The sequence below is a fragment of the Xanthobacter sp. NM-59 genome, from assembly GCF_021401125.1.
GTDB lineage: Bacteria > Pseudomonadota > Alphaproteobacteria > Rhizobiales > Xanthobacteraceae > Xanthobacter.
This window is the reverse complement of record NZ_JACBFQ010000001.1, coordinates 57,102-114,772: the sequence shown is the minus strand read 5'-3', so window position 1 is coordinate 114,772 and position 57,671 is coordinate 57,102. Positions and strand designations below refer to the sequence as shown.

The 57,671-nt window shown below is 66.5% G+C and carries 51 protein-coding genes and 1 tRNA gene (2 of these 52 cut by a window edge); 12 read left to right on the top strand and 40 right to left on the bottom strand.

The annotated features are described in order from the left end of the window. The 3 genes from L0966_RS00535 to L0966_RS00525 all read right to left on the bottom strand — a co-directional run. On the bottom strand, positions 1-937 hold the 5' portion of the coding sequence (locus L0966_RS00535; RefSeq protein ID WP_234049897.1) for an O-acetylhomoserine aminocarboxypropyltransferase. 371 nt of this gene lie to the left of the window's left edge; only the first 937 of its 1,308 coding nucleotides appear in the window; the start codon lies at positions 935-937; the stop codon falls past the left edge of the window. A gap of 108 nt (positions 938-1,045) precedes the next feature. Next, positions 1,046-1,576, bottom strand: coding sequence for a CoA-binding protein (locus L0966_RS00530; RefSeq protein ID WP_234049896.1), 531 nt, complete (start codon positions 1,574-1,576; stop codon positions 1,046-1,048). Between the two features lie 38 nt (positions 1,577-1,614). After that, complete coding sequence (locus tag L0966_RS00525; RefSeq protein WP_234049895.1) at positions 1,615-2,391, bottom strand: TatD family hydrolase; 777 nt, start codon at positions 2,389-2,391, stop codon at positions 1,615-1,617. 132 nt (positions 2,392-2,523) lie between these two features. Between L0966_RS00525 and L0966_RS00520 the strand changes: the two genes are divergently transcribed. Continuing rightward, entirely contained in the window at positions 2,524-3,090 is a 567-nt protein-coding gene (locus tag L0966_RS00520; protein WP_234049894.1) for a biotin transporter BioY, read from the top strand. 16 nt (positions 3,091-3,106) lie between these two features. Here L0966_RS00520 and L0966_RS00515 read toward each other — a convergent pair whose 3' ends face one another. Continuing rightward, positions 3,107-3,607 (bottom strand): hypothetical protein, encoded by a 501-nt coding sequence (locus L0966_RS00515; protein WP_234049893.1) that lies wholly within the window; start codon positions 3,605-3,607, stop codon positions 3,107-3,109. Between the two features lie 346 nt (positions 3,608-3,953). On the opposite strand from L0966_RS00515, the gene L0966_RS00510 reads away from it, so the two are divergent. Then, the gene (locus tag L0966_RS00510) at positions 3,954-5,162 is read left to right on the top strand and encodes a methyl-accepting chemotaxis protein (RefSeq protein WP_234049892.1); all 1,209 of its coding nucleotides are present in this window, start codon (positions 3,954-3,956) and stop codon (positions 5,160-5,162) included. Positions 5,163-5,270: 108 nt separating this feature from the next. Here the strand turns inward: L0966_RS00510 and metG are convergent, their stop codons facing one another. The 5 genes from metG to L0966_RS00485 form a co-directional block, all read right to left on the bottom strand. After that, the gene (gene metG, locus L0966_RS00505) at positions 5,271-6,830 is read right to left on the bottom strand and encodes a methionine--tRNA ligase (protein ID WP_234049891.1); all 1,560 of its coding nucleotides are present in this window, start codon (positions 6,828-6,830) and stop codon (positions 5,271-5,273) included. A 69-nt stretch (positions 6,831-6,899) separates the two neighbouring features. Then, a complete protein-coding gene (locus tag L0966_RS00500; protein ID WP_234049890.1) occupies positions 6,900-7,934 on the bottom strand; it encodes a DNA polymerase III subunit delta' in 1,035 nt (344 codons plus the stop codon). Beyond that, entirely contained in the window at positions 7,931-8,584 is a 654-nt protein-coding gene (gene tmk, locus L0966_RS00495) for a dTMP kinase (RefSeq protein ID WP_234049889.1), read from the bottom strand. The genes L0966_RS00500 and tmk overlap by 4 nt, the downstream gene beginning before the upstream one ends. Positions 8,585-8,654: 70 nt before the next feature. Then, the gene (locus L0966_RS00490) at positions 8,655-9,860 is read right to left on the bottom strand and encodes a D-alanyl-D-alanine carboxypeptidase family protein (protein ID WP_234049888.1); all 1,206 of its coding nucleotides are present in this window, start codon (positions 9,858-9,860) and stop codon (positions 8,655-8,657) included. A gap of 594 nt (positions 9,861-10,454) precedes the next feature. Next, entirely contained in the window at positions 10,455-11,153 is a 699-nt protein-coding gene (locus L0966_RS00485; RefSeq protein WP_234049887.1) for a hypothetical protein, read from the bottom strand. A gap of 387 nt (positions 11,154-11,540) precedes the next feature. On the opposite strand from L0966_RS00485, the gene L0966_RS00480 reads away from it, so the two are divergent. From L0966_RS00480 to L0966_RS00465, 4 genes are all read left to right on the top strand, one after another. Next, entirely contained in the window at positions 11,541-12,458 is a 918-nt protein-coding gene (locus L0966_RS00480) for an alpha/beta hydrolase (protein WP_234049885.1), read from the top strand. A 200-nt stretch (positions 12,459-12,658) separates the two neighbouring features. Then, entirely contained in the window at positions 12,659-14,215 is a 1,557-nt protein-coding gene (locus L0966_RS00475; RefSeq protein WP_234049884.1) for an ATP-binding protein, read from the top strand. A 175-nt stretch (positions 14,216-14,390) separates the two neighbouring features. Then, positions 14,391-15,386, top strand: coding sequence for a tRNA dihydrouridine(20/20a) synthase DusA (dusA, locus tag L0966_RS00470; RefSeq protein ID WP_255684172.1), 996 nt, complete (start codon positions 14,391-14,393; stop codon positions 15,384-15,386). Between the two features lie 221 nt (positions 15,387-15,607). Further along, positions 15,608-16,444 carry a sulfite exporter TauE/SafE family protein gene (locus L0966_RS00465; RefSeq protein ID WP_234049882.1) on the top strand — a complete coding sequence of 279 codons (837 nt, stop codon included), beginning with the start codon at positions 15,608-15,610 and terminating at the stop codon, positions 16,442-16,444. A gap of 564 nt (positions 16,445-17,008) precedes the next feature. On the opposite strand, the gene L0966_RS00460 is transcribed toward L0966_RS00465, so the two are convergent. Together L0966_RS00460 and L0966_RS00455 are read right to left on the bottom strand one after the other, a co-directional pair. Further along, positions 17,009-17,788 (bottom strand): SDR family oxidoreductase, encoded by a 780-nt coding sequence (locus L0966_RS00460; RefSeq protein WP_234049881.1) that lies wholly within the window; start codon positions 17,786-17,788, stop codon positions 17,009-17,011. A 267-nt stretch (positions 17,789-18,055) separates the two neighbouring features. Beyond that, positions 18,056-18,703, bottom strand: a complete 648-nt coding sequence (locus tag L0966_RS00455) for a hypothetical protein (protein WP_234049880.1) — start codon at positions 18,701-18,703, stop codon at positions 18,056-18,058. Between the two features lie 373 nt (positions 18,704-19,076). On the opposite strand from L0966_RS00455, the gene L0966_RS00450 reads away from it, so the two are divergent. Next, on the top strand, positions 19,077-19,973 hold the full coding sequence (locus L0966_RS00450; protein ID WP_234049879.1) for an ATP-binding protein: 897 nt from the start codon (positions 19,077-19,079) through the stop codon (positions 19,971-19,973). 117 nt (positions 19,974-20,090) lie between these two features. Here L0966_RS00450 and L0966_RS22410 read toward each other — a convergent pair whose 3' ends face one another. The 3 genes from L0966_RS22410 to L0966_RS00435 form a co-directional block, all read right to left on the bottom strand. Next, positions 20,091-21,944 carry an SPOR domain-containing protein gene (locus tag L0966_RS22410; protein ID WP_234049878.1) on the bottom strand — a complete coding sequence of 618 codons (1,854 nt, stop codon included), beginning with the start codon at positions 21,942-21,944 and terminating at the stop codon, positions 20,091-20,093. A 500-nt stretch (positions 21,945-22,444) separates the two neighbouring features. Beyond that, a complete protein-coding gene (gene argS / locus L0966_RS00440; protein WP_234049877.1) occupies positions 22,445-24,217 on the bottom strand; it encodes an arginine--tRNA ligase in 1,773 nt (590 codons plus the stop codon). A gap of 33 nt (positions 24,218-24,250) precedes the next feature. Beyond that, positions 24,251-25,456, bottom strand: a complete 1,206-nt coding sequence (locus L0966_RS00435; protein ID WP_234049876.1) for a deoxyguanosinetriphosphate triphosphohydrolase — start codon at positions 25,454-25,456, stop codon at positions 24,251-24,253. A gap of 108 nt (positions 25,457-25,564) precedes the next feature. Here L0966_RS00435 and erpA point away from each other — a divergent pair, with 108 nt between their 5' ends. Further along, a complete protein-coding gene (gene erpA, locus L0966_RS00430; protein ID WP_234049875.1) occupies positions 25,565-25,933 on the top strand; it encodes an iron-sulfur cluster insertion protein ErpA in 369 nt (122 codons plus the stop codon). A gap of 106 nt (positions 25,934-26,039) precedes the next feature. Here erpA and L0966_RS00425 read toward each other — a convergent pair whose 3' ends face one another. Beyond that, a complete protein-coding gene (locus L0966_RS00425) occupies positions 26,040-27,209 on the bottom strand; it encodes a hypothetical protein (RefSeq protein ID WP_234049874.1) in 1,170 nt (389 codons plus the stop codon). A 13-nt stretch (positions 27,210-27,222) separates the two neighbouring features. Further along, the gene (locus tag L0966_RS00420; protein WP_234049873.1) at positions 27,223-28,629 is read right to left on the bottom strand and encodes an MBOAT family protein; all 1,407 of its coding nucleotides are present in this window, start codon (positions 28,627-28,629) and stop codon (positions 27,223-27,225) included. Positions 28,630-28,856: 227 nt separating this feature from the next. Between L0966_RS00420 and xth the strand changes: the two genes are divergently transcribed. Next, positions 28,857-29,645 carry an exodeoxyribonuclease III gene (gene xth, locus L0966_RS00415; protein ID WP_234049872.1) on the top strand — a complete coding sequence of 263 codons (789 nt, stop codon included), beginning with the start codon at positions 28,857-28,859 and terminating at the stop codon, positions 29,643-29,645. 16 nt (positions 29,646-29,661) lie between these two features. Continuing rightward, the gene (locus L0966_RS00410) at positions 29,662-30,084 is read left to right on the top strand and encodes a GFA family protein (protein WP_234049871.1); all 423 of its coding nucleotides are present in this window, start codon (positions 29,662-29,664) and stop codon (positions 30,082-30,084) included. A 191-nt stretch (positions 30,085-30,275) separates the two neighbouring features. Here the strand turns inward: L0966_RS00410 and L0966_RS00405 are convergent, their stop codons facing one another. From L0966_RS00405 to L0966_RS00380, 5 genes are all read right to left on the bottom strand, one after another. Then, positions 30,276-31,136, bottom strand: coding sequence for a tetratricopeptide repeat protein (locus tag L0966_RS00405; protein ID WP_370640627.1), 861 nt, complete (start codon positions 31,134-31,136; stop codon positions 30,276-30,278). A 613-nt stretch (positions 31,137-31,749) separates the two neighbouring features. Next, on the bottom strand, positions 31,750-34,536 hold the full coding sequence (locus L0966_RS00400) for a valine--tRNA ligase (RefSeq protein ID WP_234050781.1): 2,787 nt from the start codon (positions 34,534-34,536) through the stop codon (positions 31,750-31,752). 190 nt (positions 34,537-34,726) lie between these two features. Further along, on the bottom strand, positions 34,727-35,752 hold the full coding sequence (locus L0966_RS22360) for a PopZ family protein (RefSeq protein ID WP_304945443.1): 1,026 nt from the start codon (positions 35,750-35,752) through the stop codon (positions 34,727-34,729). Positions 35,753-35,879: 127 nt separating this feature from the next. Beyond that, a complete protein-coding gene (locus L0966_RS00385) occupies positions 35,880-37,268 on the bottom strand; it encodes a TolC family outer membrane protein (RefSeq protein WP_234049870.1) in 1,389 nt (462 codons plus the stop codon). A gap of 164 nt (positions 37,269-37,432) precedes the next feature. Next, the gene (locus tag L0966_RS00380) at positions 37,433-38,104 is read right to left on the bottom strand and encodes a protein-L-isoaspartate O-methyltransferase (RefSeq protein WP_234049869.1); all 672 of its coding nucleotides are present in this window, start codon (positions 38,102-38,104) and stop codon (positions 37,433-37,435) included. Positions 38,105-38,351: 247 nt separating this feature from the next. Here L0966_RS00380 and L0966_RS00375 point away from each other — a divergent pair, with 247 nt between their 5' ends. Next, entirely contained in the window at positions 38,352-38,789 is a 438-nt protein-coding gene (locus L0966_RS00375) for a group III truncated hemoglobin (protein ID WP_234049868.1), read from the top strand. 40 nt (positions 38,790-38,829) lie between these two features. Here L0966_RS00375 and L0966_RS00370 read toward each other — a convergent pair whose 3' ends face one another. Continuing rightward, positions 38,830-41,427 carry a PAS domain S-box protein gene (locus tag L0966_RS00370; RefSeq protein WP_234049867.1) on the bottom strand — a complete coding sequence of 866 codons (2,598 nt, stop codon included), beginning with the start codon at positions 41,425-41,427 and terminating at the stop codon, positions 38,830-38,832. A gap of 274 nt (positions 41,428-41,701) precedes the next feature. Here L0966_RS00370 and L0966_RS00365 point away from each other — a divergent pair. After that, positions 41,702-41,775 (top strand) — tRNA-Cys (locus L0966_RS00365). 75 nt (positions 41,776-41,850) lie between these two features. Here the strand turns inward: L0966_RS00365 and L0966_RS22405 are convergent. From L0966_RS22405 to L0966_RS00275, 18 genes are all read right to left on the bottom strand, one after another. After that, complete coding sequence (locus tag L0966_RS22405; RefSeq protein ID WP_234049866.1) at positions 41,851-42,894, bottom strand: site-specific integrase; 1,044 nt, start codon at positions 42,892-42,894, stop codon at positions 41,851-41,853. Then, entirely contained in the window at positions 42,881-43,258 is a 378-nt protein-coding gene (locus tag L0966_RS00355; RefSeq protein ID WP_234049865.1) for a helix-turn-helix domain-containing protein, read from the bottom strand. Before L0966_RS00355 ends, L0966_RS22405 begins: the two co-directional genes overlap by 14 nt. Positions 43,259-43,331: 73 nt before the next feature. After that, positions 43,332-43,598: a hypothetical protein gene (locus tag L0966_RS00350; protein ID WP_234049864.1), complete on the bottom strand. Its 267-nt coding sequence runs from the start codon at positions 43,596-43,598 to the stop codon at positions 43,332-43,334. A 135-nt stretch (positions 43,599-43,733) separates the two neighbouring features. Next, the gene (locus L0966_RS00345) at positions 43,734-44,024 is read right to left on the bottom strand and encodes a hypothetical protein (protein ID WP_234049863.1); all 291 of its coding nucleotides are present in this window, start codon (positions 44,022-44,024) and stop codon (positions 43,734-43,736) included. A 75-nt stretch (positions 44,025-44,099) separates the two neighbouring features. Next, positions 44,100-44,309 carry a hypothetical protein gene (locus L0966_RS00340; RefSeq protein ID WP_234049862.1) on the bottom strand — a complete coding sequence of 70 codons (210 nt, stop codon included), beginning with the start codon at positions 44,307-44,309 and terminating at the stop codon, positions 44,100-44,102. 2 nt (positions 44,310-44,311) lie between these two features. Then, positions 44,312-44,539 (bottom strand): hypothetical protein, encoded by a 228-nt coding sequence (locus L0966_RS00335; protein WP_234049861.1) that lies wholly within the window; start codon positions 44,537-44,539, stop codon positions 44,312-44,314. Positions 44,540-44,553: 14 nt separating this feature from the next. Further along, on the bottom strand, positions 44,554-44,937 hold the full coding sequence (locus L0966_RS00330) for a hypothetical protein (protein WP_234049860.1): 384 nt from the start codon (positions 44,935-44,937) through the stop codon (positions 44,554-44,556). A 38-nt stretch (positions 44,938-44,975) separates the two neighbouring features. Continuing rightward, complete coding sequence (locus L0966_RS00325) at positions 44,976-45,170, bottom strand: hypothetical protein (RefSeq protein WP_234049859.1); 195 nt, start codon at positions 45,168-45,170, stop codon at positions 44,976-44,978. Positions 45,171-45,689: 519 nt separating this feature from the next. Next, positions 45,690-45,974, bottom strand: a complete 285-nt coding sequence (locus tag L0966_RS00320) for a hypothetical protein (protein WP_234049858.1) — start codon at positions 45,972-45,974, stop codon at positions 45,690-45,692. A gap of 519 nt (positions 45,975-46,493) precedes the next feature. Beyond that, positions 46,494-46,658 carry a hypothetical protein gene (locus tag L0966_RS00315; RefSeq protein ID WP_234049857.1) on the bottom strand — a complete coding sequence of 55 codons (165 nt, stop codon included), beginning with the start codon at positions 46,656-46,658 and terminating at the stop codon, positions 46,494-46,496. A 190-nt stretch (positions 46,659-46,848) separates the two neighbouring features. Further along, entirely contained in the window at positions 46,849-48,588 is a 1,740-nt protein-coding gene (gene terL / locus L0966_RS00310; protein ID WP_234049856.1) for a phage terminase large subunit, read from the bottom strand. Between the two features lie 102 nt (positions 48,589-48,690). Next, on the bottom strand, positions 48,691-49,140 hold the full coding sequence (locus L0966_RS00305) for a hypothetical protein (RefSeq protein ID WP_234049855.1): 450 nt from the start codon (positions 49,138-49,140) through the stop codon (positions 48,691-48,693). 14 nt (positions 49,141-49,154) lie between these two features. Continuing rightward, positions 49,155-49,349: a hypothetical protein gene (locus L0966_RS00300; protein ID WP_234049854.1), complete on the bottom strand. Its 195-nt coding sequence runs from the start codon at positions 49,347-49,349 to the stop codon at positions 49,155-49,157. A 16-nt stretch (positions 49,350-49,365) separates the two neighbouring features. Beyond that, positions 49,366-49,596 (bottom strand): hypothetical protein, encoded by a 231-nt coding sequence (locus tag L0966_RS00295; RefSeq protein ID WP_234049853.1) that lies wholly within the window; start codon positions 49,594-49,596, stop codon positions 49,366-49,368. Beyond that, a complete protein-coding gene (locus L0966_RS00290) occupies positions 49,593-49,841 on the bottom strand; it encodes a hypothetical protein (protein ID WP_234049852.1) in 249 nt (82 codons plus the stop codon). Before L0966_RS00290 ends, L0966_RS00295 begins: the two co-directional genes overlap by 4 nt. Further along, the gene (locus tag L0966_RS00285) at positions 49,841-52,972 is read right to left on the bottom strand and encodes a hypothetical protein (RefSeq protein WP_234049851.1); all 3,132 of its coding nucleotides are present in this window, start codon (positions 52,970-52,972) and stop codon (positions 49,841-49,843) included. The genes L0966_RS00290 and L0966_RS00285 overlap by 1 nt, the downstream gene beginning before the upstream one ends. Continuing rightward, positions 52,969-53,670, bottom strand: a complete 702-nt coding sequence (locus tag L0966_RS00280; protein WP_234049850.1) for a phage tail fiber protein — start codon at positions 53,668-53,670, stop codon at positions 52,969-52,971. The genes L0966_RS00285 and L0966_RS00280 overlap by 4 nt, the downstream gene beginning before the upstream one ends. A gap of 54 nt (positions 53,671-53,724) precedes the next feature. Further along, positions 53,725-57,671 carry the 3' portion of an LPD23 domain-containing protein gene (locus L0966_RS00275; RefSeq protein ID WP_234049849.1) on the bottom strand. It continues 1,579 nt past the right edge of the window, so the window shows 3,947 of its 5,526 coding nt (coding positions 1,580-5,526); its start codon lies off the right edge, out of view; the stop codon is at positions 53,725-53,727.

The window sequence follows — 57,671 nt, the reverse complement described above, 5'->3', positions numbered from 1 at the left end:
CCGCCAGCGCGTTGTCGCTGTGGCGCTGCATGCGCAGGCCCAGCGTCTCAATGCCGGTAAGGATCAGGAACGCGTTGAACGGCGACAGAGCCGGCCCCAGATCGCGCAGCCCCAGCGCCCGCGCGGCGATGGCAAAGGCGAAATTGCCGAAGGTCTCGTGCAGCACCATGCCCTGATATTCGGGCCGCGGCGCCGAAAGGAAGGGATAGCGATCGGTGGCGGACCAGTCGAAGGTGCCCGCGTCCACGATCACGCCGCCCAGGGAATTGCCGTGGCCGCCCAGGAACTTGGTGGCCGAATGCACGACGATGTCGGCGCCGTGCTTGATGGGCTGCCACAGATAGGGCGTGGCCAGGGTGTTGTCGACGATGAGCGGAACGCCTGCCTTCTTGGCGATGGCGGAGATGGCCGCCACATCCACCACCACGCCGCCCGGATTGGCCACGCTCTCCACGAAGATGGCCTTGGTCTTGTCGCTGAGCGCCGCCTCGAAGGTGGAAAGGTCGTCCGGATCGGCCCACTTCACGTTCCAGCCGAAGCTCTTGAAAGCGTGGCTGAACTGGTTGATGGACCCGCCATAGAGCTTGCGGGAGGCGATGAACTCGTCGCCGGGCGTGAGCAGGGTGTGGAACACCAGGTGCTGCGCGGCATGGCCCGAGGCCACCGCCAGCGCCGCCGTGCCACCCTCCAGCGCCGCCACGCGCTCCTCCAGCACCGCGTTGGTGGGGTTGCCCAGGCGGGTATAGATGTTGCCGAAGGCCTGCAGCCCGAACAGCGACGCCGCATGGTCCACATCGTCGAACACGAAGGACGTGGTCTGGTAGATCGGGGTCGCGCGCGCGCCGGTGGTCGGGTCGGGCTGGGCGCCGGCATGGATGGCAAGCGTCGCGAATCCCGGCTCGTGCACGGGGGCTTCAGGGCGGTTTTCTTCGGTCATTGGCGGTCTCTCCCGTCGTGCCGGCCCCGATGGGCCGGCACATTCCATATAAGACGATAAATTTTGTCAGGAAATACGATTTTCCCGTCACGGTTGCAATGCGGGCCCCTATGGCTTGCGCGGCGCGATGGACAGACGCTGCACCCCCGTGCCGAGCCGCTTGGGCCGCCGCGAGGAAAGGGTGCGCGAGTTGACCCCGCTCCAGCCGATCTCGCCCGAAAGGCGCGCATATTCGATCTTGGGGCAGCGGTTCATCACCACCTTGAGGCCGGCAACCTCGGCCTTGGCCGCTACCTCGTCATGGCGCACGCCGAGCTGCATCCACAGCACCTTGGGCAGGGGGCTCAGCGCCGCCACCTCCTCCCATACGGCCGGCAGATGCTCCGGCGCGCGGAACACGTCAACCATGTCGATGGGCTCCGGCACATCGGCAAGGCGGGCCACGAAGGTGAGACCGGCCACCTCCTTGCCCGCCTGGCCCGGATTCACCGGGAACACACGATAGCCGCGCTCGGCCAGATATTTCATGACGAGGTAGGACGGCCGCGCGCTGTTGGCGCTGGCGCCCACGATGGCAATGGTGCGCACCTCATCCAGAATGCCGCGAATGTAGCTGTCGGCGTAAGTGTCGTGGTTCATGGCGTCCTCCCCTTTTCGTCCGCCGCCCCACCCTGCCCTCAGAGCTTCGCCTTGCTGAAAAGGCGCCTGAAGTTGCGGGTGGTGGCATCAGCCACCTGCTCGGCGCTCACCCCGCGGGCCGCCGCGAGCACCTTGGCCGTCTCCGCCACGAAGGACGGCTCGTTGCGCTGGCCACGATGGGGCACGGGGGCGAGATAAGGCGAATCCGTCTCCACCAGAATGCGATCCTCCGGCACGCTCGCCGCGATGGCGCGCAAGTCCTGGGTCTTCTTGAAGGTGATGACGCCCGAAAAGGAAATGTAGCCCCCCAGAGCCAGCGCCCGCCGCGCCAACTCGGGCCCGGCGGTGAAGCAATGCAGCAGGAAGGGGAAGGCGCCCTTGGCGGTCTCCTCCTCCAGGATGGCGGCGGTGTCCTCGTCCGCGTCGCGGGCGTGGATCACCAGCGGCAGGCCGGTTTCGCGCGCGGCCGCGATATGAGCGCGGAAGCCCTGCTCCTGCGCCGCGCGCGGGCTGGTTTCGTAATGATAATCGAGCCCCACCTCACCAATGGCCACCACCTTGGGGTGGGCCGCCAGGGCCACCAGGTCCGCCGTCGTCACGTCCAGCTCTTCGGCGGCGTAGTGCGGATGGGTGCCCACTGAGCAGCTCACATTGTCGAACCGCTCCGCGATGGCGCGGATGGTGTCGAACGCGCGCACGCGGGTGGAGATGGTGACCAGGTGCGCGACCCCGGCCGCCTGGGCGCGCGCCACCACATCGGGCAGCTCGGCGGCGAAATCGGGGAAGTCCAGGTGGCAGTGGCTGTCGACAAGCATGATGCGTCACGAATTTCCGGAAGATTGCCCTTCCATTAAGCCCATCCCCCCGCGCCGTCGAGCCGGCGCGACAGGTCACCGGCCCCGTGCCAGGATGCCGCCCGTTGCGACTCGCCTGCAAGGAGCCTTCCCGTGCCGCCCTTCCGCCCCGCCTTCCAGCGCCTCGCGGAGGCGTCCGTTCCATGGGCCGCGGCCCTGGTGATGATCTCCATCGCCCTCCTGGCGTGGAGCGCGCAGGTGTCCATCCCCGTGCAGCCGGTGCCGATCACCCTGCAGAGCTATGTGCTGCTCACCCTCGCGGCACTGATGGGCTGGCGCCTGGGCGCTCTGGTGGTGCTCGCTTACGTGGCGCTCGGCCTCATGGGCGTGCCGCTCTTCGCCAATGGCGGCAGCGGCTGGAAAGCACTGACCGGCTCCTCGGCGGGCTTTATCGCGGGCTTTGTGGTGGTCACGCTGGGGGTCGGCGCGGCGCAGCAATATTGGGCGCGGCTGCGGCCCTTGCCGCTGCTCGCCGCCCTCGCGGGCGGGCATCTGGTGCTGATGGCGCTGGGCGCGGGCTGGATCGCCACCAAAGCCGGCTATTCGGTTGCTTTCGAGAAGGCGTTTCTGCCGTTCGTGCCGGGCGCGGCGGTGAAGTCCATCACCGCCTTGGCCACCGTCATCGGTGTCGAGCGCCTGGCGGGAACGCCCCGGCAATGAGGCCGGGGCCGTCCGCTCACACGGAGTCTGAGATTTCCTTCTTGAGCGCCTCGGCGTCGGGGCCCGGCATGGCGATGGCGCGCACCACCTCTCCAGGACCGGGATTGGTCACGATGGAGGCTTCCAGCGACACCGTCACCGCGCCGCCCGATGTATTGAAGATGTAGTCGAGCCGGAACGCGGCATTGGAGGATGCTCCATTGGTCCGCTTCAGGGCTTCGTCCGGCGGCAGGCGCTTCTCGGCCACGAGCTGGGCCGGCTGGTCCACCGTGATGGTATAGCCGCGCGCGCGGCGGGCCGTGGCCAGACGACCGCGCACCAGCGTGGCGTCTGCCCCCTGCAGGCGCACCTCGATCCGCGGCACGGTCGGCCCTTCGGGCGCGGGCGCCGGAGCCTCGGCGGGCATCATGGGGGGAATCGGATCATAGGTCGCAGGCCGCTGAGCACCGCGATCACCCGAGCACGCAGCCAGAAGCAGCATCGCCGCGACTGCACTCAACCCTTTCAGCCTCGTCATCGGCACTGCTCCCGAAGCCTCCCCTTTTGGCCTTGGCCGCCGCTGGATACGGCGAAGGCACCCTAGAGCATTTTCCTTCATCATTGAATCACGAAAATACCAAAGCACCGGCCAACATCACCGCGCCGCTCACCCCCCGCCCTGGCGCCAGGAAAAGCCGACCGCGCCACCGCAAAAAGCACCCTTCCCCGCGTGTTGCCACTCATCCCGCCGCGCTTTCACGCGCGCGGGGAATGGACACGGTGGCCTCAGCCGACGCAAGCTGAGGCGGGGGAATGGACAACAGTCGGAATTGACGGAAAACTCCATTCTCCTGAGGAAACAACCGCCCGAAGGGAGAGGCTTGATGGAAGCCCGCGGGGACAATTCGATTGCGATCAACCCGGAGACAGCGGCGATGCTGGCCTCCATGGCGCTCAGGCAGCCCTCGACGCTGGCGATCGGCATTGCCGATGCCGCGCGGCTGCTGGGAGACCTCAGTTGCCTGCTCGCCTGGGGCAGCGGCAACGCCCAGCGCCTCTCAGGCGAAAGCGTGGCCATTTCCGGCGCCGTGGAAGAGCTGGCGCGCACCACCGACAACATCGCCCAGGCCGCCGCCGGCACCCACGAGCAATCCACCGACGCGGCGCGCATTGTCACGCAAACGGTGGATCAGGCGGCCCAGGCGGCGGCCGCCATCGGCGACATCGCCTCCGCCTTCACCGACATCCAGTCGCGCACGGACCAGCTGACCAGCGCCATTCGCGCCATCGGCGACATGGCCCGCGACATCGACACCATTTCCAAGCAGACCAAGCTCCTCTCCCTCAACGCCACCATCGAGGCGGCGCGCGCCGGCGCGGCGGGGCTGGGGTTCGGCGTCGTCGCATCGGAGGTGAAGGCGCTCTCGGAGCAGACGGCGCGCACCACCGCCAACATCACCTCGAAACTCGGCGAGCTGAACCAGGTGCTGGCCGCCGTGGCCCAGGCGGTGCTGGCGGGCGGCAACCGGGTGGAAAGCGGCACCCGGGCCTTCAACGACGTCTCCCGCAACATGGACCTGGTGTCGGAGCGCGTCGGCGCCGCCACAGAGCGCATCGAGAGCATCAGCCACGCTTTGTCCGAGCAGAAGACGGCCACCAATTCCATCGCCGCCTCGCTCACCGAGGTGGCGCGACTCGCCGCGCAGAACAAGGCCGATGGCGATTCGTCCGCGGCCCTGCTCGCCAAGGCCCAGGATTCCGCGATGAACGTGCTGGGCGAGCTGGACAGTGATGGCAGCCACGCCAACACGCCCCGCATCTTCGCGGCGGAGCTTTCCGCCTGGCGCGGACGGCTGGCCCAATGCCTCGTAGGTGGGCGCTCCGACCGATGCTACGACAACCCGCCGTTCGAGGCCGAGCGCACCCTCGCCCCCGCTTTGCGTGATGCCATCGCCCCCTCTCTGGCGGCGATCCGCAGATCCGCGCGGGAGCTCGGCCAGAAGCTGCAGGCCAGCGACATTGGCGGGGCGATCGCGGCCTATGGCACGACCGACGAGCAGCTCACCCGGGTCATCGACCGGCTGAGCGCCTGATTGAGCGTTCCGCGCGAAGTGGCAACCGGTTCGCATCAAGGAAAGGTCGACGCACAAACGCAAACGGTCTGGAGGCACCGCCCGGAGCGTATCCGGGCGGCCCTGCTTTCAGTTCGCGGACGCCTCGGGCTCCACATAGCGGGGGAACACGCCCACCGGCGTCGGCAGCGTGCGCCCGGCGGGCAGGCGAGCCGCCGCCCCCAGCCGCTCGAAGCCGCGCTCATCCGCCGGCACCGCCACCAGGTCCAGCAGCTTGGCCGCGCTTTCCGGCATCACCGGCTGCACCAGGATGGCCACCTCGCGGATCACCTCCGCCGTCACCCACAGCACGGTGGCCATGCGGGCGGGATCGGTCTTGCGCAGCGCCCAGGGCGCCTGAGCCGCGAAGTAACGGTTGGCCTCCGCCACCACCGCCCACACGGCATTGAGATAGTGGTGGATGGCCTGGGTGCCCATGGCCTCCCGCGCCTTTTCCAGAATGCCGTCGGCCTGGGCCAGAATCTCCTGATCCTCCGCCGAGAGCGGCCCCGGCTCCGGCACCACGCCATCCAGATTCTTGGCGATCATGGACAAGGAGCGCTGGGCGAGATTGCCCAGGTCGTTGGCCAGATCCGCATTCATGCGCGCCACGATGGCCTCATGGCTATAGGAGCCGTCCTGGCCGAACGACACCTCGCGCAGGAAGAAGTAGCGGATGGCGTCCACGCCATAGGTGGCGGCGAGGTCGAACGGATCGACCACATTGCCCACCGACTTGGACATTTTCTCCCCGCGATTGAACAGGAAGCCGTGGCCGAACACGCGCTTGGGCGCCTCCAGCCCCGCCGACCACAGGAAGGCGGGCCAGTACACCGCATGGAAGCGGATGATGTCCTTGCCGATGACGTGCAGGTTCGCCGGCCAGAAGCGCTTGTAGAGCTCACTTTCCGTGTCCGGATAGCCGAGCGCGGTGATGTAATTGGTCAGCGCGTCCACCCACACATACATGATGTGCTTGGGGTCGCCCGGCACGGGGATGCCCCAGTCGAAGGTGGTGCGGGAAATGGAGAGGTCCTGCAGCCCGCCGGACACGAAGCTCACCACCTCATTGCGGCGCGCCTCCGGCATGATGAAGCCGGGGTTTTCGGCATAATAGGCCAGCAGGCGATCCTGATAGGCGGAGAGGCGGAAGAAGTAGCTCTCCTCCTCCACCCATTCCACCGGCGTGCCCTGGGGGCCAAGGCGCACGCCGTCCGGGTTCAGCGTGGTCTCGCTCTCGGCGTAATAGGCCTCGTCGCGCACCGAATACCAGCCGGAATAGGTGGATTTATAGATGTCGCCATTGGCGGCCATCTTCTCCCAGATGGCCTGGCAGGACTTGTAGTGCCGCTCCTGGGTGGTGCGGATGAAGTCGTCGTTGGAGAGGCCGAAGGTCTCCACCATGGCCTTGAAGCGCTCCACATTGCGCTCAGCCAGCTCGCGCGGAGTGGTGCCGGCCTTCTGTGCGGTCTGGAGCATCTTGATGCCGTGCTCATCGGTGCCGGTGAGGAAGCGCACCTCGTGCCCGTCGAGCCGCATGAAGCGGGCGATGCAATCGGTGGCGATGGCCTCGTAGGCATGGCCCATGTGCGGCACGCCATTGGGATAGGCGATGGCGGTGGTGATGTAGAACGGCGGCTTCATCGACATGGGTAGCTCTTTGGCAGCACTTCGGAGAGCGCGAACGTTCGCCGGCCACCGCGCGGCCGGCGCACCAGTTTAGCGCACGGCTTCGGAGAGGTCGGCGAAGATGCGGAACACCAGCGCCTTGCGATCGAGATTGAAGACATCCGCCTCGACGGCGCTGCGACGCACCTTCTCCCACACCTCGCCCAGCCGGACAAGGCGAGGCGCCGGCTCGGCGCCGCTGGTGGCCCGCGCCGCGATGTAGTCGCTCACCGCCTCGGTGAACAAGGCCAGCCCGTCGCCCCGGTCCCCCTGCAAGCGGGCGCCGAGCGCATGCAGCTCCTCGGCCTTCGGCGCTGGCAACTGGTCAAGCGCGCGCAGGGTGGCGGCGCGAACCTCCATGCCCTCGCCCCGCGCCAGCACCACCGCCCGGCGCACGCTGCCCTGGCTCGCCTCCGCCGCCGAAGGCAAAAGGGCGGGATCCAGCTCCACCCCCTCGGTCCGCAGATGGTCGAGGGCCGCCAGCACCTCCTCGGTGGCGAGAGGGCGCAGCCGCACGAGGCGCGTGCGCGAGCGGATGGTGGGCAGCACCCGCCCGGGAGCATGGGAAATGAGCAGGAACAGGGCCCGCGGTGGCGGCTCCTCCAGCGTTTTCAGCAACGCGTTGGCGCCGAACGCGTTGAGCTCGTCCACCGCGTCCACGATGCAGACCCGCCAGCCACCGCCGGCCGCTGTGGCACCGAAGAACGAGCGCACCCGGCGCACCATTTCGGCCGGAATCACCGTGGGGATCTTCTCCTCTCCCGCCTCAGGCGCACGGCGCAGCACCAGAAGATCAGGATGGGTGAGAGAGGCCACCTGCCGGAACACCGGATGGTTCGAGGGCAGATCCAGCCCATGCGCGGAAGCCACGGCGCCGGGCCCCGCCAGCACCGCGCGGGCGAGCCGATAGGCCAGGGTCGCCTTGCCCACGCCTTCGGGGCCGCCCAGCAGCAAGGCATGGGGCAGGCGACCGGAACGCCAATCGGCGGCAAGGTCCGCCTCCAATGTGGCGTGGCCGAACAGGCGATCCTGGCTGCGCGGATGGGGGGTATCCGGCAACACGTCTCCCGCCAGCACCTCGCTCATCGCGCCGCCCTCGCGCGGGCCGCAAGGCGGCCATCCACCAGCGCGGCGATCTCGGCGGCCACCACCTCGGCTGAAGGGGTGGCGTCCACCACCGCGCAGCGCTCCGGATCGGCCGCAGCCTGCGCCAGAAACGCGTTCCGCACGGCCGTATGGTAGGCAAGGCCTTCCTTCTCGAACCGGTCCGCCGCAGCGCCCTTGCCCCGCGCCGCCGCCCGCGCCAGCCCCACCTCGGGCGGCACGTCGAGCACGAGGGTGAGATCCGGCCGCGCGCGCACGCACACCCGCTCAAGCCCCTGCAGCAGGTCCGCATCCACCTGGCCGACGACGCCCTGATAGACGCGGGTGGAATCCATGAAGCGATCGCACACCACGATGCGGCCGGCGGCCAAGGCCGGGGCGATGAGCGAATTCACATGATCCGCCCGCGCGGCGGCAAACAGCAGCGCTTCCACCTGCGGCCCCAACGGCTCGGCGGCGCCGGACAGCAGCACGTGGCGCACCGCTTCCGCGCCGGGGGAGCCACCGGGCTCGCGGGTTTCCACCACATACCAGCCGCGCGCGCGCAGATGTTCCGCCAGAAGGCGCGCCTGGGTGGACTTGCCCGTGCCCTCGCCGCCCTCCAGGGTGATGAACCAGCCGCGCGCGCTCATCGGGCGAGGCGCGCCGGGCAATGGCAGGCGGACGATGCAGACATGACGGGAACCCTCGGGCTTTGGAGGGTCATTTATGCAGCTTTGCCAGCCCCTGCGCCACAAGGTCCCGCGTGGAATCCCCGAGGAAGGTCATGCCGCCGTCGAGGGCGCGCTCCCAAAGGCTGCCCACGGGCACGTCATCGGTGGTGAACAGCGGCACCTCCAGCACCTTGATGTCGCCGCGGGTCACCTCCATCTGGCCCACCGGGGTGCCCTTTGCCACCGGCGCCCGCAACGGGCCGAGATAGCTCACCCGCGCCGTGATCCGCTCGCCGCCCCGGCGCGAGGTGAGGACGCGCACCGGCCCCTTGGCCGTGAGCCCCACGGAACCGCTGGTTCCGCCGAACACCTGGGCACGGCCCACCTCCGCGCCTTCCGCGAAGATCACGCGCTGATGGAAGGACTGGAAGCCCCAGTCCAGCAGCTTGCGGGCCTCGTCCAGCCGCTCCTTCTCCGATTTGGCGCCGAGCACCACCACCACCAGCCGCTGGCCGTTCTGCACCGCCGAGCCCAGCAGATGGTAGCCGCCCTCCTTCAGCCAGGCTTCCTGCAGCCCGTCGGCGCCAACGCCGGCATTGAGCAGGGTGTTGCGGTTGCGCTGCTTGATCTTGTTCCAGTCGATCCCGGGGAGCGCGAACAGCTTGTACTGCTCCGGAAACGTGCGGATGACGTATTGCGCGAGTGTCGCCATATCACGCGCGGTGGACAGCTGGGCGGGATCGTCGAAGCCGGTGGGGTTGCGGAACTCCGAATTGCTCATGCCGATCTGCTTGGCCGTGGCGTTCATCCGCATGGCGAACTCGCCCTCGGTTCCGGCGACGCCTTCGGCGAGAGCAATGGCGGCATCATTGCCCGAGACGACGATGGCGCCCTGCAGCAGGTCTTCCACCCGCACCGGCTTGTTCACCTCCGCGAACATGGCCGCCCCGTGGGAGGGGCCACCACCGCGCCGCCATGCATTGACGCTGACCATGAACGGCGTATCCGGCGTGATCTTGCCGGCCTTGATCTGGCCGAACACCACGGCGGCCGTCATCACCTTGACCAGGCTCGAGGGGGGCAGCTGACGGTCCGCATCCTTCTCGTAGAGGATGGTTCCGGTCTCGAAGTCCACCAGCATGGCCGCCGGCACATGGGCTTGAAAGGCGCTCTGGGCCGCCGCCGGACGCGGCGCCCCCACGCCGACAGTGCCGCCGATGATGAGCAGAATAACCAGAAGGATGCGTGCGCTCACGAGAGGAACCCGATGCCAATGCCGCCAGGGCGACGCCCACGCTTATTGTTCAGCACGCCGCCCAACTTCGCAAACAACATTCTGCCACGAGCCGCCCCGCGCCCCACCGTGATCCACGGGATGCGCAGGAAATACAGGCCGGCGACCGAGGGCGGAGGAATGCCAGCCAGCAAGCGGCAGGCCCCGCGCCCCACTGAGACCAGAAAAGGCGCAAGGGGCGGGACAGCGCGCACGGGAGCGCCAGCTCCTCCATGCCCCCCAGCTGCAGGCAAGCAGCGACTCGGGTGCCACTGCCCCCTTCCGCCAACGCCCCGTAGCCTCCCACCACCACGCCCATCGCGACGCGCCACCTTGGCAGCCCAGCTGGCGATCCCCGGCCTGCCCAAGGCCGGCGCCCCCTTCGACGCAGCGCGCGAAAATGAAACGGGCGCCGGAGCAAAAGCCCCCGCGCCCGTTCAAAAACCCGAATACAGAAAATCGCTGCGATTTCGCTCTCTGCGCAGGCCGAGGCGGCCGCTTTGCGATCGGCCTTCAGTTCGCGGAAGGAGGGGCCATCAGCACGCCACTCCCCGCAGCCGCGAATGAGGAAGCACTCTATGCGCTAAGGGAGGACGTGCCCGCCGCCTTGGAGGCTTCCGCGAGCGGAGCGCCCGTGCCGCGGCGCTGAGTGCCGCGGGCATAATCCTCGGCCTCCTTGGTCCAGCGCTCGATGCGGCCAGAACCAACGCCCAGCGTGAACCGGCCCGTAGCCAAATCCACATCCCGAGGCGCATGTTCGCGGCCTTCACGGACCTGAGTGAGGCCGAGCGAGGTCTGTTTGATCCGCACCTCGTCCAGCGACCGGCCGGCGGCAATGCCCTGCGCCCGGAACTGCTGATACTCCCGGTCACTCATCACGCGAATCTGGGAGACGTTGTCCACGCTCTCCGGATCCATCACGATCCAGACCGTGCCCCGCTGCGAAGCAACGACGCCATGAGCACGCTCTTCCACGCTCCGCAGATAGTCCTGGCAACGGGGGCTGTCATAGATGCGCTTCTGGCGCAGAACCCGGCGCCAATCCCGCAGGCCATGGACGCCGCTCGCAAGCTGGGTCGCCAGAACGCTCACCGGCAGCATATAGACAGCAAACTCACCCTGGACGAGTGCCCACAACCCGGCAATGCCGAGCGCCCCTGCCGCCGCGAAGGAGAAATTGCGCCAGATGCCATCCAGAAAATGGCTGAAGGGGCCGAGTTCCTTCTTCTGGATCTCGTCCATCAGGTGCGCATACGGCAAAGCCCGACCCTGCATCACAGCCTCCCCGTCGCGCGAACATCCAAAGTTGAATGAATGTTGTAGGCGGTCGGCTTGCGATTGCAAGACCTTTGTGAGTGGCCGAACACCGCCAGATTGTCGAGGGGTTCCGGTAAGGCATTCCCGGTTATCGTATTTTTAACGTTAATCCGCCGCGCGTCCCGCCCCCCAAAAAGCGCCTCCCCTTAGGCCATCGCCGGCCGCCCGCCGCGCCTGCTGGCGCCTTTGCACCACGTGGGCCCCAAAAAGGTTCATGTCGGACCGATTCCGCCTTGGTGGCGGGGCAGCTCACAAAAGGCTTCACGCGATGCTCATTTTCCATGACGGCGAGAACGCCATAACCAGGAACCGCCGCGGAGCGACTGCAGCCGGAGACCTGAGTTGATGGATCGCCGCACCTTCCTGCTTATGGCCGGGGCCTGTGCGGCCACGCCGGCGCGCGCCCAAGCCGCCCTGCGGATCATCCCATTGTGGCCGGCCGCTGCCCCCGGCGCAGGCGGGCCAGCAGGGCCGCCGCGCACCAGCGCCCGCGGCGCGCTCAGCAACATAGCGATGCCGTTCCTTGAGATTCACACTCCCGCGCGGCCCGGCGGCGCCTGCGTTCTGATCGCGGCCGGCGGGGGGTACCGGCAGATCCAGATGGAGAAGGAAGCACGGCCCGCTGCGCGCTGGCTGGCCGCGCGTGGAATCACCGCATTCATTCTCGTCTATCGCCTGCCCGGCGAGGGCTGGGAGAACGGCCCCCTCGCCCCGCTCCAGGATGCCCAGCGCGCTCTGCGCCTCGTGCGCCAGCAGGCGGTGCGACGCGGTCGCGATGCCAGGCGCATCGGCGTGCTCGGCTTCTCCGCCGGCGGCCACCTGATGGGCCTTGCCGCCACCCGCTCCGCCCTGCGCACCTATCAGCCGGTCGACGACGCGGACGCCCTGCCGGCGTGTCCCGAGGCGGCGGCGCTGGTCTATCCCGTCATCACCCTGGAGCCACCTTACGACCACACCTCCACCCGCCGGATGCTGATCGGCGACCACCCCTCCGCCGCGCAGAGTGCCGAATGGTCGGTCGAACCCCATGTGGGGGCCCATTGCCCTCCGGTTTTCCTGGTGCAGGCGCGCGATGATCGCACATCCAATCCGCAGAACAGCCTCATCATGGCTGAGGCCTGCCAGCGCGCGGGCGTGCCGGTGGAACTGCACGAGCCAACCACCGGCGGCCACGGCTTCGGCATGGGGCGGCCCGGCAGCGGCTGCGCCGAATGGCCCAGATGGTATGAGGGCTGGCTGCGCGCCCAGGACCTTCTGGCCTGAGGCGGAGGCGCGGCGGCACGCGCGCGGCTTGTGGACAGAATTCTCCCGCGCCGCCCGCAGGCAAGGCGCCATCAGGCGCGCCGCGCCGGGCCGCGTTGGGCGCGGGTCTCCAGGCACCGCAGCGCGGTTGAACTCGCGGCGCGAATTGATATGAGTGACCGCATGATCTCCCGCCCCATCACCCGAGGCTGGGCGCCGCGATGACGACGCCCACGAAGGTGTCCATCGACCTCGGCACCCGCTCCGGCGGGGGCACGGCCGTTCTGGACCTTGAGGAACTTCTCGCCACCCGCCTGCTGGTGCAGGGCAATTCCGGGTCCGGCAAATCGCACCTGCTGCGCCGGCTGCTGGAGCAGAGCGCTCCCTGGGTGCAGCAGGCGGTGATTGATCCGGAAGGCGACTTCGTCACCCTGGCGGAACGCTTCGGCCATGTGGTGGTGGACGCCCAGCGCGGCGAGGGTGACCTGCAGCGCATCGCCGCCCGCGTGCGCCAGCACCGGGTTTCCGTGGTGCTCAATCTCGAAGGGCTCGACAGCGAGCAGCAGATGCGGGCAGCCGCCGCCTTCCTGGGCGGGCTGTTCGATGCCGATCGTGACATGTGGTATCCAGTCCTCGTGGTGGTGGACGAGGCGCAGCTGTTCGCGCCCACCGCCGCTGGCGAGGTTTCGGATGAGGCGCGCAAGGTCTCCCTGGGCGCCATGACCAACCTTATGTGCCGCGGCCGCAAGCGCGGCCTGGCCGGTGTCATCGCCACCCAGCGCCTCGCCAAGCTGGCAAAGAACGTGGCGGCGGAAGCCTCCAACTTCCTCATGGGCCGCACCTTCCTCGACATCGACATGGCCCGCGCCGCCGACCTGCTGGGCATGGAGCGGCGGCAGGCGGAAATGTTTCGCGATCTGGAGAGCGGCAATTTCGTCGCCCTCGGCCCGGCCCTGGCGCGCCGGCCGCTGCCCGTGCGCATCGGCGCGGTGGAGACCCAGGCCCGCTCCACCAGCCCCAAGCTGCTGCCTTTGCCCGAGCCCGCAGCCGCCGAGGACGCGCACGATCTGATCTTCACCCCCGGCGCCGATGAGGCCCGCCGGCCGCTGGTGCCGCGCCGGCCGCCAGCCATCGCGCCCACCGCCGACGTTCTGGCACAGCTCGCGCGCAGTGTGCCCTCATCTCCGCCGCCGGTGGCCGAGCCCCCGCCGGGGCTGCCCGCCGCGTTGACGCCGGAGCAGCGGCAAGCCGCCATCGACGCCGCCTTGCGCGAGATTTTGACCGAGAGCGACGCCGGCTTCCGCTCCATCGCCGTGCTCTACCAGGATTTCCAGGTGCGCTGCCGCATCCGCCGGGTGGGAGGCGAGGCGCTCAGCCTTTCCAGCTTCCGGCGCCGTCTTGCGGTGGCCCATGCGGGGATCGACCTGGCCGAGGCGGAGGCGGAGGATTCGCCCTGGGCCGAGGTGCTGGCCATGGCCGCCGCACTGCCGGAGGACATGCAGGGCGTGTTCCTCTCCCTGGCCCGCGCCGCGTTCGACCGACGGCCCTGCCCTTCCGACGCCGACGTGGCCCGCGCCTATGGCAGCCGCTCACCCGGCCGCGCCCGCCGCCTGCTCGCTTATATGGAAGAGCATCAGGTGATCGTGTGCCGGCAGGACAGCCGCGGCCGGCGCATCGTGGCCATACCGGGCCTCGCCTGGGAGACAGAGCCGGGCGACCCCAACGCCGCCACCAGCGCCGCCGCGCCCGCCCCTGCGGAGGAAACACCTGTCGAGTGAGCGGCGCTTGAGCCGGCGCCGCTCCCCTATGCTAAGGTGCGGGCGAAGATCGACACGTCACCGGCGGGGTGAACCGCGCCTCGCGCCCCTCATTGGGGAAACGAGGGCAGCGCCCCAATGGCTCAGGCTCACGGGTGGCCCCAGCGCGCCGGACCTGGAGCGGAGAATTCGAGTTTTGCCCTTAAATCCCAATAGCCTACGCTTCTCCGTTGCCCCCATGCTGGATTGGACGGACCGGCATTGTCGCGCCTTTCACCGCACCTTTTCGCGGCATGCGCGGCTTTATACGGAGATGGTGACGGCGCCGGCCATCATCCATGGCGACCGCAACCGGCTGCTGGGCTTCAATGCTCCGGAACACCCAGTGGCGGTGCAGCTGGGCGGGAGTGATCCCCTCCAGCTGGCGGAGGCCGCCCGCATCTGCGCCGATTTCGGCTATGACGAGATCAATCTCAATGTGGGCTGCCCGTCCGATCGGGTGCAGGGCGGCAATTTCGGTGCCTGCCTGATGCGCGAGCCACAGCTGGTGGCCGATTGCGTCGCCAGCATGAAGGCCGCCACAACCCTTCCCGTCACCGTCAAATGCCGCATCGGCGTGGACGACCAGGACCCCGAGGAGGCCCTCGACCGGCTTGCCGATGCGGTGGTGAACGCCGGCGCCGATGCGCTCATCGTCCATGCCCGCAAGGCGTGGCTGAAGGGCCTTTCCCCCCGCGAGAACAGGGACATCCCGCCGCTGGACTATGATCGCGTGCGCCGCCTCAAGCAGCGGATGCCCCATGTGACCATCGCGCTCAACGGGGGCATACCGAACATCGATGCGGGGATCGAGGCCACCACCGGCCTCGACGGGATGATGCTCGGCCGGGTCGCCTATCACGAGCCCGAGCTGCTGCATCAGGTGGACCCCCGCCTTTTCGGTACGCCCGCGCCCATGCCCGACACCTATGCGGCGCTGGACGCCTTCGAGCCTTATGTGGCCGCGCACCTGGAAGCCGGCGGGCGGCTGTCGGACATCACCCGCCACATGCTCGGCCTGTTCGGCGGCAAGCGCGGCTCCCGCCTCTTCCGCCGCCATCTTGCCACCGAATCCGTCAAGCCCGGCGCGGGGCTCCAGGTACTGCGGGACGCCATCGACCACGTGCGCCGCCGTGACCTCGCGGCGGCCTGAGCTGAGGCGCGGCCGCTGGACAAGACGCGCGAACCGGCGCACATGAGCCGCGCGTCCACCTGACGGCACCATGCTCCCTCCTCGTCCTTCCAAGGCGGTGCGGAAGGGCGGGTCCGGCCGGCCGCGACGCTCTTCCCCACCGGTCATCGCGCCGGGCGTGGAGCGGGCCCCCGTCACTGACCGCGCCCCCATTCCGCCCGAACCCCTTGAGGAGGCTTCCCGTGCTGTCGTCCGTTTCCTGGGGCGAGCTCGCCACCCTCAGCGTGGCCCTGCTCGCCGGCGGCGTGCTCACCGGCATCATTGCGGGGCTGTTCGGCGTAGGCGGCGGCGGCGTCATGGTGCCGGTGCTATATGAGGTGTTCCGTGTCATCGGCGTGGAAGACAGCATCCGCATGCAGCTTTGCGTGGGAACATCCCTCGCCATCATCATTCCCACTGCCATCACCTCCTATCGCGCCCACCAAAAGAAGGGCGGCGTGCTGCCCGGCGTGGTGAAACGCTGGCGACTGCCCGCCATCGCCGGGATTCTCGCCGGAAGCGCGATCGCCGCCTGGGTTCCGGGCTGGGTGCTGCAGGCGGTGTTCGTGCTGGTGGTGGGCGCGCTCGCCATAAAAAGCCTGATCGGCCGCAACGACATCCGTCTGGCGGACCAGTTGCCCGCCTCTGGCGTCATGTCGGCCTATGGCTTCGGAATCGGCCTGGCCTCCTCGCTGGTGGGCATTTCTGGCGGCGGCATCGCCACGAATATCCTTCTGCTTTATGGCGTTCCGATCCACGCGGCGGTCGGCACCTCCGCCGGCATTGGCATCTTCATTCCCCTGCCGGGCGTGATCGGTTACGCCGTGGCCGGCTGGCCGCACCTCTCCCAGCTGCCGCCGCTGTCGCTGGGTTATGTCTCGCTGCTGGGCTTCGTGCTCATGGCGCCGCTGGCGGCCGTGTTCGCGCCGGTGGGGGCGCGGCTGGCGCACCGGCTCAGCCGACGCCAGCTGGAAATCGGCTTTGGCGCGTTCCTGCTGCTGGTGGCCACCCGCTTCCTGGTGGCCATCTTCTGGGGCTGAGGGGTAAAGTCGATAAGGCGGGGCTAGGTGTAAGCTGAAGTGCCCGGGGCGCCAGAAACGCGGGTCTTCGCTGCGGCGGGCGTTTCGTGCCGGTCGCCAGCCCCTCCCCCTACGGCGAACAAGGGGCCGCCTCCGGATCGGCGAGATTCCTGAGCACGATGGCCGGGAGCACTATGGCTGGGCGACGATCAGGCCCGCGCTTGCCGAGCCCGCCGGGCCCGTCTCCCACAGTCGCGTAACCGCCCCCCGGGGTATGAGAATCGCGCCCGCTGAAGCGCGTTCGTGCCGCACCCGTCGCAGTTCGCGCGTGGCACGGCGCCGTTCTTTCGGCTGTTCCCTCCAGCCGAGCGGAACATTCCGTCCATCGGAACGTGCCGCATCGCCATCGTCGAAGATGGCCGGCGCTGCCGCCCATCACCCAGCATTGCCAAAGCGACAGCAGCAGTGCGGCTTGCGCGCACATGCCCGGCCTCGGACCGGCCGGCCGAGCTGGCGGCGGCGCGCCCGGCCTACGAGAGGGCACGAACAGCGTCGCGCAGGCCCCACCTGGTGGTGCCCGCCCCCTCAGCCCGGGGCAGCGGCCGAGCCGGCCAACAGGCCACCGTCGATGTTGATTTCCGTTCCGGTAACGTAAGTTGCCTCATCCGAGGCGAGTGTCACCGCGACCGCAGCCACTTCATCGGGCATCCCGAACCGCTTCAAGGGCGTGTCCGCCACGAGAGCTTGCATCCTGGCTTCCCGATCGGGGCCTGTCCCCAGCATGGGGTCCCAAATCGGGGTAAGGATGGCAGCGGGATGGATGGAATTGCACCGGATCTTCCAACCCTGCTGCGCGCAATAGAGCGCGACCGTCTTGCTGTGATTGCGGATCGCCGCCTTCGATGACGCATATGCGGCTGCCCCGGGAATGCCGACCAGCCCCGAGCGCGAGGATATGTTGATGATCGAGCCTGTGCCCGCGCCCTTCATCGCCCGGATCGCATAGCGGCAGCCGAGGAAGGTCCCGTCGAGATTGACCCGGTGAACCGCGCGCCAGTCCGCAAGGCTGGCATGCTCCGGGTCGTGCGGCACAGGCCCGTCCTCGAAACCCGTTACGCCTGCATTGTTGACCACAACGTCAGCGCTCGGGACGAGGCGCGCCAACCGATCCCAATGGGCTTCTTCGCGCACGTCGAGCCGTTCGAACCGGCACCCGATCGCGATGGCCGTTGCCGGCCCCAAAGTCTCGTCAATGTCGGTGGCAATGACGATCGCGCCTTCGTCATGGAAGCGCGCCGCGATTGCGCGGCCGATTCCGCGCGCCGCGCCAGTAATGACGCACGTCTTATTCTGCAGCCTGTGCATGATGCTCTCGAAACAGAGTCCAGTCGGCGGATCTCTCCGCGGGCGATTGCCTTGCCGCTTCAGCGGTGACGCTGGATCATTTCGAAAACTCCCGAGAACAGCACAGTGCTACGCCAACGCGCGAACGCGCGCAATTCCCCGATACCGTTCCCATCGGGGCAATGGCGACGAGTGACGGACAACCAAGGGATTGCCGTCACCCTGCAGACTTTCGCGGCTGTCTCATCCGCATTGGCCGAGGCCCCCGGAGGGCCGCTGCCGGCGCCCTCACCAGCGGTGGGAAAAACCGGCGGTGATGCTCTTGTTGATGTCGGAACCGGTGTCGGCGACCGTGGTGGTCACCTGGATCCCGCCCAGCACCTTCTGCTGCGCGCTGACGCTGGGCAGCACGCGCGAAGCCTCATCCGTAAGCCGGGCGCCGACCGAAAAGGTGGTGTCCGTCGCGACGCTGGTCATGCTCAGCGACTTGTTCATCTGCCAGCCATTTGTCGAGCCCGAGCGGTCCAGCTGGTAGGTATCGGCCAGCTCCGCCTTGAGGCCGTCATTGACGGTCCAGGTGCGCGACAAAGTGGTGCCGAGGCGGCTCTCCTCGTCGGTGGGGCTCACGGCGACGTTCACCGCCCCCTTCTGCCACATCAGCCAATCGGGCAGCGCCGACAGCGTGACCTTGGCATAGGCGGTGCCGCTCACCGTGTCATTGCCCGCCTGCGCGACGGGTGCGACCGAGGTCTTGTCGGCGGACATATCCAGGCCGAACAGCGTGCCATAGTCAGACACCTCACCCGAATAGGTCATGGTGGTGGTGCCGTCGGCATTCAGGGTGCGCTTGGCGGTCACCGATTGCGCATGGGCACCGGTCGCCAGCAGAACGGCGGAAGTCAGGACAGCGGCGGGCGCATGTCGTATGGGTCGCATCGGCCTCTCCGGCATAGTGCTGTCAGAAAGGGCGCCGCCGGCGGCCAGGCCGTGGCGGCATCCCTTTGCGATTCAAACCTTCCCCACCTCGCGGCACGCCTCGCCGGCCGATGGCCGACGCACCGCATGGGTCTGGTTCGCCCCGATCACCCCAGTGCTCTCAGCCTGATGCGGAAAAGTTAAGGCAGCCTTTCCGCATTGCACATTCCGGCTCCGCCGTGATGCAACATGGCCACACCTGCGGCAGCCCCCTCCCTGGCACCATGGGAAAGGCACGACATGCGCGGGGGGCATGGCTCGCGCGGAGGTTCCGACCAGCTTGCGCCTTGCCGCTCCGCGGGCGGCGCCCTATGCGGACCATGGGGAGGACAACATGCCGGAACATCTGGATTCGACCACCATCACCGCCACCGTGACCCTGCTGGAGCGCATCGCCGCCGCCCTCGACCGGCTGGCGCCCGCCCGGATGCCTGCTCCGGACTTCGATGCCGCCGACGCCTTCGTCTGGCAGACCGAGCCGCCGCGCTTCGAGCCCGTGCCCCGGGTAAACCGGGTGGAGATGGATCTGCTTCAGGGCATCGACCGCGTGCGCGACCAGCTTGTGGACAACACCCGCCGCTTCGCCTCCGGCCTGCCCGCCAACAACGCCTTGTTGTGGGGCGCGCGGGGCATGGGCAAGAGCTCACTGGTGAAGGCGGCCCATGCCACCATCAATGGGGGCCTCGCGCCCGACAGCGCCAGCCGCCTGAAGCTGGTCGAGATCCACCGTGAGGACATCGAAACGCTGCCCACACTGATGGGCGCGGTGCGCGGCTCCGCCCATCGCTTCATCATCTTCTGCGACGACCTGTCGTTCGATGCCGACGACACGTCCTACAAATCGCTGAAGGCCGTACTTGAAGGCGGCATCGAGGGGCGGCCGGAAAATGTGATCTTCTACGCCACGTCCAACCGCCGCCACCTGCTGCCGCGCGACATGATGGAGAACGAGCGCTCCACCGCCATCAACCCCGGCGAGGCGGTGGAAGAGAAGATCTCGCTCTCCGACCGCTTCGGCCTGTGGCTGGGCTTCCACAAATGCAGCCAGGAGGAATATCTGGCCATGGTGGCGTCCTACGTGGCGCATCATGGCCTGCCCGTGGCGGAGGCCCAATGGCGGCCGGAGGCGCTGGAGTGGGCGACCACGCGCGGCGCCCGCTCAGGCCGCACGGCGTACCAGTATATTCAGGATCTGGCCGGCCGGTTGGGTGCGCCGCTGAAGCCGGCCTGATCCCGCTGAAAATGAAACCACCCCGGTCGCGCAGGCGGCCGGGGCGGTTCTTTGTCAGGATCAGCTCGTCGCCACCTCAAGCGAGGGGCGCCGCCGGCGGCGGGCGCCGATGATGGCTCAGTTCTTGGTCACCATGCAGTCACCGCCCTGGGCGCGAAGGGCCTGACACAGGTCGTTGGCCTGGTCCTTCGAAGCGAACGGCCCCACCTGGGCACGATAATAGATGCCACGGTCGCCCAGATCCGCCTTCTTCACCGAGGCCACGTAGCTGCTCAGCAGGTTGGGATAGCGCGTCTGCAGCGCCTTCCAGGACCCCATGGCATCCGCCTCGGAGCGCTGCGAAGCCACCTGCACCACATAGTCCCCGCTTCGCGCCACCGGAGGGGCGTCGATCTTGCCGGAACCGGCGGCTGGCAGGTTGACCATGGCAGGCGGCGCGCCGGGCATCTGGCTGGCGGCATAGGCCTGCAGCGCCTGCACGCCCGCGCTCGGGCCTGCGGTGGGCGCCGGCGCGGCGGCCGCGCCGTCCGAAACGATGCTGCCATCAGAGCGAACCGTCAGGGTGCGCACGCGCTTGGGCTCGGTCGCCAGCGAGTTGATCACCGGGTCGGTCGCGGCAGGCGTGCCGGAGCGGATCGCGGCGGCGGTCACATCCACCGGCTGCTCCTCGCGTGGAAGCATCTTCTCATTGCCGCTGGCCGTGCCGCCGACGCGGTCATAGATCAGCTTCTGCTGCGCGTCCTGCGGCGTGCTGCTGGGCGGGCTGATGATCTTGCTGGGCGCGGTGTCGGCGCGGATCACGGGCGGGCCGCCGCTGGCGGTCGTCGCCGTGCCGTGAACGGCCATGCGATAGGCGAACACGCCCGCTGTGCCGGCGATGACGATGCCGAGGACCGAAGCCACCAGCATGAGCGCCGAGCGCCCCTTCCGGCGGCGCGCCTCGCCGTCATAGACCTCATCCCCATGGGCCGGCATGTAGCCGTCATCCTCATACTGGGGATCATAGCCCTCCACATAGGTGGCCTCGTCCTCCTCCGCTTCCGCCCGGCGGGGGGCGGAATAGGCGTAGGCGGCGCTGGCCTCCTGCGGCTGGGGCTGCTGCGGCTGGGCTCGGCGCGGATCGGCCGCCGGCGCGCGGGGCGCCTGCTCCTCGAAATACTCGTCCTCGTCCGGCACCGCGCGCGGGTCGGGACGCTGGCGACCGGTAGGAGGCACCTGGGCCTGATGGGCCAGGGAGCCGTAACCAAGGCGCACCGAGGTGGCGCTGCGGTCCACCGGCTCGCCATCGCCCCGCGGCGGCAGCAGGGCCGCACGCTGCGGCGGCGCCGCCAGGGAAGCCTGGCGCTGCGGCAGGTCAGGCGCGGCCGCCGGACGCGGTGGCGGGCGTCGGCTGGGATCGGGATAATCGGCCTCGCCAAAGGCCGCGTCGGCCCGGCGCGTCGCGCCATCGGCGGCCGGGCGGCGGGCGGTCAGCGGATCGGAGGCGGGGGCGCGAACCTGCGTCTGTTCCTGCCCCACGCGGGCAATGGTCTGCCGGGGAGCTGCGGGCCGGGCCGGCGCGCGCGGCGCCGCAGTGGCGCCATCGGCCGGAAAGCCCGCCGCGTCCGGTTGCCGGCGGGCGAGACGAGGATCGAGCCGGCGGGGATCGGGACGGCGGGGCTCCACCTCCTCGTCAGCCGCGATCCGGGGCTCAGCGCCACGCGCCGCTTGCCGGGCAGCCGTGCGCGCATCGGCCTGCACCGGTGCGGCGGGCGCGCGGGACGTGGCCGGGTCCGGCTGAAGATCGGCGAAATCGACGAAGGGATCCTGCTCGCCGATGAGGCGTGCCAGCTCCGCCAGCGGATCAACCGGCGCAGAACTCGCGACGCCAGCCGGTGGGCGCGCCGCGCGGGCGGCCGGCCGCGCGGGCTGAGTCGGCAGATCACGCGCCGCGGAAAAATCGCGCGCGGTCGGCGCACGCTGCGTGGGCACATCACGAGCCGGCTGCGGCTCGCGCTGAGTGGGCAAATCGCGGGCAGGCTGTGCGGCGCGCGGCGCCTGACGCAGGCTTGGCTCACGCATCGCCGTCGCAGCATCGCGGCCCGGCCCGGGCAGCTGAGACCGCACGGGGGCCCGGGGCGTTTCCGCCGCCGGAACCTGCGGGGGAGCCTGACGCGTCGACATGGCTGGGCGCCCGGGAGCCGGCTGAGCAGGCCGGGTGGGCGCCGGGCGCGCCGATGCCGGCCGCGGCTCCTGCGGATAACGCATATCCTCGCGAAGAGATGGCTCGCGTGGAGACGGCTCACGCACGGGCTCCGCCCGCGCGCCGACGTCACCATCGTCCCTTGCGCCCGCGTCTCGCCGGTAGCGGAACCTGCTTTCGTCGACCATGTCGCCTCGATGTCTTCTCGTCCGCCCCGCCTCGGACGGACCTCTTGTCCGGCCCTAAGGAGAAGCCCCGTGGAGCCGAGTGAAGCCGCGCTCGACGAGCCCTACTTCATCTCGTCGACGGCCTCCACCCCCAGCACCTTCAGACCCGAGGCGAGCACCGTGGCCACGCCATGCACCAGGGCCAAGCGGGCCGAGGTCAAATCTCGATCATTCTCGATAATGAAGCGTAAATGAGGCAAGTCTTTTCCGCGGTTCCACTGGGCATGGAAATCGCTCGCCAATTCATGGAGATAGAAGGCCACGCGGTGCGGCTCGCGGGCGCTGGCCGCCTGCTCCACCAGGCGCGGCCAGGAGGCGATGCGCTTCAGAAGGCCCTGCTCACCCTCGTCATCGAGCCGGTTCAGCGCCGCATCCGCGAAGGCGGCGGGCGCCTCGGGCAGGCCGGGCAGAGCGGCGGCGGCGTTGCGCAGAATCGATTTCGACCGCGCATGGGCATACTGCACGTAGAACACCGGGTTCTCGCGCGACTGCTCGATGACCTTAGCCAGGTCGAAATCCAGCGGCGCGTCGTTCTTGCGGAACAGCATCATGAAGCGCACCGCGTCGCGGCCCACCTCATCCACCACGTCGCGCAGGGTGACGAAGGAGCCCGCCCGCTTCGACATGCGCACCGGCTCGCCATTGCGGAACAGGCGCACAAGTTGGATCAGCTCCACGTCGAGGCTGGCCTTGCCGCCGGAGACGGCCTTCACCGCCGCTTGCATGCGCTTGACGTAGCCGCCATGGTCGGCGCCCCACACGTCAATCATCTTATGGAAGCCGCGCTCCACCTTGTCCTTGTGGTAGGCGATGTCGCCGGCAAAATAGGTGTAGCTGCCGTTGGACTTTTTCAGCGGGCGGTCCACGTCGTCGCCGAATTCGGTGGAGCGGAACAGGGTCTGCTCGCGATCCTCCCAATCCTCGATGGGCGCGCCCTTGGGCGGCGGCAGGCGGCCTTCATAGACCTCGCCCGACGCGCGCAGCGCCTCGATGGTGGCGCCCACCTTGTCGACCGCGCCGGCGGACAGCGACCGCTCGGAGAAGAACACGTCGAACTCGATGCCCAGGGCCTCGAGATCGTCGCGGATCATGTTCATCATTTCGCCGATGGCGAAGCTGCGGAAGATGGGCAGCCACTCGCTCTCGGGCGCGGCGAGATACTCGCCCCCGTGCATCTCGGCCAGCTTCGCGCCCACCGGCACCAGGTAATCGCCGGGATAAAGTCCGTCCGGGATCTCCGCCTTCTCGCCGGTCGCGGCCTCGCGATAGCGCAGGTAGGCCGAGCGGCCGAGCACATCCACCTGGGCGCCGGCATCGTTGATGTAATACTCGCGCGTCACCTTGAAGCCGGCGAAGGCCAGGAGGTTGGCCATGGCATCGCCGAACACCGCGCCCCGGCAGTGGCCCACATGCATGGGGCCGGTGGGGTTGGCGGAGACGTATTCCACATTCACCGGCTCATCGGCGCCGAGGGCGGAGCGGCCGAACGTGACCCCGGCGCGCAACGCGGACGAGAGCACCTGCGGCCAATAGGCGGCATCGAGGGTGAGATTGATGAAGCCGGGGCCGGCCACCTCCACCTTCACCACATGCGCGTTCGCCTTCAGCTTGCCGGCGATCTTGTCCGCGAGCTCGCGGGGCTTTGCGCCCAGATCCTTCGCCAGCACCAGCGCCGCATTGGTGGCGAGGTCGCCATGGCTGGCGTCGCGCGGGGGCTCCACCACCACACGGGACAGGTCGAGGCCGGCACCCCGGCCTTCGGCAAAAGCGCCCTCGGCAACGAGAGCGGCGACGGCTTCGCGCACGAGATCGGCGAAGATCGCGTAGACGTTCATGGAAATGTCCGATCGGGTTAGTTGGTGCGGCGCCTATCGCAGATCCGGCGTCGTGTCAAAGAAACGGGCGTGCTGGTCCAGGGCGTAGCGGTCGGTCATGCCGGCGATATAATCGGTGACGCGGCGCGCCAGGCGGTTCTCGTCCAGGCTGTCCAGGTCCTCGTGCCAGGAGGGCGGCATGTCGCGCGGGGCCGCCATGAAGTGGGCGAACAGCTCGCGCACCACCCGCTGTGCCTCGGCCATGATGGCGTTGACCCGCTCGTGGCGATACATGTGCGGATAAAGAAAGCCCTTCAGCGCCTTCTCGGAACGCGCCATCTCCGGCGAGAAGGCGATGAGCGTGCGCCCCAGGAGCCGCACCTCCTGCGCGGAGGCCACGCCCGCCTGCGCCGCCGCGGCCTCGCCCTGGCCCACCACATCCTCGATGAGGCGGGTGATGACCCGGCGCAGCACCTCGTTCACCATCCGCGCCATTTCAAGCCCCGGATAGCGTGCGCGCACCTCGCGGATGGCATCGCCCACCAGTGGCAGGGGCTCCAGCTCATCCAGGGTGAACATGCGGGCGCGGATGCCGTCGTCCAGATCATGCACGTCATAGGCAATGTCGTCGGCGAGGGCCGCCACCTGCGCCTCGGGGCCCGCATGGCTCCACAATTCCAGGTCCTGCTGGGCGGAATGCACGGCGATGGCGTGGGGCAGGCCCTTCTCATAATGGCCGATGCCCCGTCCCTCCCGGTCAATGAGGGGGCCGTTGTGCTTCACGATGCCTTCCAGCGTCTCCCAGGTGAGGTTGAGGCCGTCAAACAGCGCATAGCGCCGCTCGGTGCGCGTCACCACCCGGAGCGACTGGGCATTGTGATCGAACCCGCCGTGCCCGGCCATGCAGGCGTCGAGCGCCCGCTCACCCGCATGGGCGAAGGGCGGGTGGCCGAGATCGTGCGCCAGGGCCAGCGCCTCCGCCAGATCCTCGTCCAGGCCCAGGGCGCGGGCGATGGAGCGCGCCACCTGCACCACTTCCAGGGTGTGGGTGAGGCGGGTGCGGTAATGGTCGCCCTCATTGAAAACGAACACCTGGGTCTTGTGCCTCAGGCGCCGGAAGGCGGTGGAATGAATGATGCGGTCGCAGTCGCGCCGGAAGCCGCTACGCGGCGGCATTTCCCCTTCAGGAACAAGCCGCCCGCGCGAGGCTTCGGGATCACAAGCCCAGGCAACGCGCGGCTTTGCGCCGGAAACCGCCATCTCAATGTCCCCCCGCCTCTGCTTTTTCCCCGACGCAGCCCTTTAACTTGAAGGGTTCCGGGCTTACCTTGAACGGCATTGCCAGCTTCATTTCATAAAGTCGATACCATGAATGCACCTATCGCCCCCGCCCAGGAGCCGGCCGCTGAGGCTCCCGATTTCGCCGTCACCGACGCGGCCGCCCGCCGTGTCCGCCAGATCCTGTCCTCCGAGCCGGAAGGCACCTTCCTGCGGCTTTCCGTGGAGGGCGGCGGCTGTTCCGGTTTCTCATACAAGTACGACATGACGACGGAGCAGGAAGCCGACGACTTCGTCATCGAGAAGGAAGGCGCCAAGATCGTGGTCGACCGGATCTCCCTCGACTACGTCAAGGGCTCCCAGCTCGATTACGTGGCCGACCTGATGGGCTCCGCCTTCAAGATCCACAATCCCATGGCCACCGCCAAATGCGGCTGCGGCTCCAGCTTCGCCGTCTGAACGTGCGGAACTGAGAGCGCCTCCCGGTTTGATTGGGGTGGCGGAGGCTGATCGGCGCGGCGGGCCCTGAGTCCGCCGCGGGGATTTTCTGCGTCCCCAGAGCACCCTATGGCGCCGCGCCGGCGGGAATGGCGCTGGCGTTCGGCTCTGGCAGCCCCACCGGCCACGTATTCAGCGGGCACGGCAGGAAGCGCTCGGTGCGCGCATAGATCAGCAGATCCGGCTTGAAACGCACCACATCCGTGAAATTGAAGTCGCAGCTGCCATTATGGATGCGCGAAGCATGCATCCAGCCCACCACGCTCACCTTCGCGTTCACGAACAGCCCTTGCCAGACGCCCGCCGTGAAGGAATCGCCCATGATGAGCACGCGCGCGCCGGTGGGCGCATAATCCACCGCCGTCGAGTGGAAGTCCGGGTGGAGGTTGTGATGAATCAGGGCGGGATCCAGCCGAGGCTGGCGCACGGGTCCCTTCAGGCGGATCGCGAAATCTTCCAGCGTCACCTGCGGCGGCATACGCATGGCGCGCAGCAGATCTCCAGGGCGTCCCAGCGGCCGCAAGGGACCGACCACCTCAGCCAGATCCAGCTGCCAATCGGGATGGCCGGCGGCCACCATCACCGCGTTGAAGGCCAGCAGCGAGCTTCGCGCATTCCAGTGAGTGTCCTTCAGCAGATAGCGCGGCTCCGCGCTGGCGCGCAGCAGCTTCACCAGGTCCACCACGCTCACGCCTTCCGCCCTGAGGCCATCGACGGCCAAAGCGTATTCGGTCACGGGATAGGACAGGGAAGCGGCCCAGGCGGGAAGCTGCTCCAGCTCCACCGATTGGGCATTGGGCGGAATCGCCACCACCACCTTGGTGCCCAGCGGCGCGAGCTGGCGCTGCATGACGCCGATCATGCTGACGAACCGCGCCACCTGCCCCGCCCGCACCAGCGCCCCCGCCGACTGCTCCGGCGTGTGTTCCAGGCCCCACAGGAGGCGGCCGCCCTGCCCGGCATAAACGGGGGTGGTGTCCGGCGCTCCGATAGCCGTGCGGAAGGCGCGGCGCAGCATCACCAGGCTCGGCCGGAAACCGAAATTGTCCTGCACAAAGGCCGGACCATTACGGAGCGCCACCTGCGCCCTCTTCAGCAGGCCCCAACTTGGATCGATGGGCGTTCGCACCGTCCATCGGCCCATGGGATCGGGAATGACATTCGACAGCAGCAGGAAGCCGAAGAATCCGGCCACAAGCAGCCCGAGATAGCGACGATGGCGCGCAAGCAGGGTCATGGTCCGCGCCTCCTTAGAACCGGAAATAAAGGAACGGCGTGGGTGTGGTGCCGCCCACCCAGGCCACGCTCAGCAGCAGCAGCACGCCCACAAAGGCGAAATCCCCGACCGTCGCCGCCACCCCCTCTCCGGACAACAGCTTCCAGCGCGGCCAGCGGAAGAAGCCGATGAGCCCGCCGAGCACCAGCGCCCCGATGGACAGCGTGTTGAGGCCGAAGCCCAGCGCGAGGGACGAACGGTAGAAGCCGTGGGCGCCGAAAAGCCCGGCAAACATATCAAGCGCCCCCGGCAGCGTGTCGGCCCGAAACCACACCCAGCCCAGCATCACGACGAGCACCGCGTAAAGATGCGAAAGGGCCTCGGGCAAGCGCTTCAGCCAGCGCCCGAGGAATGCCCGCTCGACGATGAGAAAGGCCCCGTGGTGGGCGCCCCAGATGACGAAGTTCCAGCTGGCGCCGTGCCACAGGCCGCACAGCAGGAACACCGCCGAAAGATTGAAATAGGTGCGCATGGGCCCGCGCCGGTTACCACCCAGCGGGATATAGAGATAGTCGCGCAGAAAGGCGGACAGGCTCATGTGCCAGCGCCGCCAGAAATCCGTGATGGAGCACGCGGTATAGGGCAGCCGAAAATTGCGGGGCAGCGCGAAGCCCACCATCACGCCCAGCCCCACCGCCATGGTGGAATAGCCCGCAAAGTCGAAATAGATCTGCACCGTATAGGCGTAGAGCCCCAGCCACGCCTCCACGAAGGTGGGATGGGTGGTGGCATCGAAAACCCCGCCGACCAGCCGCGCGACCTCGTCCGCAATCAGCACCTTCCAGGCCAGGCCGATGACGAACAGCCGCGCGCCAGCCGAAAAACGGGCCTGCGTGACGCGCCGCTCACTGAGCTGCCGCGCCACCGTGGAGTAACGCACGATAGGGCCCGCCACCAGTTGCGGGAACATGCACATATAAAGGCCGAACTGCGCCGGGTCCTCATTGGCCCGCACCTTCCGCTTATAAATATCCGCCAGATAGGAAATGGCATGGAAAGAATAGAATGAAATACCCAGCGGCAACGAAATGCCCGGCACGGGAACCGCGACCGAAATCGGCTCCAGAAGAACGTTGAGGTTCTCCAGCAGGAACCCCGTATACTTGAACACACCCAGCAGGATGAGATTGAAGGCCACACCCAGCGCCAGGATGCGCTTGCGCTCGGCGCCATCGCGCCGATCGATGGCACGCGCGACGAAAAAGTTGACGCAGACCGAGAACAACAGAACGATAATATGCGGCGTATAGCCGGCCGCATAGAACACCAGAGAAAACGACAAGAATATATAGTTCCGCGTCCGGACCGTCTTCGCAGAGAAGTAGGAGACGAGGAACAGCGGAAAGAAATAGAACAGGAACTCGATCGACGCGAAGGTCATGCGGCCGCCACCCATGCACGCACAAACTTCGTGAATGCCACCCTTTCGCCGCACGGGCAAGCCGGCAGCAGCAGATAACCCCTCGCCTGATCAAAAGCGGTTAAAAAATACCTCCATACGACCTCCCCCTGCCCCCGCCGCGCCGGCCGCCGCCCGTTGCCCCGGCCTCGTGGTGGAGTATGCTCGCCAGCCCGGCCCGTGCCGGACGCGAGGAAAGAGCAGAACCCATGCGCATCGCCACCTGGAACGTGAACTCCATCCGCCAGCGGCTCGACCATGCCGTCGCCTGGCTGAAGGAGGCGAACCCCGACGTGGTCTGCTTCCAGGAAATCAAGTGCCAGAACGATGCCTTCCCGAAGGAGCCGTTCGAGCAGCTCGGCTACAATGTGTCCGTGCACGGCCAAAAGACCTTCAACGGCGTCGCCCTGCTCTCCAAGCTGCCGCTGGAGGACGTGACCCACGGCCTGGCCGGTGACGACGGAGACGAGCAGGCCCGCTTCATCGAGGCCGTGGTGTCGGTGAAAACCGGCGTGGTCCGCGTCGCCTGCATCTACCTGCCCAACGGCAATCCGCCGAACACCGAAAAATACCCCTACAAGCTGGGCTTCATGGAGCGCCTGAAGGCCTTCACCTCCGATCGCCTGAAATTGGAAGAGCCGCTGATCCTCGCCGGCGACTTCAACGTGATTCCGGCACCCGCGGACGCCGCCGACCCAAGTGCCTGGACCAGCGACGCGCTGTTTCTTCCGCGCACGCGCAACGCCTTCCGCGAGCTGATGAATCTCGGCCTCACCGACGCCATCCGCGCCTGCACAGACGCCGAGCGCACCTTCACCTTCTGGGATTACCAGGCCGGCGCCTGGCAGCGCGATTTCGGCATCCGCATCGATCACCTGCTGTTGTCGCCGCAGGCCGCGGACCGCCTGCTCGCAACTGGCATCGACAAGCATGTGCGCGCCTGGGAAAAGCCCTCCGATCACGTGCCCGTCTGGGCCGATTTCTCCATTGCAGCGTGATGGCCGGAGGCTGCCGATGACATCGCATTCCCCGGGGGCTGAAGGCGGCTGCCTGTGCGGCGCCATTCGCTATCGCCTGCGCGAGGTGCGCAGCGCCTATTGGTGCCATTGCACCATGTGCCGGCGCAGCTCCGGCTCCAATGCGCTGCCCTGGGCGACGGTCGCGCGCGGGGATTTCGAGGTGATCCGCGGCACCCTCAAGCGCTACACCTCCTCGCCCGGCGTGGAGCGCGGCTTTTGCGCCAATTGCGGCAGCCCGATTCTGTTCGACATGGCAGATGAAGCGGCGGTGGATGTCACCCTCGGCACGCTCGACGCGCCCGACAGCCTGCCGCCGACCCACCACATCTGGACCGCCGGCGCCCTCGCCATGAGCCAGGGCCTGGGCCACGAGCTGCCCCGCTATGATGCCGAAAAGCCATCGGAGAGTGGCGATTAGCCGGCCCTGCGGCCTCGCTGCAAGCAAGGGAAGACGCCCGCCCACACGTGCACCGCGGCAGACACCAAGCCCCGGTGATTCCCGCGTGGTATCCTTCGGCCTGAAATCATCCATCCCGCATGCGGCATGAACGGGAGGTCTGCCGACGGCTGCTCCCTCGCGCCTCGAATGCGCCGCCTGGGGTCAAACCCTCAGCGCTTGGCGGTCTTCAGCCAATTTTCCAGATAGGTCAGAGCCATGGCGCGCTCGTCGGGGGTTGCTTCCGCGAACACTTCCTCATGCGCCGCCACGACCCAGTGGTCTTCCGGCCGCGCCGCCCCATCCCGCGCCAGGGTCAGCCACATGAGCCCGCGCGCCGCCTGCCGGGGCACGCCCTCATCACCGCGGAACAGGAGCTGCCCGAGCATCGCCTGCGCCTCGAACTGCCCCTTCTGCGCCGCCAGGGTCAGCCAGCGCCCGGCATTGCGTGCATCCCGGGGGCCGCCAACGCCGTCCAGATAGAGCTTGCCGAGGTGATATTGCGCGTCCGCGTCGCCAAAATAGGAGGCGGCGTAGGAATACATGTCGCGGGCGCGCACCGGATCGCGTTTCACGCCGGCGGACGGAATGCCCACGAGATAATAGCCGCCGAGCGCCACGAAGGCATTGGCCACGAACCGCGACTGCGCCGTGCCCGGATAGTCATCGGCGTGCGAATTGGCGATCTTGCTGAAATAGCTGAAGGCCTTGGCATCGTCCCGCTTGACGCCATCGCCGTCGGCATAGATGCGCCCGAGCTTCCATTGGGCGGCCGCGTGGCCCTGCGCCGCCGCATAGCCGAGCGCGTCGATGCCCTTCGCGGTCTGGCCGGAGCGCAGCGCCTGCGCGCCGGTGCGGAAGGCCTCATCCACGGGCCGCACGACCGGCGCCAGGGGCACATTGGCCGGCGGCGTCAAGGGCTGAGAGCTGTGAGAGGGCGGCGCCGAGCCGTCCTGGGTCGTGCCATCGAAGGCGCGCGCAGCAGGCGTCGCGAGCAGAAGGCCCACCATGCCCGCGAAGAACCAGCCCGCCATGCGCTGCGTGGTGGCGCCCGCCACGGACCGCGCCTGTGGCCGCGAACGCAGGCGGCTCGCCCGGCGCGGGCCATTTGGTCCGGTCATGCCGCTCCCCTGGCCCTGCCCGCGCTGAAGCCGGCTCGTGCCCCAAAGGCGGCTGTTTGCGATTGAAAGACGATCCGCACACATGATGCGAATTTTATCTTCGACGGCAGCGGCAATATCGGGGCCGAGGAAAGGCCGGGTCGCGGCCTCTCTGGGGCACCTTCCCGCTGCGTTCCGCATATCGAACCCTCTTGCCATCCAATGCGCACGCATCAGGACCCTACCTTCAACGCGGCGGCCGGAAATACCTTCCGAGCTACGCTGTCCACCCCGTTCCCGCTTCTGGTTTCGTGGCGTTTTGTGGCGGGATCGCGGCGTTTGGGGCGGCGGGTGAGGCTGGCGGGCGGAAACGGATGCTGTGTGACTTTGCCGTCACAGCCGAAGGCCGCCAAAAATCTAAAATTAACCATATTCGACAAGAGTCTAGCGCTTGCCGGGCTGACCCGAAATGGCGTGTGTTGCAGCATGGCAACGCAATGCCAGCCTACGGGCGACGGGCCCCAAGGGCGCCCGTCGCCGCAGCGGTTCAGGATGCGGAAAGCTGCCTGATGGCCGCGCGCACCTTGTCCTTGCGCAGGACATATTCCTGCCGCTTCTCGCGCTCGGCTTCCACCACTTCCTCGGGCGCGCGCGCCACAAAGCTCTCATTGGAGAGCTTGCCGTCGATGCGGGCGATCTCCTGGTCGAGCTTGCCCTCTTCCTTCTTCAGGCGGGCGAGCTCTGCGGCGAGATCCACGACACCGGCCAACGGCAGCGCGGCCACCTCGCCCCGCACCACCATCTGCACCGATTCCGAAGGCTGCGCCTCCGCGGTGGTGACAGACGCCAGACGCCCCAAGCGGCGGATGGCATCATCCCACTGCGCCGCGCGCGCCGCCGTGTCGGGGCTCGGCTGCACCAGCACCAGCGAGACCTGGGCGGAGGCCGGCACGTTCATTTCCGCCCGCACCGAGCGGATCTCGGTCACCAGGTCCACCACCCAGCCGACCTCAGCCTCCGCGTCAGGGGCTTCAAGGCCGGAGAGATCGGGCCAAGCGGCCAACGCCAGCAGCGTCTCACGCGCCGGGCCTTCCTTGCCGGTCTCGGCCCACAACTCCTCGGTCAGGAACGGCATGAAGGGGTGCAGCAGGGCCATGGCCACGTCCAGCACATAGGCCGTGGTGGCGCGGGTTTCATCCTTCGCCACGCCGTCCGGACCGGACAGCACGGGCTTGGCCAGCTCCAGATGCCAATCGCAGAACACGTTCCACAGGAAGCGGTAGATCGCCCCGGCGGCATCGTTGAACCGGTAGGCCAGGATCGCCTCGCTCACCTCCGAGGCGGCGCGGGCCGCCTCGCCGATGATCCACCGGTTGAGCGTCGCCTCCACCTTGGCAGGGTCGAAACCCTGCTGGCGCACACAGCCGTTCATCTGCGCGAACCGCACCGCATTCCACAGCTTGGTCGCGAAATTGCGGTAGCCCTCGACGCGGGAGGTGGCGAGCTTGATGTCGCGCCCCTGGGCCGCCATGGCCGCCAGCGTGAAGCGCAGCGCGTCGGCGCCGTATTTGTCCACGAGGTCCAGCGGATCGATGACGTTGCCCTTGGACTTCGACATCTTGGCGCCCTTCTCGTCACGGACGAGGGCGTGGATGTAGATGTCCTTGAACGGCACTTCGCCATCCATGAAGTGCAGGCCCATCATCATCATGCGGGCAACCCAGAAGAAGATGATGTCGAAGCCCGTCACCAGCACGCTGGTGGGGTAGAACTTCTTCAGCTCATCCGTTTCATCTGGCCAACCCATGGTGGAAAAGGGCCACAGCGCCGACGAGAACCACGTGTCGAGCACATCCTCATCGCGGGTGAGGAACTGGGCGCGCTTGTCGGCATCCTGAATCAGCGCTTCCGCCTCTTCCGGCGAAAGGCTCTCATTGCCCACATTGTGCTTGAGCGCCTCCTCGAAGGCCTCATCCTCATTGAGCGCGACGAAGACATTGCCGAAGGGGTCGTACCAGGCCGGGATCTGGTGGCCCCACCACAGCTGGCGCGAGACGCACCAGGGCTGGATGTTCTCCAGCCACTCGAAATAGGTCTTCTCCCAATTCTTCGGCACGAAGCTGGTGCGCCCTTCGCGCACGGCCGCAAGGGCCGGCTGCGCCAGCGTCTTGGCGTCCACATACCACTGGTCCGTCAGCCACGGCTCGATGACCACGTTGGAGCGGTCGCCATGGGGCACCATGTGGGTGTGGGGCTCGATCTTCTCCAGCAGCTCCAGATTGGTGAGCAGCTCGACAATCTGCTTGCGCGCGGCGAACCGGTCGAGGCCCTGCAGGTGGGCCAGCACACCGGCGGCATCCGGCGTCTCCACATAGGCGTCGGGGCGTGCCGCATGGTCGTCACGGATGCCAGCGGTATCGATCCGCGCTTCCGCATCGAGCACGTTGATCATGGGCAGGCCGTGGCGCTTGCCCACCTCGAAGTCGTTAAAGTCGTGCGCGGGCGTAATCTTCACCGCGCCGGAGCCCTTCTCGGGGTCCGAATATTCATCGGCAACGATGGGGATGCGCCGGCCGACCAGCGGCAGAATCACGTTCTTGCCCACCAGGTCGCGATAGCGCTCATCGTCCGGATGCACAGCCACCGCGGTGTCGCCGAGCATGGTCTCGGGCCGGGTGGTGGCCACCACAATGAAGCGGCCCTTCTCGCCCTCCACCGGATAGCGCAGGTGCCACAGATTGCCCTTCATCTCCACCGGCACCACCTCGAGGTCCGAGATGGCGGTGATGAGCTTGGGGTCCCAGTTGACGAGGCGCTTGTCCTTGTAGATCAGCCCTTCCCGATAGAGCTGCACGAACACCTTCAGGACCGCGCGCGACAGCCCCTCATCCATGGTGAAGCGCTCGCGCGACCAATCGCAGGACGCGCCCAGCCGCTTCAGCTGCCCGACAATGGTTCCGCCGGACTGCGCCTTCCAGCTCCACACGCGCTCGATGAACGCGGCCCGGCCCATGTCGCGCCGGCCGGGAAGCTTCTCCGCCGCCAGCTGGCGCTCAACCACCATCTGCGTGGCGATGCCGGCATGGTCCATGCCCGGCTGCCACAGCACATCCTTGCCGCGCATGCGCTCGAACCGCGCCAGGATGTCCTGCAGCGTGTTGTTCAGCGCATGGCCCATGTGCAGGGAGCCGGTGACGTTCGGCGGCGGGATGACGATGGAGAAGCCAGGCTTGTCCTTGCGTTCCGGGCGACCACAACGGAACGCGCCCGCGTCTTCCCAAGCCGTGGCAATGCGGGCTTCGACGGATGCGGGATCGAACACTTTTTCGAGCATGGACTTGAGCTCCACGGCCGCGACGCCCCGCCCGGGCAGGCAAAGCCCTGCCGGAACCGGCATCCGTCGCGCTCGCCACGAGATGGGTTTCGTCGGGGGTTAAAGCCGCACGGGAAAGAAAACGTCAACTGCGCTGCGCATCAAACCTGATTTGCGCGGGCCGCCTCGCGGAACGGACGGCCCTGCGCCCTCACCGCAGAGAGCTCGTGACCCGCTCGATCTCGGCGCGCACGAGCCGCTCCACAATGGCCGGAAGGTTCTGGTCCAGCCACTCTTTCAGCATCGGGCGGAGGATCTCTTTCACGAGATCCTCAACCGTGCGTTCCTGCTGCGGCAGAACCAGATCGCCCAGCGACTTGAAGGCGGCCGCCACGGCAGCGTCCACCGCCGGAGACAGCAGATCCTTGCGCGGCAGCGGGCCACGGGGCGCTGAATGCATGGGTTGAGCGTGGCGAATCGCAGCCGGCTCGCCGCCCTCAACCTTCGGACCCACGGCGGCAGCCTGGGCGGCGCCAGCGGCCCCTGCCTCGGACCGCGCGACAGGCTGCGGACGCACCGGGGGTAGCGCCTGCGCGACGCGGGCCTGGGGCTCGCGCGACGGCCGCATGTCATCACTCGCGCTGCGGGGCGCCGCAGCGCGGACCTCGCCGGCATCGGCAGTATTATTGTCTGCGGCTGCGGGCTCCGGCCGCGCAGGGGCCCGTTCTACACTGCCGGACCGAGCGGACACGTCCGCCGACCACCCCGCGCGCACGCCGGCGGCGGGCGACGGCGTCATCGCTTCGCGTGTGCCAAGCTCGGCTCGCGCATTCCCCCGGAAAGGCGAATTCCGCTCGCCGAAACGCCCCTCGTCCTCCGGACCGTCCGCGCGAGCAGGCCCTGCTAGGAGACCTTCGGAGCGGGTGGCCGCCTGAGGTCGCTCCGCGGCAACGCTCACGGGAGCGACTGGCTGAGCGTGATCCTCTGCCTCGTCATTGAACGCGGTCACCGCCGCCTCGGTCTCCCGGCCGTAGCGCCGACCGGCCGGAGGCGCCGCGCGCCGCTCGGCCACCGGACGCGGCCCATAGCCGTTCATCACGCGCCGCGCCGGCGCCATCGGGCGGGGCGGGGTGGGCGCGGCTTCAAGCTCGGAAGGATCATCATCGGCGATGATGCGACGGATGGAATCGAGAATCTCTTCCATCGACGGCTCTTGCGCCTTCGGGGTAGCAGCCATGTCGCAACCTCGGCCGGAAACGACGCATGCGGGCAGGACATCCGCCCACATGCGTCTCCAGAATCATCAGTTATGGGATTATGACACCGGCAGCTGGCGCCACACCAGCGCCAACGCCCACTGTCCCCTATTGACCATCCGGGGTGCGCACGCCGGCCCAGCTGTCTCGCACCTGATCGTAGTGAACGGTCGGATTGTAGACGTTCACCTTGAGCTTCAGGGAGGCGGCGTCGAGCTTGCCGATGGTGGAAACCAGCGAATAGGCGGCCACCACCCGGTCACGCTGCGCGATCACCAAGGCGGAGCGGGAATTGGTCAGGTCGCGCTGCGCGTTCAGCACGTCGGTGGTGGTGCGCTGACCGACCCGCCACTCTTCCCGCACACCTTCCAGCGCCAGCGTATTGGCCGCAACAGATGCCTGCGCGGCATCGATCTGCGCCTTCGAGGCCTCAAGGGAACCCCAATACTGAACCGCCTGGGAGCGAATCGTATCGCGATTCACATCCACCTCGATTCGGGCCTGCGACAGCAGCTCCTTCGACTGGCGGATATTGGCGTATTCCGAGCCACCCTGATAGATCGGCACCGTCAGGTTCAGGGCCACCGAGGCGCTCGAAGCCTGATCCGTCGTCAAGGCGGGCTGGTAGCTCTGGGAGAGCTGCCCCTGCACATTCATGCTGGGCATCAGCGCGCCCTCGGCCACCTTCACCTGGAACAGGGCGGCGTCCACGGCGAACTCGGAGGCCTTCACCGCCGGATGGCGGTCGAGACCCGAAGAAATCACCTGCCCGAGCTTGGAGGGAATCATCCACTCAATAGAGCGCGGGTTCGAGAGCTTGCCGGGCTCGACACCGATCACCTGACGATAAACCGCCTTGGCCGCCGACAGGTCGGCCACCGCCTGGCTCACCTGATACTGCGCGTCCGCAACGCGGGCCTCGGCCTGCGCCACGTCGGTGCGCGTCACCTCGCCCACATTGAAGCGGTCGCGCGTGGCGCGGAGCTCCTGCTGCAAGGCAGCCAGGTTCTGATTCTGCAGGTCAAGCAGCGCATAGGCCTGGATGACATTCATGTACGCAGTCACGCCAGCCAGCAGCACCGACTGCTCGGTGTTGCGCAACGTTTCCCGCGCGCCGCGCACCTGCGACTCGGCGCTGCGCGTCGAGTTGCCGGTGATGAAGCCATTGAAAATGCTCTGGGTCGCCGTCAGCGCGAAGGTCCGCGGAACGGTGCCACCGCTATAGACCTGCCCCGAATAGCTGGCGCGATCCGTCGACACCCCCACCGATGCGGTGCCCGCAATGGTGGGCCGATAGCCCGAAAGGGCCTTCGGCACGTTCTCGTCCGTAGCGCGGGTGCCGGCGCGCTGCGCATTCAAGGTGGGGTTGTTCACATAGGCTGACGCGAGGGCGGCATCGAGGGGCTGAGCACCCGCCACGGTGACCGACAGCGCGATGCCCCCGAACCCCGCCAGGAAAGCGAACACGTTTCGGCGAATGCTCGTCGCAACCGACATCTAGATCTCCTGGACCGGGCACGGCACGCCACCCGATGCGCACTGCGCACCCGCCGCGCGGTAACGAAAAGGCAAGATATCCGCAGCTTAGGCGCGACGAAACCGACTGGTTCGGTTCCAACGTCGCTTTTCGGATTACCGAGGCAAACGCGCCACAGGTCTATTCAGAAAATGAAGCGCGGAGGTGCCTTGAAACCGGGCAGAGAGGGAATTGCGGCATTGAAGGCCACCCGCTCGCTGAGCTTTCCGCCCACCTTGGTGAAGATGCTGGCCCGTCCGGCGCCCCCCTCACCCACGACGGCGACCAGGCGACCGCCCTCCTTGAGCTGCGCGAACAGCTTTTCGGGAATCACCTCGACCGCTCCTTCGATGAGGATGAGGTCGTAATCGGCCTCCGCCGCCCAGCCGGCTTCGAGCACGCCCTGCATCACCGCCACGTTGCCCACGCCGAGATCGGACAGGGTCTTGTTGGCGAGAGCGGCGAGCTCGGCATCTTCCTCCAGCGCCACGACCTGCTGCGCGAGGCGCGACAGGACTGCGGCGCCATAGCCGGTGCCAGCGCCCACATCCAAAACATGGTCCTTCTCGTCCACGTCGGCGAGCTGCACCAGCCGGGCGAGAATCATCGGCTCCATGATGTAGCGTGCGGGCTTGGAGCCGGCGGCAGGGCGAATCTCCAGGTCGTCATCGATATAAGCGAGCGACTTCAGGGCCTGCGGCACGAATTTCTCGCGCGGGATATCGAGCATGGCGCTGACAATGCGGTGGTCCGTCACGTCATTGGTGCGGACCTGCCCGTCCACCATGCCGCGGCGAAGCTCGACGAAATCGATCATGTCTTCCCTCCGGACCATAACGCCCGGGCGCCTTGGCGGGGCGGCCCGGCGGGTCAGCTCGGCTTCAAGAGCCACATTGCCGCCCCTTTTGCAAGGCGCCAAAGGGCTTGGCACACCAAAGGCCACGCTGACATCGCCCGGCTGCGCCCCGCGAGTGTGGCAGCACGTCGCATGGGACGGCATGTCCCTTGCTTCCAAAGCGTTCCACATCACGATTCTGGGCCATCTTCGCGCCGGAGACGAAAGCATGAGCGAGAACATTGCCGGCACGCCACAAGCGCAAGGCCCGTCCGAGGAGGCCATCCGCGATCTGGTGTATTCTTTCTACGACGCGGTGCAGGCCGACCCTCTGATCGGCCCCGTGTTCGCGGCGAAAATCGCGCCTCACGAATGGCCTGCCCACCTGGAAAAGATGTGCGGCTTCTGGTCGTCCGTGCTGTTGAAGACCAAGCGTTATGACGGGCGCCCCCTGCCCCCGCACCTCACCCTCGGCCCGGTTGGGGACGCGCACTTCGCGAGGTGGCTGACGCTGTTCCGCCCGGTGGCGCGGCGCGTCCTGGATCATGAGAGCGCCCTCAAGGCCATCGCCCACGCCGAGCGCATGGCGCTGAGCTTCCGCATGGGAATGGCGGTCCACAGGGGCGAGGACAGCACGCGCATCGCGCCGCTTCCCGAGGAGGCCTGAACGACGGGCCGCGCCCGGCCCGCCATCGCGTGTCGCAGAATCAGGCCTCGACCCGCTCCTCCGCCTCGGCGAACACCACCACCCGGGAGCGGCCACTGGTCTTGCCCCGATACATGGCGGCATCGGCGCGGCGAATGAGATTCTCGGCGCTAACTGCCCCTGCGCGGCCGAGCGCGACGCCTACGCACGCCGAGATGGAGGCCTCGCCCTCCGACAGGATGAAGGGTGAGCGCAGGAGATCCAGGATCTTGTTGGCGATCTTGCTGACGTCCGCCGCCTTGCTCACGGACGGCAGGAACACCACGAACTCGTCACCACCCACACGCGCCACCGTATCTTCCGCGCGCACCGCGCCGGAAATGCGCCGGGCCACCAGCCGCAACAGCTCGTCGCCCGCGGCATGGCCCCACTGGTCGTTCACCGGCTTGAACCGGTCGAGATCGATGAACAGCACCCCAACCATGCGCTCGGAGTGATGATCCATGTTCAGCGCCTGCTCGATGCGATCGGCGAGCAGCGTGCGGTTGGGCAGGCCAGTGAGGGTGTCGAAATTGGCGCGCAGCCAGATTTCCTCTTCCTGCTTCTTGCGCGCAGTGACGTCGGACAGCAGCGTGACATAGCCCGAGAGACGGCCATCGGACTGGACGATGGCGCTGACCACCGTGCGCTCCACCGAAAGGCGGCCGTCGCGGCGCCGGTTGGTGATGTCCCCTTCCCAGCTGCGCTTGGCGGCCAGGCTCTTGAAGATGGGGCGGTAAAAGCTCAGCCCGTTGCGACCCGGCGCCAGCATCTTGGGCTTCTTGCCAATTACCTCGTGAGGCGGATAGCCGGTGATCTCCTCGAACGCCGGATTGACCCGGATGATCTCCCAGCGCACATCGGTGACCATGATGCCTTCAGCAGCAGCCTCGAACACGCGCTCGCTGATGAGCACTTCCTCTTCGAGCTGCACGGCCCGGGTGATGTCCGAGAGCACGAGAATCGCCCCCGCCGGCACGCCCTTCGCGTCGGAGCTGAAGCGCCGCCCTTCCACGCTGAGCCAGATACGCCGCCCATTCTCGCCCCAGACCGAATAGAGCTCTTCCTTGATGTCTTCCGACAGGCAGCGCGCGGAAGGCCGGCGATCCGGAGGCACCGCTTCGCCATAGGCGTCGAGCAGCGTTGCCGTGCGCGACACAAGTCCGTTCACGTCGGTCCGCAGAATCTGCAGCACCGTTTCGTTCCAGCTGGTGATTTTGCCGTTCTCATCGACCAGGATGAGACCGGCGGGAACAGCCTCGAAAATGCCCCGGTAACGCTCCTCGCTTTCCCGCAGGCCGCGCTCAAGCTCGAAGCGGTCGGTCACGTCGTGAATGATGGAATAGAGCGCCGTCTTCTCGCCGATGGTCACGGGGCCGGAAAACACCTCGACCATCCGGATGTCGCCGGAAGCCAGACGGTGCGGGAAGACGAACGATGGCCGCTCTCCCTGCTTCGCCTCTGCCATGCAGCGGGCAACCTCCTCCCGCGGCAGGCAGTTGATGTCCGAGATATTCATCCGCGCGAGCTGCTCGGCGGTATAGCCATAGAAAGCCGCCGCCGCCGCATTGGCGGCAAGGATGCGACCATCCGCAGGATCGGTCAGCAGCTTCACCGAATGGTTCTGATCGAACAGCGCCCGGTAGAGCGCCTCCTGACGCATCAAGGCGGTGCGCTGGCGAATGTCGCGGAAGGCCAGGAACGCCAGCCCCGCGGCAAGACCCAGCAGCGCCAGCGTGCCGATCAGGTTGGTCCAGCGATGGGCCGCTATGGAGGCGTTGAGCGGTGCCAAGAGGTCGCCGGTGGACAGGCCGACAAAGATCACCACCGGCAGGTCCCGCAGCTTGGCCCAGGCGTAGATGCGCTCCACCGGCTCGTGGGTGGCCTCGGCCATGAAGACGCCCTGCTCGGGCGCCCCGGGCTGCAGATGCAGGTAGGGCCGCGAAGCCTTCACCGCCCGCCCCATCAAGGTCTTGATCTGGCTGCTGCGGGCCAGATAGGTGCCCTCGGGAAGATGGACCGCGCCCACCGTGTCGTTCTCCCCGAGCACCACCAGCGCCAGCTCATTGGAGAGGAACTGCGGCGATACCGTCATCACGATGACACCCGCAAACCCTTCCGGCGTCAGCAGCGCGCGCGCCAGCGGCACACGCCAGCGCGCGCCGCGCGGATCCTGCGCCGCCTCGCCCACGACCAGCGCATCCGCCGAAAAATGCGCCTGCTGCTGCTTGAAAAAGGCCCGCTCGGCCACATCGTCCCACACGGGAGCCGTGCCGCTGGCCACGACCAGCCGGCCATCCGCGCCATAAATCGCGATCTGCGCCTCTGAGGACGCCGGCAGAAGCGAGAGGGCCTGCGTGGCGAGAAGATTGAAGTCGACCGGCGAGCGTACGTAGTCTCTGCGCACGTTCTGCAAGAGATAATCCGCCCCGCGAAACGTAGCGGTCAGCTGCTGGCGCGCAGCCTCACTAATCTGCCGTGCCCTCAACCGCCCTGCTGCGACAGCATCCTGACGCGACGCGAGAAAAGAGTATTCAAGGTAACCCCAATAGCTCGCCACCAAAACCAGAAACGTTACGACGGCAACTATAATCTGGGCGAGATTGATCCTTAATCGCATCAAGCGTCCAACTGCGGGCAAAGAAGCATCGAAACCGAGCATGGGCGGGGTTTATAGGAGCGCGCCTGGGCCTTCAATTCACTTTAACATTATACCTTGGCGCGGACATTCAGGTTTCGGCGAGCTCGGCGGCGCCCCCGTCGCGCAGGCCGAAAAACCGGGCCGCGCACCACCTTAAGACCCCAGCGCCCGCGCGAAATTCGAAACGCCGTGGAAATCCGCCGCCACGGCCTTGCGTACGCGGTTCCCACACCGTAATAAGCGCACTTCGTGGGGCCACGTGGCGGAGTGGTTACGCAGCGGACTGCAAATCCGTGTACGCCAGTTCGATTCTGGCCGTGGCCTCCAATCATTTCAGTGACTTAGCGCTGCCACGCTTTGTCACCGATTGTGGCCGTTTGCTGGTTTTGTCACCGGGATTTGTCACCGCTGATCCGGTGACAAATGCGAGTCGTCCCGCCCGTGAACCATGGCGTCGAGGTCATTCGGCACCAAGTTCGTGTAGCGGCGAGTTGTCGCAAGGGACGAATGCCCCATCCATTTCTGGATGCGCCAGAAGTCCCACCCCTCCAGAGCAAACCACGTGCACCGGGTGTGGCGGAGGGTGTGGATTGTGGTTTCATCCGGGAGCTTCAGTTTCTCCTTGATGCGGTACCACACCTTCCGCAGCCGGGCCGGTGAAGTGTCCTGGAAGGGGCGCTCCAGGTCACCCGTGACGAGGCGGCATCGCTTCATCACTTCCGTGGTGGTGGGGAAGAGCGGAATGGTCCGGTCATGCGACGTCTTGGTGATGTCACGAGCGAACGTCACGGCCGTGAGGTCGGCGTTGAAGTCCCCCCACCGGACCTTGGTCAGCTCCCCCAGGCGACAGCCCGTGTCTATGAGGAACTGGAACATATCCGCCTCCCGCTGATAGCCCCAGCGGGTCGCGAGCTTGATGATCGCTTCCACCTCGTCCCGTGTGAAAGCAATGGTGCGGCCCGGCCCCTCCTTCTGCCAGGGGATTTCCGGCATCTTGGTGATCCGGTCCGCCTTCAGCGCCACGCTCGCCATCTTCGAGACGTTCGATAGATAGCGGTTGACGGTGCCGTTCGAGCATCCCGAGGTCTTCAGCATCTCGACGAAGGCGCCCAAGTTCTCCACCGTGAAGGCGGAGGCCGGCGGGATGTTGCCGCCCACAAAGTCCACGAAGCGCTTCGCATTTCGCAACTGGTCGGCCGCCGACTTGGCATCCTTCCAGTGGACCTTGCAAACGTGCTCCATGAGCCCCCGCATTGTGCGGAGACCGCCCGCCGCGACAGCCGGGTTGAACTCCTTCCGGGGCACCGGCTGGCCCAGCTTGAGCGCGGCGCGGCATTTCAGCTCCCACGCCTCCGCCTCCGGACGCGAACCGAACACCTCACGGTAGCGCGTCCCGTCCACCATGAAGTCGGCGAGGAATTTCCCGCCCTTCTCACGAATTGCCACCTTCTGTTACTCCCGAGAGTATGTGGTCCAGGGTGCGGATGAGCCTCGCACCCTTGGGGCTAACGCCAACGGGCTTTGCTCGCTCGTCAACGTCATCGGCACGGAGGTCGAGAAGCCCCAAGCCTGGGTTTCCTCGAACCCCCTTGTCCTGTAGGAGCTTGATGTTCCGGTTGACGGAGGTCTTCGGCCATCCGTAGTACCGGGCCAAATCGCTTTGCGTGGTCCCTTGGTCCAGTGCGAGGCGCAGGAAGGTGATCGCCGTCCGGATGGTCATTTCATCGTGGACGTCGTGCAGCGCTTCCAGCGCCGTCGTCAGGGTGGTGAGGGCCTTGGCCTCACGTTCGGTCAAAGTACGGTCAGCCATTTCATCCGTCTCCATAGACTATGCGCCCGAACGTACCACGTGAACGAGTGCACGTCGAGGGAGAGAGGAAGGGCTACGGGTTGGCCGGATAGAAGTCCAACAGGAATGCCGTCGGGAACGCCACGGCGGAGGGTGCGTCTAGCCACGCGGGAGCCGGAAGCTCTATGGTGGGAACGCCTTGCATCTGCGCCATTTCCACGGCTCGCCGCTGATCTTCAAGCAGCGCCTCTTCCCAATCGTCCAGGCCCTCCAGGGCCTGCGGTTCCGTCCGTTTCAGGAACCCCCACACCGTTTCATGCCCACTAGATACGTCAAAATCACTCGCAAGAACTGCTTCCATTTTCCTACGCCCTGATAGCGGGCCGACCATAGGTCCGCCTTAAATTACCGTCAAGAACAAAGCAGGAACATTGTGGCATCCAAGGGGCTAGGACGGAACGCGAAACAAGGCCGTCAGCTTGGTCAGGGCTTCCTCCTATCGGTAAAACGTCGCTTCGGGCCAGTCGGCCAGGATGACGGATTTCGCATATTCCCGGCTCTTCGCCCGAAGGTAAGCCGTGTTCCCGTCCTGGTCGGCGACGCAATAAAGCGGCTCGCCCAGGCCCCAATAGGCCCCGCCCTTGTCATAGCCCCCGGCATCGAGAGGGACGCGGACCAGCCGGAGCCGGCCGGCGCAAGTTTCAAGATAGGCGTTGCTTCGGCGGCCCATGGGCGCCCCATAGCGGCAGTTGACCGGCGGCGCCGGATCGAAGGCGGTTGCAGACATAGTTCGTTCTCCCGGATAATCCGTTCAGCCGTACTCCGAAGGGGCAAGGACACACCTCGCCCCTTGAGATTGCGGCTATTCCTCCGGCACGAAGACGATGGCGCCGGGAAGCAGTGAGAGGATTTCCCACCCACCCGGCAAGCAATCGTCGATGTCGGCGACCAGAGCCGCTTGCACCTCATGCAATGGCGCGTCGTGCCGCACGGTTGTCGTGCCGAATAGGATGGGGCTTTTGCCCGGATAGCGGATGCGGGCGCACCAGGGGCGCATAGCGGCGCCTTCCATGGTCATTTCGCGTTGACCGCAGGCGGCACCCAATAAGACCGACCGATTTCCCGGCACAGTCCGCGCAAGGTGTCGTCACAGCGCATGCGTCGATCCACCGAGGCCCGCAAGTGGGAGGGCTTGGCCCACCACGTCTTCCCAACCTTGTAGGCGCGGAAAGCGAAGCCTGCGGCGTCATAGACGATGTAGGTTCCCCGGTGCAGCGGGTGTTTCTCGCAATTCGGTTCCATGGTCACGCCTCCCCTCAAACGGCTTGCAGGACAGTGAAGCCCGCCCGTTCCAGACGACACGCCCAATCGTGCCCGCTGTCCCCCTCCAGGGCGCCGGTGAAAGCGGCTCGAAGTGCCTTTTCCTCCGGCGCGGCGTACCGATACCCCTCGGCTTCCGCATCCGCGATATGACGGATTGCGCTGGCGACGGCTGCCGAGCGCTTGTCATAGCCACCACCCCCAGCATAGCCGCGCACCATGGGCAGGCCGAGCCAATGAACGTATGCCCACAGCCGCCCCGCCCCGTCCTTGGGGAACTTCAAGGCGATGGTGGCGACCTTGCGCCCGTCCTTGAGGATGACGAAGGCCGACACGTCGCGAAACGCCTTGTCGTGCTGTTCATAAATGTCCGCAGTCATGGTGTTCACTCCGATGGATGATCCGCTTGAACGTACCTTCAGGCGAAATGAATGAGGCCCGTGGCGTCGCTGTAGCGCACCACGAAGCCGATTGAGGTTGACCGGTCCGCCTCCCGCTTCACGGCGGGGATAACCGAGGCGCTGCGCTCCCGCCCAATGGCTGAAGCCGCGCGTTTGGCCCCCTCCCGTGAGATGAACACGGAAGCGCTGGAGTTCTTGCCAAGGTGAAGCATGGTCACATGATCCGCATGGCACGATAGGTGCAGACCACCACCGCCAGGGTGAAGGCGATGGGCATGATTGTCGCCATGGCGAAGGCGGTTGCTGGGTTTGTCGGGTACATTTTCAAGCCTCCTAAATCGCTTGCGGAGGCCACACAGCGGCGCGGTTCGCTCGCACGGATGGTCCGCTTGAACGTATCACAGGGGCGCCTGTGTGGCCTTCGGAAGCGATGGGGGCCGCATTGCACCGCCCCCTTGCTCCTTCACGCGACTTGCAGGCTCCGCATGGTCAATGCCCTGTCGCGTCCGCACCGCCTGCCCTCCGCCGCCTGCCCCCGTCGCACTCGGGAGTTCCATGCGTTGTGCTGCGATGCCGCCCCCCTATTTGTTCGCCCGAGGGACCGGGTCTAGCGCTTGGTGGCACTCTGGAGAGCCTGCCCTAGCAGGCCCTCGGGGCTGCCGCCCTAGCTGGTGATTGGACCTTAGACGATGTACGTTCAGCCGTCAAGTCCATTCTAACGTACTTTTTCATCAAGCGAGATGCGCGTCGTCGAGCGGCCTCCAGTTCCCTGAATAGGTGTCAGCCTCCGCCTTCCGGCTCGCCAGTTCTTCTTCCCCCGCCCGCTTGGGGCATATGGCGACTTCAAGAACTCGGTCCGCCCAGCACTCCCACACCCCCGCGCCCTTCCGTCCCGCATAGGGCTTCAGCCCGTGCAACTCCGCCAGGGTATCCACCCCCTCCACCGTCCGGCGCATGTCGAATGCCTTCAGGTGGCGGGCGGCTTCTTCGCGAATGGCCTCAGTCTCTGTGCTCATGTCGTGGGCTCCCTGTGTTTCGATGGTCCCAATCTAGCGTTGGTACGTTCGGACGTCAAGTCCGTTCTGACGTATCTTGTGGATAAGTCAGATTGCCCCTGTTCTGCCAATGGGTTAGCGGAGGCTTGCAGCGCCCTTGAAGCGTCCTGCAAGGGGTTTGTGGGCGGGTGCGACAAAACGACAGATAGCCGGAAACACACGGCGGAAATCGCGCACGGCCCACGCCCAGGCGCCCCCGCGCGTTGCAGGCCCCGTGCCAGCGGAGCGCCAGGGCGTTGCCCAGCCGGTGAACGGATGCTATATCCGTTGACAATCCAGCATCCATGCGGGTTTGCGGCCGACCGGTGACAAATCCCGGTGACAATCGCCCACGCGCGGCATTCCGTATCACGCGCGAAACGGCAAGCCGGGCGCACGCGACGCGCGAGGCGGGCCACGGGGGGTTCCGCGCGAGCTTTTATCTATCGAGTGGCGTTCAAAAATTTCCGGCAAATATCGCCGGTGGAGTGCGGAAGGCTGCTACCGCACCCGCGTCACGAACCTTATGAGGGCAGCGAGGACTACGCCCACCCCCACAGCATAGGGGGTCGGAAGCCACAGAGCCTCCAGAAGGCCCATGCGCCCCTGCTGAAGGGGACCGATGGTCTGGCCGAAGAAGACCAGCCACACCGCCAAGATGGTCACCAGCGGCATCCTGAAGCGAACCAACGGGGTTGCCTCCATCGTTATGGGTTGTGTTAGGGAGTGGTCTTGTAAGTGTCCCTTCAGGGGAACTTCAAGATACCTTCAAGGGAACCTGAAGGGACACTTAAAGAGAAACCTTCCCACCCCTGCCGGCTAGAGTGGCGGGAAAGTCACCGGCCGCCCCCAGGCCCTATCGGCCGCCGAAGCGGCGCTGCATGAGTCCGGAGGACCAGTGCTCGGGGTCGGCTTTGCGGCCGAGGGCGCCCTGCATGAAGCGCTCGATCTCGGCGTCCAGGAGACGCTCTCGCTGGTCTAGGGCGGCCTTCTCGGTGTCGCGTGCCATCACCTTCGACCAGTACGCCACGGCCCCCGCAAGGGCGTCCAGGCGGTCGTCGTGGCCCAGGGAGCCCCTGTCGGCGGTGAGGCGGGTGAGCTGGTAGAAGAGTCGGTAAGGCTGCTGGTCCTCCGGGCGGTAGTCCTCGGTGGAGCGGTAGTCCTGCTCGATCACCTCGGGGGCGACCACGAGACGGTGCTGGTTCAGGACGGGCTCAAGGGTGTCGATGATGCGGGCCTCTTTCTGGGCCTTGGACCACTCGGCGTCCTCGATCCGCACGGGATAGACGGACTTCGAGACGCCCTTGAGAAGCTCGGCGAACATGCCGCCGCCATAGTTGGGCTCGGTGAGGATCAGGTTGACGTTCTGGCGCCGGGCCACCAGGAGGAGGCTCTCCAAGGTCTTGGCGTCGTAGCCGCCCCGGAAGCCGCCGGCAGCGGTGAGGAACATGCGGCCGTGGAGGGTCTTGACCACGGCATAGGCGGTCTCGTCCTTGCCTCGGCCCGAGGGGTCGATGAACATGACCGAGCCCTCCCACTCCTCGAAGCGATTGGAGGTCCAGGCCGGCTGGTGGTAGCGGTCGCCAGCGAGGCCAACGGCCGGAAGGCTGTCGATGGCCTGAGCCGGCCCGGACGCCCACACGAGGTCAGTTGGACCGCGATATGGGTCGCAGGAGAAGACGATGAGGTCGGAGAGCTTCAGCGGGTACTTGTCGGCATCGGAGAGCGACGTGTCGAGCTGGAACTGCAAGGCGAAGCCCGAGCGGCCGTAGGAGGCTTCACGCTCCTGGAGGTCCTCGTGGGTGAAGCGCTTCGGGTCGGTGGGGAGACCTGCTACCGAAGGCTTCTCGTCAAGCGCCGTGGCGATGAACGGGGCGAGCTTGGCGCCATACTTCTCGCGCTTGTCGGCGGTCGGGTAGCGGGCCGGCCAGATGCGGGCGACATATCCGCGCTCCGGAAGCTCGTTGTAGAGGGACTGCTCGGACTGCGGGGTGCCCAGGTAGATCACCCGTCCGCCCGGCTTGATCACGGAGTCGAACTCCTTGACGGTCTCGGAGAGCTTGTCGCGCTGCACCTGGGTCGAGGAGTTGTTCGCGACCTCAATGTCGTCGGCCACGATGTAGTCGGCGCGGGAGCCGGTGAGCTGGCCGGTGATGCCGACCGACTTGACGGACGGGGAATGGTCAGGCCGGGCCGGGCCGACGTCGAAGGCCACCGCGCTCTCACGCTGGCCCTCCTTGGGCTCCAGGAAGCGGAGCACCTCCACCTCACGGATGAGGCGCAGGGTGAAGACGGAGAACTGGTCGGCGCGGGCCTTGGAGGCCGACACCACCAGGATTTTGAGCTGGGGGTTGCAGTAGAGGAGCCAGCACACGAAGGCGCTGGTGATCCAGCTCTTGCCGACGCCTCGGAACGCCTCGATCACCAGACGGCGCGGGCCGTGCTGGAGGAACTGGGAGATGTCGTACTGGACCGGGGTCGGCTCGGGCAGGTTGAGGTGCTGCCAGATGAGCCAGAGGAAGTTTCGGAAGTCCGCCTTCAGCGGATCAGCGGGGGTCTTGCTGGTCGAGGATAGGAGGTGGGTGCGGGTGTTCAAGGGTCGCTGGATCGACAGGGATGGTCACAGGCGGGCATCCGCAGTTCCAGAGCACACTCGTAGCCTGGAGGGGGATTGCCCGCCTGTGGCCTCTGGAGGCGATTACGCAGAGGGCGGCGTAAGGCAGAGGGAATATGCGCCGAGGCGGATTTTGCCGGCGGTGAAGTCGCCGCCGTCTGCGGTGATGAGGACCGGGAGGTCCCCGCCCCAGAAGAAGTCCACGGGGGAGTAGGGGGGCATCCAGGTGGAAGCGCCTGCCGTCAAGGAGGGCAGCACGTGCGAACCCGAGCTGAAGAGCGTGGTGGAACCGGCGATGCCCACCTGAATTGCGGTAGGCCCGACGATGTCCTCAAGAACACGGACATGCACCCCAAGCGCGAAGCAGTCGGAGAACACGCCAGTGGGAATGGAAACAGAAGCCCCGGACAGCGGGACATCGAAGACGGCGACACGGCCCACCATGCTCGCCCCGGTGATTGCCGGGACGAGCTGGGCGTATCCTTCCGTCTCCACCTCCGAGATGTACGGAGGCCAGATGGGAAGATCAGACATTTGTACCTAGTGGGTCAGGCTGCGCCGACGTACTGGCCGTTCGCGCCGAAGTTGGTGTCGCTCTGCACCGTGGATGACACGATGTCCCGGAGGGTCGAGGTGCCATCAATGGACTTGATGCGGAGCTTGTAGGTGTGGCTCCCCGAGGCAGGCACGACACGCATGGTGATGTCGCCATAGGGGGTCCGGTAGAGGTTCGCGGAAAGCATGTAGAGGTGTTGTTCCTTAGTCGATGAGGTCGGGGTCAGAGGGGGCCGCCTGGAATGGCAGGATGCTCTTCAGGCGTTCATCCAGCTCGGTGGCGTCCTTGGACCGGGCGTCGATGCCGTTGTCCTTAAGGAGCCGGACGGCGGTGGCGAGGTCGCCGGCCGTGGCCGTCCCATCCTGGATGCGTTTCATCAGCTCCAGGACGACGAGGGACTGGAGCTGTTCGAGGATGCTGGCGTCAATTTTCAAAGGAGGCGCCCCAGCAATGCCCTGAGGTCGAGGAACGAAGAGGCGATCCACGCGGCGGCAGCGGCGGCGCCGGTGATGTACCACTGGCGCTTTTCGAGGGCTGCAAGCCGCATGTTGTGGGCCTCTTCGAGGGCCTGGAGGTTCGTCTCAATGTTGGTTGCGGACTTCTGGATGGCGTCAACCTTACCCTCCAGGCGACCGAGGTCGCGCTGGAGAGCGAGGTCCGCCGTGTCCGTGGGGGACATCACGTTACTCTGGCGTTGGTTTGGATGGAGATGGTGGGGGTGGTTCGCCGCTGATAGATGAAGCCGTCGCGGAGGATTTGCTCTCGCGACCAGAAGAAGACGTGGGCTGCGCCATTCTTGCGCCCGATCTCCGCCGCAGCGTCGATGTAGGCCCACTTCCAGTCGGTTGAGGCCGACAGGTTGAAGCCTGAGAAGTAGAAGATGCGGGACAGCGGGTAGCCCAGTGTCTCCTGGGCCATGACCCAGGTCCCCTTCATGAGAGCCCAGTTATCGTCGCCGAGGGCCTCGGTGTCGTAGTCCTTGGTGACCCAGTCGTAGTCCTCAATCATGAGGATGTTGAACTTGCTCGGCCCCCACTGGTCCGCCGGGGGCAGATTCATGATCGCCGAGGCGTTGGCTGTCGGGTTGAGAACCTGGGGGGTGAACACCAGGATGGCCGTCTGCGCCTTGGGGAAAGCCGCCTTGACGATGTCGATCTGGGTGTTGGTGCTCTCTCCGAGCTGCCGGCCGAGCCATTCCAGGAAGGGCCGCTGAACTTCAAGCTCCGCCTCGGTGAGGTGGGTGCTCTCCATGTACGGCGCCGGGGCATAGAGGCCGGTATCCTCGTTGTACTTGGTGACGGTCGCGAGGCTGTAGACGCACGGCTTGTTATCCGTGTAGCTGCCGTCCCACCACCAAGGTTCTCCGATTTGGTATCGAGGGACGAGCCCATTGTCCTGGGCGATGCCGAGGAACTGGATGGCGACGTTCGCGAGATATGCGGCGGCCTCCGAGTTGGAGGGCTCGACGAGGCCGGAGGGCGGGCTCCAGCCAGTGGTCGCCATAACGCCATCCACGTTAACCTGCGCCCACTCCACCGGCATGATGGACTGAAGGATTTCGTAGGAGATGGACACCCACAGGTCGTAGTTGCGCTTCTGGAGCTGCTTGCAGAAGTCCTCGAACCACAGGCGTGTGGGGGAGTTCACGAGGCTCCCAGTCTTGCGCAGGAGCCACCTCTCACCAGTCCAATCGAAGTTGTGGAAGTGCGAGATGCCCATGTATAGGACGTATGGGCCACGGTAGCCCAGCGACCACGTCCGCTCCGCCACGAACTCAGGCGTCAAGTTGTAGCAGTTGTCATACCCATCCGTCATAGACATGGAATGGGCCGGCTCGTATCGCAGGTCGATCTTGAGCGTCGTGTTGGAGCCGGAGACCACGATGCCTTCGACAGCCATCCAGCATTCGTTCTGAGACGCCAATGCGACATTGAGCTGCGTCTTGACGCTCACTCGCGTCCCGCTCCCAACGGCCGGGCCGAGATAGGCGCGGGTCGTGCGGACGGTGTAGGAGCCCCCGCCATTGTCCACGATGGGCGGCGTGAGATACACCGCCGGGACGTCCCCAATCCCAGGAGCCGTGCCAGTCCCGTCCAGCGACATCTGGTTGTCGTGGATCGACGTCGCCAGGAGGTTCGCGAGCTGGTGGTAGATGGTCGTGGCGTAATGGATGTAGGTGATGTCCTGCTTCAGAAAGTCTGAAGGCTGGAAGCAGAGGTTCTGGGCGCCGATGTAGGTCAGGGGGTCAGTGGTCGCGATGTCGTCCTGCGCTGCCCGCGCCGCTTCGTAGGCGCTGACGAGAACCTGATAAGGCGGGTCGCCGTACCACGACGTGCACATCTTCTGGATGTACAGGGTCATGTCGGGATTGGTGTTGGCCCGGAGATAGGCGAAAATCTTGATCCAGGATTGCTTCATCCGGTCGATGGTGGGCTGGGGATTGCCATGCCCGGACCAGCCGACGTCCGTGTAGCTGACGTCATTCTCGCCCTGCGCCCAGATGCCGACAGGAGCCACCTTGCCGATGGAGTTGATGATGCCCACGGCCTGGAGGAGGCGAGGACCGGGCTTATCCTCGTTGAGGTCCCACCAGTAGTTGACGCCGTTGATGGGGTCGTCATCAGCCTGACGGTCGGCAGCGGAGGAACCCCAGCACACTTCCAGCGGCATGACGCGGACAGCACGGATGCCGTACAGCTCGGCGAGCTTGCGCCGGAAGGTGGCGGCAGAGCACGTGTCCCGCCCGCTTCCGGAGAGTTCCGTGAAGTGCCCCACCGCATTGGACTGGCCCAGGAAGGGCACCACGACGGTCACGAAGGAATTGTCCACGGCGACAGCGGAAGCGGCGTCCACGAAGTAGGACATCTCGCTCGTCACTTTGACACGCCACTCGATCCACGAGGGCGAGTAGTCGAAGATCGGGACGTTGTCTTCGACGGGGAAATCGAACCACGTCTCGGTGGTTGTCCCGAGAACGGCCCAGGTTCCATCGGGCTTCTTGACGCTCACCTCATAGGTGGGGCTGGTGAAGCCTTCGGGGGCGGACCACTCGAAGACCACGTCGCCCCAATCGGAGCCGTGGGCAACAGGATCGCCCTCCTCGCCCGTGACGCCGGCAATCGCCAGCTCATACCCGCCGCCATCCGACGTTGGGACGGTTATGAGGTCGCCGCCCATCAACGTGGCGCCGTTGTTCAGTTGAACCGTCACAGTCCGGGTTCCGCTGGCGAGCGGAGAACCCAGGGTCGCCTCTCCGCCCAGGTAATCCCTGGGCGTGATGGGGAGCATGAGGCGGACGATGTCCGTCACCGGGACGCGGCGGGCTTCCTTCTCGGCGTCGCTGGTCTCGTCCGTGACCTCCCCATATCCGCTGTACAGGTCGGAGGTGAACGGGATGGTGATCTTCTGCTTGTACGGGTCGGAGTTGTTCTTGTCCGTCCGATAGTTCCACAGTCGGACGTTGTAGGTCTTGCCGTCTCCGGTGTCGATCACCAGCGTGGCGCCATAGAGCGCGTCGAGGCGCGGGCAGTCTCCGCCGAGGGAGATGGAGAAGGTCCAGACGAGGCCCGTGTAGTTGTTCTTGGTCTCGTATTTGAAGCGGGGGTGATCGAACGGGTGGTCCGAATGCCACATGATGCCGGCGATGTCGCCGTTGCGCCGGAACACAGCGTCGGCCCGGATGGCCGTCGAGGACGTGGTTCGGATGGAGCCGGACACCTCAAGGGGCATGTCCAGGGTCCAGTAGCGCGGCATGAAGCGGCTGATCTTGCTGCTTCGGTCGGACCTATGTGTCTTGACGAGGTAGCTCATTCGTCGGCGCTGGTCATGCGCAAGGTGATGCCGATGTCCTTGAAGACGCTGTCGGCTTCCGAGGTGAGGGACACGCGGAGCACGGCCCCGGCGGGAATGCTCGCAGCGCTTCCAGAGAACACGCCGGTGCTGGAGCCAACGGCGAAGGTGAGCGTCCCGATGGACGTCAGGTCCCGCATGATGGAGAACACCTGAGCCCTCTCCGCCGGCGCCGTAGCGGCATAGGCAAGGCTCCCGGAGAAGTTCGCGGGGACCTGCACGTCGCGGACGACAGGGAGAATGAGGACGTACTCGCCCTTCAGCGGGGTGTAGGGGATCGACGCCGAGACGTCGTACCACCAGGCACCCGTCTGGATGGCCGAGACGTACTGATTGATGACCGAGCCGGAGAGGTCTTCAAGCTCCTGGGCCACATAGAGGGCCTGCCGAATGGCATCGTTGAAGCGCTCCACGTCCACTGCTTGGTCGTTGTAGAAGGTGACGACGGGGAGGACCTTGGGGGTGGAGCGGAAGATTTTGATGCCGATGCCTGCGGAGGGCGCGACGGCGAAGCTGACGGTCTGGGCGTTGACCCACGTGAATGCCGGCATGGTATCGCCGACCGTGGGGTAGACGTGGGACTTTTCGAGATAGGGGAACGGGACCGCGAAGTTCTTGGTGACACCGTCCCCCGTGTAGGTGACGTAACTGAGGGCCATATCTCACGAGGGGAGGATGGCCCGCCGCCACAGGGACGACGGGCACCGGTGGGATCACGAACCTGGGAGGAAGTCCGTGACGTCGAAGCCGGAGTTCTTCGGCGGCTTCTGCGGGGCATCGCGGACCATGTGGCTCAAGGCGCCTTGAACCGCGATGTTGTTGGAGAACGGAAGCACGGAGAGGAGCTGCTTCCATTCCTGCTGCGACCGTTCCCGGCCCGTGATGATGGGCTGGAAGAGCGCGGATGGCGCCACCCGGAGGACGTTGTTGATGAACGCGACCGAGGGGTTCCCGAACCACGCATCGGACGGGAGAGCGGAGTTCCGATAGCCGAACATGGGATTGGCGCCGGTCATGCCGATGCCGGTATCCACGAGGCCGGGGATGAGAGAGGAGTAGGCCGAGAGCTGGAAGGCCGCCATGGCGATGGCTCCGGGCGTGAGCTTCTCGTCGAGATACTTCTGCGGGTCCTCCTGGGTGGCCGCCTGGATGCGGGTGCGCCCGGCGTAGAGCGCCGCTCCAGCCATGGTAGACCACACCACGTCGGCGAACGCCTCACTATCCCGCATCGCCCATCCATTGAGGATGTTCATGTGCCAAGCATTGAGGGCGAAGCGCCGGAGCTGGGCGAAAGTCCGGAAGATCGGGGAGCGGTCATAGACCGTCCCGGCACCGAAGTCGTGCTCCATGCTGGCCCGGCCGGCGGCGCGGTTGAGCGCGGAGGCGAAGGCGGTCTTGGCCTCCGGGTCGGTCCACTCCTCGGGGTGCAGACGAGAGAGCTTGGCACCGGTCCAGTGGCTCGTCACCTCGCTGTGCTCCGCGACCTGGGCGAGAACTCTGGGGAGCATCTCGTCATCCATGCCGAACCACTTCAGGCGGTTCCGCTCGGCCTTGGAGAGCTTGGACAGGTCAAACTTCTCGGCGGCGTCTCCCGCCAGCATCCGGTCCATGACGCCGCGAACGTCGTCGGAGATGGGGGTTCCAAGACCCTTGACGGACTGGTAGATGCGCACGAGCCAAGCTCGGAAGTTCTGGAAGGCGCCCTGGAGCTGGGGTGTTGGGGCCTTGCCTTCTCGCAGATACTGCTCAAAGCCCTGCGCCCACTGCTCATGTTCCTTGCGGCCGATCTTCGACACGTCGTCCACGCCGAGCCATTTCAGGACGGTGTCGAGGTCCTTCTTCGCGGCCTTGTTGATCTGGGCATCCTGGATCATTTCGCCCAGCCATTGGTGGCCCATCTCGTGCATGAAGGTGGAGGCGTCACGCTCCTCGAAGAGCTGGATGACGGCCTTGTTCCGGCTTGACGTGATGGAGCCGCGATACCCGTCGCCGTTGGACTGGAAGAACTTCGCATACTTGTCGGGAGTGGTTGGGGCAGCCGACTGGTCCTTGGGGACCTTGCCATCGGGATACATCACCCACTGACGGCTGCGGGGGGTGTCCTCCGCTCCCGGCCCAGTGAACCACGGCGGGAGGTCCCTACGCTGCTCGGCAGTCATATGGCCCCGGACTTCGGTGGACCGACTTTCCACCTCCCCGGACATCCGCCGGTAGAAGTCCCTCGCCTCCTCTATGGTCAGCCCCCACCTCTTCGCAAGATACTCGGGGTCCGTGCCATACCCATGCCCCTCCAGATACTGGATGGCGTGCTGTATTTCGTGCAGAATCGTGCCGTGGTGGTCGGGGCTCAACGGGCTTAAGGCGATTGAGCCGGTGTTGTGGTCGAAATAGCCCCACGCTCGGTCCTGCATCTCCGCAGGAACCTGCTTAATCTGTAGGTCGAACAAGCTCGGATAGGCAGCTTCCAGCTCCGGGGACCTGTAGACGTCGCGGAGGCGGATGACGGCCCCACGCGCGGCGTCATCCAGGGCTTCGTTGATGCGGGGGGCGATCTTCCCCTTATCGTCGGGGACTTCAAAGCGCCACTTCCCGTCCTTGCCCTTGCCCCACCCGGTGATGGCCCAGATGTCGTCCGGGCCGAAGCCCTTCCCCTCAAGGTCGATAGCCATCATCAGGTCATCAATGTTCGACGTCTTGGCCCGTACACCGGCGAACTGCCCCATCTCTCCCGGACCGAGGACATCGGGGGACTTGCCGGACCGGACCTCAATGCCTTCCTTCTGGTAGAGCTTGAGAGCATCCTCGCCCAGACGCTCGGCGCGGGCCGCGTAGCGAGCCGACACGATCTCGGCATTGATCCTGGCTTCGCGCTCGGCCACACCCGCCGCCACGAGCTGGGCCTTGATGTCGTCGCGGACCGCCTTCACGGACTTTGACGCCTTGCCGAGCCCCTTGTAGGCAGCCTTCGCGTCCCGGTAGAACCGGTCGGCCAGGATGCGCCGGGCGGCGCCACGCACCCGGTGGTTAATGGCGTTCATGCCAGAGGCCGACACCACGAAGTCCGAGGTGGCCTTGGTGGCCCCCGCGATCTTCGCCAGGGCGCCATCCATGGGCGCCGTGAGCATCCCGTCCTCAGGGGCGCGGCGGGCCGACAGGTGCTTGAACTCGTCCACGGCGCCCAGGGCCGCGATGTCCCGTCCAAGGTCATCGGTGGCCTTCAGAACGCCCCCTTCCAAAATGTGGGTGCGGAAGGCCGGCATATGCTGGAGCATGGCGCGAAGACCACCCTGGGTGGCCTTACCTCCAATGGTCGCGAGGCGGGCCATGTCGGGGATTGCCGACAAGCCGAAGTTTCCGCCCATCGTGGCAGTGCCGAGGTTGCGCAGGATTTCCAGGCCCTGGGCGACGCGGGTGTTGGCATTCTCGCTGGGAACACCGAGGAGCCGGTCGAACTCCTCCTTCAGGAGCGAGACGTCGTTTGCAATTTCCTTGGGGGACTGCCCGCTCTCGGCGCCCTTTGCGGCCACCTGCTCAAGAACGTTATTCATCTCCTGCCGGGAGCGGATGCCGTCCATGAGCACCTCGCCATCCTTGCGGACAAGCTGAATGCGGCCGGCGGCCCGCCACGCGGATGCTTGGTGGTTGTAGTGGTCGAACAGGTCGAAGGCGTTGTTCTCGACGAAGTCCCCCAGCTTCAGGCCCGTGCGGGGATGGACGTAGTTCTCGTCGATGTCGATACGGAAGTGCATGAAACCGGGCTTCGAGCCCTTGGGCAGCCGGGCCAGGATTTCGTCGATGTCGGCCTCCGACAGGCCCATGTCGCGCATCCCGGAGCGGATGACGTCGGCGGTGGCCCCGTCGCGGGACATCATGAAGAACTCGTCCAGGCCGTAGGCGCGGCGGTTGAGGTTTTCCCAAACGCCGTTGGCGATGGTGTAGGCCTTGTCCCCCAGCTCCTTGTGGGAGGCGAGGAGAGCGCCCTCGAACCACTCCTTGAACTTCCTTCCACTCGCGTCGATCTTGCTGATTTTGTCGAGACGCCACACACGGGGCAGGTAGTGACTGTTCGGGGGGACGTTCTCGCGCCCGGCAAGTGCCCGGCCAGGGTTGTCCGGCGTCTCGGCGCGGGGCGTGAGGTTGCCCTGCCGGTGCTCCTCCATGAGGGCATTGAGCTGCTTTCCGACCTTGACCACCTGGGGGTCATAATGCGCATCCCGGTCGGGCCGCATGTCTCTGGTGTAGTTGGAGACGGCATCCCCGAAGTCCTCCCACGCCTGGGTCATGCGGGGGGCAATGGAGGACTTCCACCACGGGATGCCCTTGGCGTCAGCCCACTCCTTGAACTGCGGATAGGCCGTGCTGTAGAAGCGGTTATCCGCGTCGTGCATGATGCGGAGCTTGTCCTCGCCGGCCGACACCGGGTTGACCACGAAGTCCCCGTTGGCGTCCTTTCGGCCGACCACGTCCAGGCCGAGAGCCTCGCCAACCTTACGGGCCAGCGGGTTCTTGGAGGAGCCGACACGGCCCGCCATGTCCGGCCGGGCGGCCTCAACGGCGGTGCGGGAGGCGTCATCCTGCCCCACCTTCATGAGGTCACCCTTCGAGAACTGCATGGTGTTCTCGGGGTTCATGGCGGCGCTCAGGGAGCCTTCGCCACCGC

Bases quoted from the DNA above. Each gene is read 5' to 3' on its own strand.
- L0966_RS00425 (WP_234049874.1), bottom strand. From the start codon at position 27,209: ATGACCCTGCTTGCGCGCCATCGTCGCTATCTCGGGCTGCTTGTGGCC.
- L0966_RS00475 (WP_234049884.1), top strand. From the start codon at position 12,659: ATGACGACGCCCACGAAGGTGTCCATCGACCTCGGCACCCGCTCCGGC.
- L0966_RS00305 (WP_234049855.1), bottom strand. From the start codon at position 49,140: ATGTCTGATCTTCCCATCTGGCCTCCGTACATCTCGGAGGTGGAGACG.
- L0966_RS00515 (WP_234049893.1), bottom strand. From the start codon at position 3,607: ATGACGAGGCTGAAAGGGTTGAGTGCAGTCGCGGCGATGCTGCTTCTG.
- L0966_RS00355 (WP_234049865.1), bottom strand. From the start codon at position 43,258: ATGGCTGACCGTACTTTGACCGAACGTGAGGCCAAGGCCCTCACCACC.
- L0966_RS00340 (WP_234049862.1), bottom strand. From the start codon at position 44,309: ATGGAAGGCGCCGCTATGCGCCCCTGGTGCGCCCGCATCCGCTATCCG.
- L0966_RS00410 (WP_234049871.1), top strand. From the start codon at position 29,662: ATGACATCGCATTCCCCGGGGGCTGAAGGCGGCTGCCTGTGCGGCGCC.
- L0966_RS00435 (WP_234049876.1), bottom strand. From the start codon at position 25,456: ATGGCGGTTTCCGGCGCAAAGCCGCGCGTTGCCTGGGCTTGTGATCCC.
- L0966_RS00335 (WP_234049861.1), bottom strand. From the start codon at position 44,539: ATGGAACCGAATTGCGAGAAACACCCGCTGCACCGGGGAACCTACATC.
- metG (WP_234049891.1), bottom strand. From the start codon at position 6,830: ATGTCGATGAAGCCGCCGTTCTACATCACCACCGCCATCGCCTATCCC.
- argS (WP_234049877.1), bottom strand. From the start codon at position 24,217: ATGAACGTCTACGCGATCTTCGCCGATCTCGTGCGCGAAGCCGTCGCC.
- L0966_RS00330 (WP_234049860.1), bottom strand. From the start codon at position 44,937: ATGACTGCGGACATTTATGAACAGCACGACAAGGCGTTTCGCGACGTG.
- L0966_RS00405 (WP_370640627.1), bottom strand. From the start codon at position 31,136: ATGGCGGGCTGGTTCTTCGCGGGCATGGTGGGCCTTCTGCTCGCGACG.
- L0966_RS00480 (WP_234049885.1), top strand. From the start codon at position 11,541: ATGGATCGCCGCACCTTCCTGCTTATGGCCGGGGCCTGTGCGGCCACG.
- L0966_RS00460 (WP_234049881.1), bottom strand. From the start codon at position 17,788: ATGCACAGGCTGCAGAATAAGACGTGCGTCATTACTGGCGCGGCGCGC.
- L0966_RS00300 (WP_234049854.1), bottom strand. From the start codon at position 49,349: ATGCTTTCCGCGAACCTCTACCGGACCCCCTATGGCGACATCACCATG.
- L0966_RS00350 (WP_234049864.1), bottom strand. From the start codon at position 43,598: ATGGAAGCAGTTCTTGCGAGTGATTTTGACGTATCTAGTGGGCATGAA.
- L0966_RS00320 (WP_234049858.1), bottom strand. From the start codon at position 45,974: ATGAGCACAGAGACTGAGGCCATTCGCGAAGAAGCCGCCCGCCACCTG.
- L0966_RS00530 (WP_234049896.1), bottom strand. From the start codon at position 1,576: ATGAACCACGACACTTACGCCGACAGCTACATTCGCGGCATTCTGGAT.
- L0966_RS22360 (WP_304945443.1), bottom strand. From the start codon at position 35,752: ATGGCTGCTACCCCGAAGGCGCAAGAGCCGTCGATGGAAGAGATTCTC.
- L0966_RS00380 (WP_234049869.1), bottom strand. From the start codon at position 38,104: ATGATCGATTTCGTCGAGCTTCGCCGCGGCATGGTGGACGGGCAGGTC.
- L0966_RS00385 (WP_234049870.1), bottom strand. From the start codon at position 37,268: ATGTCGGTTGCGACGAGCATTCGCCGAAACGTGTTCGCTTTCCTGGCG.
- L0966_RS00485 (WP_234049887.1), bottom strand. From the start codon at position 11,153: ATGCAGGGTCGGGCTTTGCCGTATGCGCACCTGATGGACGAGATCCAG.
- L0966_RS00370 (WP_234049867.1), bottom strand. From the start codon at position 41,427: ATGCGATTAAGGATCAATCTCGCCCAGATTATAGTTGCCGTCGTAACG.
- L0966_RS00450 (WP_234049879.1), top strand. From the start codon at position 19,077: ATGCCGGAACATCTGGATTCGACCACCATCACCGCCACCGTGACCCTG.
- L0966_RS00455 (WP_234049880.1), bottom strand. From the start codon at position 18,703: ATGCGACCCATACGACATGCGCCCGCCGCTGTCCTGACTTCCGCCGTT.
- L0966_RS00420 (WP_234049873.1), bottom strand. From the start codon at position 28,629: ATGACCTTCGCGTCGATCGAGTTCCTGTTCTATTTCTTTCCGCTGTTC.
- L0966_RS00325 (WP_234049859.1), bottom strand. From the start codon at position 45,170: ATGCTTCACCTTGGCAAGAACTCCAGCGCTTCCGTGTTCATCTCACGG.
- L0966_RS00345 (WP_234049863.1), bottom strand. From the start codon at position 44,024: ATGTCTGCAACCGCCTTCGATCCGGCGCCGCCGGTCAACTGCCGCTAT.
- L0966_RS00290 (WP_234049852.1), bottom strand. From the start codon at position 49,841: ATGTCCCCCACGGACACGGCGGACCTCGCTCTCCAGCGCGACCTCGGT.
- L0966_RS00500 (WP_234049890.1), bottom strand. From the start codon at position 7,934: ATGAGCGAGGTGCTGGCGGGAGACGTGTTGCCGGATACCCCCCATCCG.
- L0966_RS00400 (WP_234050781.1), bottom strand. From the start codon at position 34,536: ATGCTCGAAAAAGTGTTCGATCCCGCATCCGTCGAAGCCCGCATTGCC.
- erpA (WP_234049875.1), top strand. From the start codon at position 25,565: ATGAATGCACCTATCGCCCCCGCCCAGGAGCCGGCCGCTGAGGCTCCC.
- xth (WP_234049872.1), top strand. From the start codon at position 28,857: ATGCGCATCGCCACCTGGAACGTGAACTCCATCCGCCAGCGGCTCGAC.
- L0966_RS00285 (WP_234049851.1), bottom strand. From the start codon at position 52,972: ATGAGCTACCTCGTCAAGACACATAGGTCCGACCGAAGCAGCAAGATC.
- L0966_RS00510 (WP_234049892.1), top strand. From the start codon at position 3,954: ATGGAAGCCCGCGGGGACAATTCGATTGCGATCAACCCGGAGACAGCG.
- L0966_RS00525 (WP_234049895.1), bottom strand. From the start codon at position 2,391: ATGCTTGTCGACAGCCACTGCCACCTGGACTTCCCCGATTTCGCCGCC.
- tmk (WP_234049889.1), bottom strand. From the start codon at position 8,584: ATGAGCGCGCGCGGCTGGTTCATCACCCTGGAGGGCGGCGAGGGCACG.
- L0966_RS00280 (WP_234049850.1), bottom strand. From the start codon at position 53,670: ATGGCCCTCAGTTACGTCACCTACACGGGGGACGGTGTCACCAAGAAC.
- L0966_RS00375 (WP_234049868.1), top strand. From the start codon at position 38,352: ATGAGCGAGAACATTGCCGGCACGCCACAAGCGCAAGGCCCGTCCGAG.